This is a genomic window from Streptomyces sp. cf386 (assembly GCF_900103585.1).
Lineage (GTDB): Bacteria > Actinomycetota > Actinomycetes > Streptomycetales > Streptomycetaceae > Streptomyces.
The window spans coordinates 456,088-512,820 of record NZ_FNHV01000004.1; the positions used below are offsets into that span (position 1 = coordinate 456,088).

Annotated in this window: 48 protein-coding genes, 1 tRNA gene and 2 pseudogenes (2 of these 51 cut by a window edge); 29 read left to right on the forward strand and 22 right to left on the reverse strand. The window is 70.7% G+C overall.

Features of this window, described 5'->3' with window-relative positions:
• From BLU79_RS13195 to BLU79_RS13210, 4 genes are all read right to left on the reverse strand, one after another.
• Nucleotides 1–471 carry the 5' portion of an OFA family MFS transporter gene (locus BLU79_RS13195; protein WP_177000997.1) on the reverse strand. It extends 918 nt beyond the left edge of the window, so 471 of the gene's 1,389 nt are visible here — the first part of the coding sequence; its start codon is at nucleotides 469–471; its stop codon lies beyond the left edge, outside the window.
• Nucleotides 472–590: 119 nt separating this feature from the next.
• A complete protein-coding gene (locus tag BLU79_RS13200) occupies nucleotides 591–2,735 on the reverse strand; it encodes an acetate--CoA ligase family protein (protein WP_093906039.1) in 2,145 nt (714 codons plus the stop codon).
• Nucleotides 2,736–2,739: 4 nt separating this feature from the next.
• Complete coding sequence (gene frc, locus BLU79_RS13205) at nucleotides 2,740–3,981, reverse strand: formyl-CoA transferase (protein ID WP_093906040.1); 1,242 nt, start codon at nucleotides 3,979–3,981, stop codon at nucleotides 2,740–2,742.
• A gap of 10 nt (nucleotides 3,982–3,991) precedes the next feature.
• On the reverse strand, nucleotides 3,992–5,674 hold the full coding sequence (locus tag BLU79_RS13210) for a thiamine pyrophosphate-binding protein (protein WP_093905896.1): 1,683 nt from the start codon (nucleotides 5,672–5,674) through the stop codon (nucleotides 3,992–3,994).
• A gap of 145 nt (nucleotides 5,675–5,819) precedes the next feature.
• Here BLU79_RS13210 and sucC point away from each other — a divergent pair, with 145 nt between their 5' ends.
• From sucC to BLU79_RS13230, 4 genes are all read left to right on the forward strand, one after another.
• On the forward strand, nucleotides 5,820–6,950 hold the full coding sequence (gene sucC / locus BLU79_RS13215) for an ADP-forming succinate--CoA ligase subunit beta (protein WP_093905897.1): 1,131 nt from the start codon (nucleotides 5,820–5,822) through the stop codon (nucleotides 6,948–6,950).
• Between the two features lie 29 nt (nucleotides 6,951–6,979).
• Entirely contained in the window at nucleotides 6,980–7,864 is an 885-nt protein-coding gene (gene sucD, locus BLU79_RS13220) for a succinate--CoA ligase subunit alpha (RefSeq protein WP_093905898.1), read from the forward strand.
• A 110-nt stretch (nucleotides 7,865–7,974) separates the two neighbouring features.
• Nucleotides 7,975–9,516, forward strand: a complete 1,542-nt coding sequence (locus tag BLU79_RS13225) for an aldehyde dehydrogenase family protein (RefSeq protein ID WP_093905899.1) — start codon at nucleotides 7,975–7,977, stop codon at nucleotides 9,514–9,516.
• Nucleotides 9,517–9,750: 234 nt separating this feature from the next.
• A tRNA-Leu gene (locus BLU79_RS13230) sits at nucleotides 9,751–9,835 on the forward strand.
• 135 nt (nucleotides 9,836–9,970) lie between these two features.
• Here BLU79_RS13230 and BLU79_RS13235 read toward each other — a convergent pair.
• The gene (locus tag BLU79_RS13235) at nucleotides 9,971–10,495 is read right to left on the reverse strand and encodes a transposase (protein WP_177000998.1); all 525 of its coding nucleotides are present in this window, start codon (nucleotides 10,493–10,495) and stop codon (nucleotides 9,971–9,973) included.
• Nucleotides 10,496–10,506: 11 nt separating this feature from the next.
• On the reverse strand, nucleotides 10,507–11,280 hold the full coding sequence (locus tag BLU79_RS13240) for a maleylpyruvate isomerase family mycothiol-dependent enzyme (protein WP_093905900.1): 774 nt from the start codon (nucleotides 11,278–11,280) through the stop codon (nucleotides 10,507–10,509).
• Nucleotides 11,281–11,695: 415 nt separating this feature from the next.
• Between BLU79_RS13240 and BLU79_RS13245 the strand changes: the two genes are divergently transcribed.
• Complete coding sequence (locus BLU79_RS13245; protein WP_256333292.1) at nucleotides 11,696–12,238, forward strand: SMI1/KNR4 family protein; 543 nt, start codon at nucleotides 11,696–11,698, stop codon at nucleotides 12,236–12,238.
• Between the two features lie 62 nt (nucleotides 12,239–12,300).
• Here the strand turns inward: BLU79_RS13245 and BLU79_RS13250 are convergent.
• Nucleotides 12,301–13,119 (reverse strand): annotated as a pseudogene (locus BLU79_RS13250) (IS5 family transposase).
• 109 nt (nucleotides 13,120–13,228) lie between these two features.
• Entirely contained in the window at nucleotides 13,229–14,281 is a 1,053-nt protein-coding gene (locus tag BLU79_RS13255; RefSeq protein ID WP_093905902.1) for an NADP-dependent oxidoreductase, read from the reverse strand.
• Nucleotides 14,282–14,382: 101 nt separating this feature from the next.
• On the opposite strand from BLU79_RS13255, the gene BLU79_RS13260 reads away from it, so the two are divergent.
• On the forward strand, nucleotides 14,383–15,276 hold the full coding sequence (locus BLU79_RS13260) for a LysR family transcriptional regulator (RefSeq protein WP_093905903.1): 894 nt from the start codon (nucleotides 14,383–14,385) through the stop codon (nucleotides 15,274–15,276).
• A 214-nt stretch (nucleotides 15,277–15,490) separates the two neighbouring features.
• A complete protein-coding gene (locus tag BLU79_RS13265) occupies nucleotides 15,491–15,856 on the forward strand; it encodes an iron chaperone (protein WP_093905904.1) in 366 nt (121 codons plus the stop codon).
• Between the two features lie 32 nt (nucleotides 15,857–15,888).
• Here BLU79_RS13265 and BLU79_RS13270 read toward each other — a convergent pair whose 3' ends face one another.
• Complete coding sequence (locus BLU79_RS13270; RefSeq protein WP_093905905.1) at nucleotides 15,889–16,428, reverse strand: MarR family winged helix-turn-helix transcriptional regulator; 540 nt, start codon at nucleotides 16,426–16,428, stop codon at nucleotides 15,889–15,891.
• A gap of 211 nt (nucleotides 16,429–16,639) precedes the next feature.
• Here BLU79_RS13270 and BLU79_RS13275 point away from each other — a divergent pair, with 211 nt between their 5' ends.
• The 7 genes from BLU79_RS13275 to BLU79_RS13305 all read left to right on the forward strand — a co-directional run bounded on the left by BLU79_RS13275 (nucleotide 16,640) and on the right by BLU79_RS13305 (nucleotide 25,444).
• A complete protein-coding gene (locus tag BLU79_RS13275) occupies nucleotides 16,640–17,854 on the forward strand; it encodes a cytochrome P450 (RefSeq protein WP_093905906.1) in 1,215 nt (404 codons plus the stop codon).
• 49 nt (nucleotides 17,855–17,903) lie between these two features.
• On the forward strand, nucleotides 17,904–18,101 hold the full coding sequence (locus BLU79_RS13280; RefSeq protein WP_093905907.1) for a ferredoxin: 198 nt from the start codon (nucleotides 17,904–17,906) through the stop codon (nucleotides 18,099–18,101).
• A 389-nt stretch (nucleotides 18,102–18,490) separates the two neighbouring features.
• On the forward strand, nucleotides 18,491–20,593 hold the full coding sequence (fusA, locus tag BLU79_RS13285; protein ID WP_093905908.1) for an elongation factor G: 2,103 nt from the start codon (nucleotides 18,491–18,493) through the stop codon (nucleotides 20,591–20,593).
• 268 nt (nucleotides 20,594–20,861) lie between these two features.
• The gene (locus tag BLU79_RS13290) at nucleotides 20,862–22,178 is read left to right on the forward strand and encodes an ABC transporter substrate-binding protein (protein ID WP_093905909.1); all 1,317 of its coding nucleotides are present in this window, start codon (nucleotides 20,862–20,864) and stop codon (nucleotides 22,176–22,178) included.
• Nucleotides 22,179–22,183: 5 nt separating this feature from the next.
• Nucleotides 22,184–23,173: a carbohydrate ABC transporter permease gene (locus BLU79_RS13295; protein WP_093906042.1), complete on the forward strand. Its 990-nt coding sequence runs from the start codon at nucleotides 22,184–22,186 to the stop codon at nucleotides 23,171–23,173.
• A gap of 43 nt (nucleotides 23,174–23,216) precedes the next feature.
• Entirely contained in the window at nucleotides 23,217–24,056 is an 840-nt protein-coding gene (locus BLU79_RS13300; RefSeq protein ID WP_093905910.1) for a carbohydrate ABC transporter permease, read from the forward strand.
• A gap of 29 nt (nucleotides 24,057–24,085) precedes the next feature.
• Nucleotides 24,086–25,444 carry a GH1 family beta-glucosidase gene (locus tag BLU79_RS13305; RefSeq protein WP_093905911.1) on the forward strand — a complete coding sequence of 453 codons (1,359 nt, stop codon included), beginning with the start codon at nucleotides 24,086–24,088 and terminating at the stop codon, nucleotides 25,442–25,444.
• Nucleotides 25,445–25,534: 90 nt separating this feature from the next.
• Here the strand turns inward: BLU79_RS13305 and BLU79_RS13310 are convergent, their stop codons facing one another.
• Both BLU79_RS13310 and BLU79_RS13315 read right to left on the reverse strand, forming a co-directional pair.
• The gene (locus BLU79_RS13310) at nucleotides 25,535–26,779 is read right to left on the reverse strand and encodes an McrC family protein (protein WP_093905912.1); all 1,245 of its coding nucleotides are present in this window, start codon (nucleotides 26,777–26,779) and stop codon (nucleotides 25,535–25,537) included.
• Nucleotides 26,772–28,877 (reverse strand): AAA family ATPase, encoded by a 2,106-nt coding sequence (locus tag BLU79_RS13315; RefSeq protein WP_093905913.1) that lies wholly within the window; start codon nucleotides 28,875–28,877, stop codon nucleotides 26,772–26,774. Before BLU79_RS13315 ends, BLU79_RS13310 begins: the two co-directional genes overlap by 8 nt.
• A 142-nt stretch (nucleotides 28,878–29,019) precedes the next feature.
• On the opposite strand from BLU79_RS13315, the gene BLU79_RS48975 reads away from it, so the two are divergent.
• Nucleotides 29,020–29,142, forward strand: coding sequence for a DUF397 domain-containing protein (locus tag BLU79_RS48975; protein ID WP_371131861.1), 123 nt, complete (start codon nucleotides 29,020–29,022; stop codon nucleotides 29,140–29,142).
• Nucleotides 29,143–29,194: 52 nt separating this feature from the next.
• On the opposite strand, the gene BLU79_RS13325 is transcribed toward BLU79_RS48975, so the two are convergent.
• Complete coding sequence (locus BLU79_RS13325; protein WP_093905914.1) at nucleotides 29,195–30,346, reverse strand: EcsC family protein; 1,152 nt, start codon at nucleotides 30,344–30,346, stop codon at nucleotides 29,195–29,197.
• A gap of 710 nt (nucleotides 30,347–31,056) precedes the next feature.
• On the opposite strand from BLU79_RS13325, the gene BLU79_RS48980 reads away from it, so the two are divergent.
• A complete protein-coding gene (locus BLU79_RS48980) occupies nucleotides 31,057–31,290 on the forward strand; it encodes a hypothetical protein (protein ID WP_256333283.1) in 234 nt (77 codons plus the stop codon).
• A gap of 28 nt (nucleotides 31,291–31,318) precedes the next feature.
• Here BLU79_RS48980 and BLU79_RS13335 read toward each other — a convergent pair whose 3' ends face one another.
• Both BLU79_RS13335 and BLU79_RS13340 read right to left on the reverse strand, forming a co-directional pair.
• Complete coding sequence (locus tag BLU79_RS13335; RefSeq protein ID WP_093905915.1) at nucleotides 31,319–31,711, reverse strand: SCO5389 family protein; 393 nt, start codon at nucleotides 31,709–31,711, stop codon at nucleotides 31,319–31,321.
• Nucleotides 31,712–31,773: 62 nt separating this feature from the next.
• Nucleotides 31,774–32,721, reverse strand: coding sequence for an ATP-binding protein (locus BLU79_RS13340; protein ID WP_093906044.1), 948 nt, complete (start codon nucleotides 32,719–32,721; stop codon nucleotides 31,774–31,776).
• Between the two features lie 170 nt (nucleotides 32,722–32,891).
• On the opposite strand from BLU79_RS13340, the gene BLU79_RS13345 reads away from it, so the two are divergent.
• The 4 genes from BLU79_RS13345 to BLU79_RS13360 are packed head-to-tail and all read left to right on the forward strand — an operon-like array spanning nucleotide 32,892 to nucleotide 37,960.
• The gene (locus BLU79_RS13345) at nucleotides 32,892–33,428 is read left to right on the forward strand and encodes a GNAT family N-acetyltransferase (RefSeq protein WP_093905916.1); all 537 of its coding nucleotides are present in this window, start codon (nucleotides 32,892–32,894) and stop codon (nucleotides 33,426–33,428) included.
• Nucleotides 33,429–33,431: 3 nt separating this feature from the next.
• Nucleotides 33,432–34,931, forward strand: a complete 1,500-nt coding sequence (locus BLU79_RS13350) for an ABC transporter substrate-binding protein (protein WP_093905917.1) — start codon at nucleotides 33,432–33,434, stop codon at nucleotides 34,929–34,931.
• A 3-nt stretch (nucleotides 34,932–34,934) separates the two neighbouring features.
• Nucleotides 34,935–36,731, forward strand: coding sequence for an ABC transporter permease subunit (locus BLU79_RS13355; protein WP_093905918.1), 1,797 nt, complete (start codon nucleotides 34,935–34,937; stop codon nucleotides 36,729–36,731).
• Nucleotides 36,728–37,960, forward strand: coding sequence for an MDR family MFS transporter (locus BLU79_RS13360; protein ID WP_093905919.1), 1,233 nt, complete (start codon nucleotides 36,728–36,730; stop codon nucleotides 37,958–37,960). The genes BLU79_RS13355 and BLU79_RS13360 overlap by 4 nt, the downstream gene beginning before the upstream one ends.
• 550 nt (nucleotides 37,961–38,510) lie before the next feature.
• Here the strand turns inward: BLU79_RS13360 and BLU79_RS13365 are convergent.
• Nucleotides 38,511–39,275, reverse strand: coding sequence for a CDP-alcohol phosphatidyltransferase family protein (locus BLU79_RS13365; protein ID WP_093905920.1), 765 nt, complete (start codon nucleotides 39,273–39,275; stop codon nucleotides 38,511–38,513).
• Nucleotides 39,276–39,383: 108 nt separating this feature from the next.
• Here BLU79_RS13365 and BLU79_RS13370 point away from each other — a divergent pair, with 108 nt between their 5' ends.
• The 5 genes and pseudogenes from BLU79_RS13370 to BLU79_RS48985 form a co-directional block, all read left to right on the forward strand.
• Nucleotides 39,384–40,367, forward strand: coding sequence for a zinc-dependent alcohol dehydrogenase (locus BLU79_RS13370; protein WP_093905921.1), 984 nt, complete (start codon nucleotides 39,384–39,386; stop codon nucleotides 40,365–40,367).
• Between the two features lie 151 nt (nucleotides 40,368–40,518).
• Nucleotides 40,519–40,917: a 6-pyruvoyl trahydropterin synthase family protein gene (locus BLU79_RS13375; protein WP_093747920.1), complete on the forward strand. Its 399-nt coding sequence runs from the start codon at nucleotides 40,519–40,521 to the stop codon at nucleotides 40,915–40,917.
• An 8-nt stretch (nucleotides 40,918–40,925) separates the two neighbouring features.
• On the forward strand, nucleotides 40,926–42,104 hold the full coding sequence (locus BLU79_RS13380; protein ID WP_093906045.1) for a glycosyltransferase family 4 protein: 1,179 nt from the start codon (nucleotides 40,926–40,928) through the stop codon (nucleotides 42,102–42,104).
• The gene (locus BLU79_RS13385; protein WP_093905922.1) at nucleotides 42,101–43,201 is read left to right on the forward strand and encodes a class I SAM-dependent methyltransferase; all 1,101 of its coding nucleotides are present in this window, start codon (nucleotides 42,101–42,103) and stop codon (nucleotides 43,199–43,201) included. The genes BLU79_RS13380 and BLU79_RS13385 overlap by 4 nt, the downstream gene beginning before the upstream one ends.
• A gap of 50 nt (nucleotides 43,202–43,251) precedes the next feature.
• Nucleotides 43,252–44,253: pseudogene (locus tag BLU79_RS48985) on the forward strand (lysylphosphatidylglycerol synthase transmembrane domain-containing protein); the annotation flags it as partial.
• A gap of 146 nt (nucleotides 44,254–44,399) precedes the next feature.
• Here the strand turns inward: BLU79_RS48985 and BLU79_RS13395 are convergent.
• A complete protein-coding gene (locus BLU79_RS13395; protein ID WP_093905924.1) occupies nucleotides 44,400–45,188 on the reverse strand; it encodes a creatininase family protein in 789 nt (262 codons plus the stop codon).
• 41 nt (nucleotides 45,189–45,229) lie between these two features.
• On the opposite strand from BLU79_RS13395, the gene ribA reads away from it, so the two are divergent.
• Nucleotides 45,230–45,898: a GTP cyclohydrolase II gene (gene ribA, locus BLU79_RS13400; protein ID WP_093905925.1), complete on the forward strand. Its 669-nt coding sequence runs from the start codon at nucleotides 45,230–45,232 to the stop codon at nucleotides 45,896–45,898.
• A 159-nt stretch (nucleotides 45,899–46,057) separates the two neighbouring features.
• Here the strand turns inward: ribA and BLU79_RS13405 are convergent, their stop codons facing one another.
• The 3 genes from BLU79_RS13405 to BLU79_RS13415 form a co-directional block, all read right to left on the reverse strand.
• Nucleotides 46,058–47,290, reverse strand: a complete 1,233-nt coding sequence (locus tag BLU79_RS13405) for a serine hydrolase domain-containing protein (protein WP_093905926.1) — start codon at nucleotides 47,288–47,290, stop codon at nucleotides 46,058–46,060.
• Between the two features lie 66 nt (nucleotides 47,291–47,356).
• Nucleotides 47,357–48,730, reverse strand: a complete 1,374-nt coding sequence (locus BLU79_RS13410) for an MFS transporter (RefSeq protein WP_093905927.1) — start codon at nucleotides 48,728–48,730, stop codon at nucleotides 47,357–47,359.
• The gene (locus BLU79_RS13415; protein WP_093905928.1) at nucleotides 48,727–49,329 is read right to left on the reverse strand and encodes a TetR/AcrR family transcriptional regulator; all 603 of its coding nucleotides are present in this window, start codon (nucleotides 49,327–49,329) and stop codon (nucleotides 48,727–48,729) included. The genes BLU79_RS13410 and BLU79_RS13415 overlap by 4 nt, the downstream gene beginning before the upstream one ends.
• A gap of 101 nt (nucleotides 49,330–49,430) precedes the next feature.
• Here BLU79_RS13415 and BLU79_RS13420 point away from each other — a divergent pair, with 101 nt between their 5' ends.
• Both BLU79_RS13420 and BLU79_RS13425 read left to right on the forward strand, forming a co-directional pair.
• Nucleotides 49,431–49,892 carry a PPOX class F420-dependent oxidoreductase gene (locus tag BLU79_RS13420; protein ID WP_093905929.1) on the forward strand — a complete coding sequence of 154 codons (462 nt, stop codon included), beginning with the start codon at nucleotides 49,431–49,433 and terminating at the stop codon, nucleotides 49,890–49,892.
• A gap of 79 nt (nucleotides 49,893–49,971) precedes the next feature.
• A complete protein-coding gene (locus BLU79_RS13425) occupies nucleotides 49,972–52,071 on the forward strand; it encodes a tetratricopeptide repeat protein (RefSeq protein ID WP_093905930.1) in 2,100 nt (699 codons plus the stop codon).
• A 3-nt stretch (nucleotides 52,072–52,074) separates the two neighbouring features.
• Here BLU79_RS13425 and BLU79_RS13430 read toward each other — a convergent pair whose 3' ends face one another.
• Nucleotides 52,075–53,808: a hypothetical protein gene (locus BLU79_RS13430; protein WP_371131854.1), complete on the reverse strand. Its 1,734-nt coding sequence runs from the start codon at nucleotides 53,806–53,808 to the stop codon at nucleotides 52,075–52,077.
• Between the two features lie 306 nt (nucleotides 53,809–54,114).
• Between BLU79_RS13430 and BLU79_RS13435 the strand changes: the two genes are divergently transcribed.
• A complete protein-coding gene (locus BLU79_RS13435; RefSeq protein WP_093905931.1) occupies nucleotides 54,115–54,525 on the forward strand; it encodes a VOC family protein in 411 nt (136 codons plus the stop codon).
• A gap of 3 nt (nucleotides 54,526–54,528) precedes the next feature.
• On the opposite strand, the gene BLU79_RS13440 is transcribed toward BLU79_RS13435, so the two are convergent.
• Together BLU79_RS13440 and BLU79_RS13445 are read right to left on the reverse strand one after the other, a co-directional pair.
• Nucleotides 54,529–55,695, reverse strand: coding sequence for a glycosyltransferase family protein (locus BLU79_RS13440; protein WP_093905932.1), 1,167 nt, complete (start codon nucleotides 55,693–55,695; stop codon nucleotides 54,529–54,531).
• Nucleotides 55,696–55,750: 55 nt separating this feature from the next.
• Nucleotides 55,751–56,733 carry the 3' portion of a nucleotide sugar dehydrogenase gene (locus BLU79_RS13445; RefSeq protein WP_093905933.1) on the reverse strand. 343 nt of this gene lie beyond the right edge of the window, so the window shows 983 of its 1,326 coding nt (coding positions 344–1,326); the start codon falls outside the window, past its right edge; its stop codon occupies nucleotides 55,751–55,753.

Sequence of the window (56,733 nt, forward strand, 5' to 3'; positions counted from 1 at the left end):
CTTGCCCACCATGTTGACGCAGGTGGCGTACACCATGCCCGCGCCCATGCCGCTGAACATGCTGAAGCCGATGTAGGCGACGACGACATGTGGCGCGAAGGCCAGGGACAGATAACCCATCAACGTGCCCGTCGCGCCGAGCATCATCGCCCAGCGGGCCGGCAGTTTTCCGCTCTCACGCAGTTTGCCCGCGGGGAAGGCCACCGCGGCCTGGAAGAAGACCCACACGGTCATCATCCAGAAGATGTGCATGCTGTCCCAGCTGTGCGCCGTGTGCAGGGTGTCCTCGGCGGACGCGAACGCGTACTCGGCCGAGGAGATGCCCATCATGCCGATCCAGGGCAGGATCACCATCCACTTGCGTTTGCGGCCCATGATGTCGATGTCGGACTCGCCGACGCGATAGACGCGTCCGTTCTTGTCGGTCACCTCCCGATAGGCGGCGACCCGTGAAACGTCGGTGGTAGTCACGTTGGTTGCACCCCTTGCGTCGAAAGTTCTGGCCAGCGCCCCCTGTCCAATGCCTTTCGTGCGCGCACGGGTCCCGGGGCCGGCCGACGCGCACCGTCGGCCGGCCCCACCGCCTCACCTCATGAACCGCCCCCCAACAAGCCCGCCGCCCGCGCCCACCGGTACTTGGCGCCCAGCACGGCCACCGGCTTCTCGGTCGTGTACGGGTACGCCACGACCCCTCGCTCGTACAGGTACTGGCAGGCGTCCTCGACCTCGACGTCACCCGCGAGCGACGCGACGACGGGCTTCTCTACGCCGCGCTCCCGGAATTCGGCCACCACGCGCGCGGTGAGCTCCGCGAAGACCATCGGGGGAGTGACGATCGTGTGCCAGTAGCCCAGGACCAGCGCGTGGATGCGGGGATCCTCCAGGCCGAGCCGGATCGTCGCCTCGTACGTCGACGGCGGCTCGCCGCCCGTGATGTCCACCGGGTTGCCCGCCGCCCCGAAGGGCGGGATGAACTTCCGGAACGCCTCGTCCAGGTCCGGCGGGATCTCCATCAGGGACAGGCCGTTGTCGGTGACCGCGTCCGACAGCAGCACGCCGCTGCCGCCGGCCCCGGTGATGATCACGACGTTGTCGCCCTGGGGAGCGGGAAGCACCGGCAACGCGCGCGCGTACTCCAGCATTTCGTTCAGCCCGGGTGCCCGGATGACACCGGCCTGCTTCAGGATGTCGTCGTACACGGCGTCATCGCCGGCGAGGGCCCCGGTGTGCGAGCCGGCCGCCTTCGCGCCCGCCGCCGTACGGCCCGCCTTGAGGACGACGACCGGCTTCTTCGGTACGGTCGCCCGCGCGGCCTCGACGAAGGCGCGCCCGTCCTTGAGGTCCTCCAGGTGCATCGCGATGCACTCGGTGTGCGGATCCTCGCCGAACCAGGTCAGTAGGTCGTCCTCGTCCAGGTCCGACTTGTTGCCGAGCCCGACGATCGCGGACACGCCCGTCTTCGTGGTCCGTGCGAAGCCCAGGATGGCCATCCCGATGCCGCCGGACTGCGAGGTCAGCGCCACCCCGCCCTTGACGTCGTACGGCGTGCAGAACGTGGCGCACAGGTCCTGCCAGGTCGAGTAGTAGCCGTAGATGTTCGGCCCGAGCAGCCGGATGCCGTGCCGCTCGGCGATGGCCACGATCTCCTCCTGGAGTTCGTGCTCGCCGGTCTCCGCGAAACCGGAGGGGATCAGCACGGCGTTCGGGATCTTCTTGCGTCCCACCTCCTCCAGGGCCGAGGCCACGAACTTGGCGGGGATAGCGAAGACCGCCACATCCACCTCACCGGGAACGTCCGTGACACTCTTGTACGCCTTGCGGCCCAGAATGTCATCGGCCTTGGGGTTCACCGGATGAATGTCCCCGGCGAAGCCACCGTCGATGAGGTTGCGCATGACCGAATTGCCGATCTTGCCCTGCTCGTTGGAGGCCCCGATGACGGCGACCGATGACGGCTGCATCAGTCGACGCATGGAGGCGAGGATCTCGTCGCGCGAGTAGCGGCGGCGCGGCTTGACCGCTGCTTCGGAGAGGATCACGCGGATGTCGGCGGCGATCGCGCCCTCCGCGGTGGCGATCACCGGGTTGAGGTCCACCTCCGCGATCTCCGGGAAGTCCGAGACCAGCTGCGAAACGCGGCGGATCTGCTCGGCGATCGCCCACCGGTCCACGGCCGCCTGACCGCGCACCCCGTGCAGGATCTCCGCCGCCCGGATCGAGTCCAGCATGGACAGTGCCTCGTCGGCGGTCACGGGCGCCAGCCGGAAGGTGATGTCCTTGAGGACCTCGACGAGCACCCCGCCGAGCCCGAAGGCGACGACCTTCCCGAACGTCGGGTCGGTGACCGCGCCGACGATGACCTCCTGCCCCTGCGGGAGCAGTTCCTGCACCTGTACGCCCTCGATGCGGGCATCCGCCTTGTACGCGCGCGCGTTGTCGATGATCTGGTGGAACGCGGCCCGTACGTCCGTCGCCCCTTCGACGCCGACGATCACGCCGCCCGCGTCGGTCTTGTGGAGGATGTCCGGCGAGACGATCTTCATCACCACGGGTCCGCCGAAGCGCGCCGCGTACGCGACCGCCTCGTCGACGTCCGTCGCGAGTTCCTCGCCCGGTACGGCGATCCCGTACGCGTCGGCGACCACCTTGCCCTCGGGCGCGGTCAGCGCGGTGCGTCCCTCGGCCCGAACGGAGTCGAGGAGCGTCCGCACCCGCAGGACGCGGTCTTCGGCCATCACGTCAGATCACTCCGTTCGACTTGAGCAGGCGCAGCTCCTCGTCACCGAGGCCGAGCTCGCCGATGTAGACCTGTTCGTTGTGCTCGCCGAGCAGCGGCGAACTGCTCACCTCGACGGGGGAGTCGGAGAGCTTGAGCGGGCTGCCGACGGTCACGAACTCGCCCCGCTCGGGGTGCGGCACGGTGACGACCATCTCGTTGGCGACCAGCGAGGAGTCCTCGATGATCTCCTTGGTGGAGAGGATCGGCCCGCACGGGATGTTGTGGGCGTTGAGCTTCTCCAGCACTTCCCACTTGGGCAGGGTCGAGGACCACTCCTCGATCAGCTGGAACATCTTGTTGAGCTTGGGCAGCCGGGCCTCCGGCGTCGCCCACTCGGGGTCGCCGGCGAGTTCCGGCCGCCCGATGAGCTCGCTGATCGGCTGCCAGCCGACCGGCTGCACGATGACGTAGACGTAGTCGTTCGGGCCGCCCGGCGCGCACTTGACCGCCCAGCCTGGCTGACCGCCGCCGGACGCGTTTCCCGAGCGGGGAACTTCCGTGCCGAAGTCCTCGTTCGGATATTCAGCAAGCGGCCCGTGTGTCAGGCGTTGTTGATCCCTCAGCTTCACCCGGCACAGGTTGAGTACAGCGTGCTGCATGGCCACGTTGACCCGCTGCCCACGCCCGGTGTTCTCGCGCTGGAACAGCGCCGCGAGAATCCCCGCCACGGCGTGCACTCCGGTCCCCGAGTCCCCGATCTGGGCTCCGGTCGCCAGCGGCGGCCCGTCCTCGAAACCAGTGGTCGACATCGACCCGCCCATGGCCTGCGCGACGACCTCGTACGCCTTGAAGTTGGTGTACGGGCCGTCACCGAACCCCTTGATGGAGGCATAGACGATACGCGGATTGATCTCCTGGATGCGGTCCCAGGTGAAGCCCATGCGGTCGACCGCGCCCGGTCCGAAGTTCTCGACCATGACGTCGGAGCGCCGGATCAGCTCGGTGAGGATCTCCTTGCCGCGCTCGGTCTTGGTGTTGAGGGTGATGCTCCGCTTGTTGCAGTTGAGCATCGTGAAGTAGAGGGAGTCGACGTCCGGGAGGTCGCGCAGTTGCTTGCGCGTGATGTCTCCGGTCGGCGCCTCCAGCTTGACGACGTCCGCGCCGAGCCAGGCGAGCAGCTGGGTCGCGGAGGGTCCGGACTGGACGTGGGTCATGTCCAGGACGCGGATGCCTTCGAGAGCCTTGGTCGGCGTGCCAGTCATGGAGGCCACCTCACTTGTACATGGTCTGGTTCATGGTTCCGGGGGCGTACGCGTCCGGGTCGACCCAGACGTTGATCAGCGACGGCTTCCCGGACTCGCGGGCGCGCCGCAGCGCGGGGCCGATGTCGGCGGGGTCACGGACCTCCTCGCCGTAACCGCCCAGCATCTGCGCGAACTTGTCGTAGTGGACGTCGCCGAGAGTGTTGCCGATCCGCTCGCGCTCCTTGCCGTACTTGGCGGCCTGGCCGTAGCGGATCTGGTTCATGGAGGAGTTGTTGCCGACGATGCCGACGAAGGGGAGGTTGTAGCGGACGAGCGTCTCGAAGTCCCAGCCGGTCAGGGAGAACGCGCCGTCGCCGAAGAGTGCGACGACCTCCTTGTCGGGCCGCGCCTGTTTGGCCGCGAGCACGAACGGCACCCCGACGCCGAGCGTGCCCAGCGGGCCCGGGTCCATCCAGTGCCCGGGCGACTTGGGCTGCACGACCTGCCCGGAGAAGGTGACGATGTCGCCGCCATCGCCGATGTAGATCGAGTCCTCGGTGAGGAAGTCGTTGATCTCGCTGACCAGTCGGTACGGGTGGATCGGCGAGGCGTCCGACCTCAGGCTCGGCAGCCGCTTCTCCAGGGCGGTCTGCTCGGCAGCGCGCAGCTCGTCGAGCCACTCCTTGCGCTTCGACGCGCCCCCGTTGACGCGCCCGGAGGCCGCCTCGGTCACCGACTTCAGCACCAGCCCGGCGTCGCCCACGATCCCGAGGTCGATGTCGCGGTTCTTGCCGACGGTGCGGTAGTCGAGGTCGATCTGGACGACGGTCGCGTCCGGTGACAGCCGCTTTCCGTAGCCCATGCGGAAGTCGAAGGGCGTGCCGACGATGACGATGACATCGGCGTTGGAGAAGGCGTACCGGCGCGACAGCTGGAAGTGGTGCGGGTCGCCGGGCGGGAGCGTGCCGCGGCCTGCCCCGTTCATGTACGCGGGGATGTTGAGGGTGCGCACGAGCTCGATGGCCGCCTCGGTGCCGCGGGTCGTCCACACCTGGCTGCCGAGCAGGATGGCCGGCTTCTCGGCGTGGACCAGCAGGTCGGCGAGCTTCTCGATCGCTTCGGGGTCGCCGGCCGAGCGGGTGGAGGCACGGTAGGCGCCCTCCTTGGGCACCCGCGCCTTGCTCACCGGCACCTTGGCGTCGAGGACGTCGCGCGGGATCTCCAGGAAGGAGGGTCCGGGCGCGCCGTGGTAGCACTCGCGGAACGCCATTGACACCATGTCGGCCGCGCGCGCCGTGTCCGGCACGGCCGCCGCGAACTTGGTGATCGGCGTCATCATGTCGACGTGCGGCAGGTCCTGGAGGGACCCCATCTTGTGCTGGGTGAGGGCGCCCTGGCCGCCGATGAGCAGCATCGGGGACTCGGCACGGAAGGCGTTGGCGACACCGGTGACGGCGTCGGTGGTGCCGGGACCCGCGGTGACGACCGCGCAGCCGGGCTTGCCGGTGATGCGGGCGTAGCCGTCGGCGGCGTGGGCGGCGACCTGCTCGTGGCGGACGTCGACGACCTCGATGCCCTCGTCGACGCAGCCGTCGTAGATGTCGATGATGTGGCCGCCGCACAAGGTGTAGATGCGGTCGACCCCCTCGGCCTTCAGCGCCTTGGCAACGAGATGACCACCGGAAATGACGTCCTGGGTGTCGTCGGGCATGGCGAAGTCCTGTCCCTTCGTAGGGGGTTGGAACGGCTCTCGCGGTACATTGCATACAGTCGACGAATACTGTATGAACCTTGTTATCCCGCATCCGGTGGGTGGTGTCCAGGGGGCGTGCGGCACTTTTGAGTCAGGAGCCGGAATGGACCTGTACGAACACCAGGCAAGGGAACTCTTCAAGGAACACGGCATCTTGGTGCCGCGGGCAGAGGTGACGGACTCACCCAAGGAAGCCCGCGAGATCGCGCGCCGGCTGGGCGGCCGTGTCGTGGTAAAGGCGCAGGTGAAGACCGGCGGTCGCGGCAAGGCGGGAGGTGTGAAGCTGGCCGCCGACCCGGCCGCCGCCGAGATCACGGCACGCCAGATCCTCGGTATGGACATCAAAGGCCACACGGTCGGCAAGGTGATGCTGGCCCAACCCGTGGACATCGAGACCGAGTTCTATATGTCCTATGTGCTCGACCGGGCGGCGGGCGGATTCCTCGCCATCGCCTCGGCCGAGGGCGGCATGGAGATCGAGGAGGTCGCCGCCAGTCGGCCCGAGGCCGTGGCCCGTATCCCCATCGACCCGGCGGAGGGCGTCACCTCCGCGAAGGCGGGTGAGATCGCCGACGCGGCGGGACTGCCGCCGCAGACCGTCGACGTCCTCGTACGGCTCTGGGAGGTGCTGGTGCGAGAGGACGCCCTCCTTGTCGAGGTGAACCCACTCGTGCGCACCGCGCAGGGGCAAGTCCTCGCCCTCGACGGCAAGGTCACCCTCGACGACAACGCCCGGTTTCGCCAGGCACGTTGGGGCGCCGAAGAGGTAGAGCACGACGAGGCACTGGAGGCGACGGCTGCCGCCAAGGGCCTCAATTACGTCAAGCTCGACGGCGAGGTCGGCATCATCGGCAACGGCGCCGGCCTCGTCATGTCGACCCTCGACGCGGTCGCGGGCTGCGGCGCCCGCCCCGCCAACTTCCTCGACATCGGCGGTGGCGCGTCAGCCCAGATCATGGCCGACGGACTGTCGGTCATCCTCTCCGACCCGGCCGTGAAGTCCGTCTTCGTCAATGTCTTCGGCGGTATCACCGCGTGCGACGCGGTCGCCGACGGCATCGTGCAGGCCCTGGACACCGTCCAGTTGACCAAGCCGCTCGTCGTACGCCTCGACGGCAACAACGCCGCCCGCGGGCGGGCCATCCTCGACGACCGTGCCCACCCCCTGGTCCAGCAGGCCACCACCATGGACGGCGCCGCGCTCCGGGCCGCCCGACTCGCCACCACGGCCTGAGCCGTCCCAGCCTGAGGAGACATGACGACATGGCCATCTACCTCACCAAGGAGAGCAAGGTCCTCGTCCAGGGCATGACCGGCGGCGAGGGCATGAAGCACACCCGGCGCATGCTCGCCGCCGGCACGAACGTCGTCGGCGGCGTCAACCCGCGCAAGGCGGGCCGCACCGTCGACTTCGACGACCGTGCCGTCCCCGTCTTCGGCTCGGTCGCCGACGGCATGCGCGCGACCGGCGCCGATGTGGCCGTCGTCTTCGTGCCGCCCGCCTTCGCCAAGGCGGCCGTCGTCGAGGCCGCCGACGCCGGTATCGGGCTCGCTGTCGTGATCACGGAGGGCATCCCCGTCCATGATTCCGTCACCTTCACCACGTACGCGAAGGCGCGCGGCACCCGCATCATCGGCCCCAACTGCCCGGGCCTGATCACCCCCGGCCAGTCCAACGCGGGCATCATCCCGCCCGACATCACCAAGCCCGGCCGCATCGGCCTGGTCTCCAAGTCCGGCACGCTCACCTACCAATTGATGTACGAGCTGCGCGACATCGGCTTCTCGACCTGCGTCGGTATTGGCGGCGACCCGGTCGTCGGCACGACCCACATCGACTGCCTCGCGGCCTTCCAGGACGACCCCGACACCGAACTGATCGTCCTCATCGGGGAGATCGGCGGCGATGCCGAGGAACGCGCCGCCGCGTACATCCGCGACCACGTCACCAAGCCGGTCGTCGGCTACATCGCCGGGTTCACCGCACCCGAGGGCAAGACGATGGGGCACGCGGGAGCGATCGTGTCCGGCTCGTCCGGTACGGCGGCGGCGAAGAAGGAGGCGCTGGAGGCGGTGGGCGTACGGGTCGGTGGCACACCCACCGAGACCGCCCGCCTGGTGCTGGACCGCCTCCACTCAGAGGCGTGAGGTCACTCATAGTCCACGCGAGGTCACTTTCAGGCGTGACCGGACCTCGCTAGCGTCCGCCGTAGCCATCCACAACCGCCCCCGACTGTGCACCGAGAGCGGAGTCCCCCATGGCAACCACCCTCACCCTCAAATCCGGCACCTCCTGGGCCGAAGCCTGGGAGCGCTGCCTCGCAGTCGCTCCCGAGGCCTTCAGGGACGACCGTGTCCTCAACCGCTGGAACTCCACCTGGCAGGCGGACGGCCGTGTGCTGCCCGCCACCAGCCCCGTCGACGGCAGCCCGATCGCCGGCCCGCCGCGCCTGGACCGGGCCACCGCCCACCAGGCCGTACGCGCCTCACTCGACCAGCACCGCGCGTGGCGGCACATCCCCCTGGACGAACGCCGAGCCCGTGTCGCGGCCACCCTCGACGCCCTGACCCAGCACCGGGAGTTGCTCGCCCTCCTTCTCGTCTGGGAGATCGGCAAGCCCTGGCGGCTCGCCCAGGCGGACGTCGACCGGGCCATCGACGGCGTGCGCTGGTACGTCGACGGCATCGAGCCGATGGTCGACGGACGGGCCCCGCTCGACGGTCCCGTATCCAACATCGCGAGCTGGAACTACCCGATGAGCGTGCTCGTTCACGCAGTGTTGGTACAAGCACTGGCAGGCAACGCGGTCATCGCCAAGACCCCGACCGACGGCGGTGTCGCCTGTCTGGCCCTCGCCTCGGCGCTCGCCGCCCGTGAGGGGATTCCCGTCACCCTCGTCAGCGGCAGCGGAGGCGAGCTGTCCCAGGCGCTGGTGCGGGCACCCGAGATCGGCTGCGTCTCCTTCGTCGGCGGCCGCGACACCGGCGCCGCGGTGGCCACGGCCGTCGCCGATCTCGGCAAACGACACGTACTCGAACAGGAAGGACTCAACACCTGGGGCATATGGAACTACACGGACTGGGATGCGCTCACGGCAGTCATCCCGAAGCTCTTCGACTACGGCAAACAACGCTGCACGGCGTACCCGCGCTTCGTCGTCCAGCGTGAGCTGTTCGACGAGTTCCTCGGGGTGTACCTCCCGGCGGTGCGCACGCTGAAGGTCGGCCACCCCCTGGCGGTCGAGAAACGGGACGACCCCTACCCGCAGCTGGACTTCGGGCCGGTGATCAACGCGGCCAAGGCCAAGGAGCTCCAGGACCAGGTCGCCGAGGCGATCGACCGGGGCGCCGTCCCGCTGCACCGGGCCAGGCTGTCCGGCGCCCGCTTCCTGCCCGGCCAGGACACTTCGGCATACGTCCAACCGGTCACCTTGCTGAACCCGCCGCCGTCCTCCCCGCTTCACCACGCGGAGCCGTTCGGCCCGGTCGACACGATCGTCCTGGTCGATACGGAGGCGGAGCTGCTGGCCGCGATGAACGCGTCCAACGGCGCGCTGGTCGCCACGCTGTCCACGGACGACCGGGCGACGTACGACCGCCTGGCGCCGCAGATCCGCGCGTTCAAGGTCGGCCATGGCAAGGCACGCTCCCGCGGCGACCGCGACGAGCTGTTCGGCGGCTTCGGCGCGTCCTGGCGCGGGGCGTTCGTCGGCGGCGAGCTGCTGGTGCGCGCGGTCACTCAGGGACCGGCGGGGGAGCGGCTGCCCGGGAACTTCCCGGAGTACCACCTCATGCCGTGACCTAATGCCGTGACGAGAGCGGCCGTGGCGCCTGCCCCCGGGTGGGCGCCACTGGTCGATCTCACCCGTGTGTGACCGGCGGATCACGTGAGGTGAACCCCCTCGGGCCGCCCGGTCTCTGGCCTCGCGTCGGCCGTCCGACAGGCGGATATGCAGGTGAAAGGCACTCCGAAAGCTTGGTATTGTTGTGCCTGTCGCCACGGGGAACACCCCCGGTAAGGCGACAGGCGCCTAGTCCGGGTGGCGGAATGGCAGACGCGCTAGCTTGAGGTGCTAGTGCCCTTTATCGGGCGTGGGGGTTCAAGTCCCCCCTCGGACACACATTGCATCACAGTGGATCCCCAACTTGTGCGAGTCGAGCCCAGCCTCGGCTCGCACAAGCTGTTTCTGGGGCAAACGTGATGGGGGAGCAGGCCCCCGGCCTTCCGGTGGCTCCTAGGCTCTGTCCTGGGGATCATGAGCGGAGCCAGATGACGAGTGCTGCGGCGGTGACGGTGCCGAGGTAGACGTAGGCGCGTTTGTCGTATCTGGTCGCGACCGCGCGGGACTGTTTCAGCTTGTTGATCGCCCGCTCGATAGTGTTGCGCTTGGCGTACCGCTCCTTGTCGTAGCCGGGTGGCTGGCCACCGGCGCTCCCGCGCCGCAGACGGCCGGCCGCTTGGTCGGCCTTCTCCGGGATGACGTGCCGGATCCCGCGTCCACGCAGGTAGGCGCGGGTGCGACGGTTGCTGTAGCCCTTGTCGGCGCTGACGCTGTCGGGTGTCGTGCGAGGCCGGCCGGTGGCCAGGCGGGGCACCCGGATCCGTTCCATGACAGCCTCGAACTGGGTGCAGTCGGCCCGCTGACCGGGCGTCAGGGCGAGCGAGAGCCCTTCGCCCTTGAACAGCAGGCCCGCAGCCTGCCCGCAGCCGCGCGATGTCCGCAACCCCGGGCCCAGTGGCGCCCGCAGGGGCGCGCGCACCACCGACAGATGCGTCACAAGTGCGCGTTTTACGCGTTCGGGTCCCAGTCTGCGAGCTGCTCCATCGGCTCGGTGTCGCCGGTGGTCTCCAGGCCGTCGAGTGGGACGCGCTCGTAGAAGTAGAGGACCAGTTCGCTCGCTGCGCCTCGCATCGCCATGTCGCCCGGCTCCGCGTCGGCGGCGAGGTCGTCGCAGCGGACGCCGTCGGCGTTGAGGGTCAGGCGCCAGGAGCGGCCCTCGGTCGTGTGCAGGTCGATGGTTGCCGGCTTGAACGGCCAGGGGACGGTCGTCGCCGAGACGGTCGTCAGGAACTCGTCGACGCCCTCGACCGCGACGTCGGTCGGCAGGGGCTGTGCGGCGCCCTGGGTGAGCTGGGCGTCGTAGGTGTGGACGGCGATCTCCTGGATCTGGTGCCGGGCCACGGCTCTGCTGGTCTCCGGGGCCTGCGAGCGGCCCCACCAGGTCCAGCAGCCGCGGTCCGGGCCGGCCTCGCGCATCGCGTCGAGCATGAGCTCGGTCGACTCGGCGAGCCAGGCGTCCAGGGCTTCGCGGTCGCGGGGCGCGGTCGGGGCGCCCTTCGGGTCCGTCCTCGCCGGGGGCTCAGTGCCCGGGCCCGCCGCGACGATGGCGGCCTGGCGGCGGCGGCCGTCACCGAGGTGCTGCGCCAGTTCGCGCAGCGTCCAGTCCGGGCAGGTCGGGACCTGGACGTCAAGGTCGGGGGCGGACGCGATCGCAGCGCGGAACGCGGCCGAGCGGTCTTCGATCAGCCGCAGGACCTCGGGGAACTCCAAGATGTTTTGCACGGCGGTTGTGTATCACGGCGCTCCGGCCGCCGGGTAGCGAATTTGTCGGACGAACGCGTCGACGGCCGGGCGGAGCGCCGGCGCCGAAGCCGCCCTGAAAATCCGCGCACTGCTCGCCAACGGCGACTTCGACCGCTACTGGACCTACCATCTGGGCAAGAGCACCAGCGCAACCACCAGGCCCGCTACCAACTCGCTGCTTGACCTACGAAGTCACTCCCAGCAATCCGCACCCCTGGCCGATGTCAGCGGCCTGAGTAGTGTGTGCGGCCCGGCGGCGCCAGCGCCAGAGGAGTGAAACGAGAGCTAGGTTCTGTCTCTTTGGCTTCGCGCTGTGAGACGGATGCGCTTGCAGCTAGCCATTGGCTCGACGTGGCTGACCCCATGAGCCCGGTGGATGATTTCCCGCATGATGATGCAACCTCCCCGACGAGGCATCGACCCTGTCGTGCCCCCGGTCACGACGTCCTGGCGCCGCATCGACGCCTGGTTGTCCCGATACGCACCGAAGGCGCTGGCAGAACTCAGGCCCCCGGCTTCGTGGCAGTCCATTCAAGAAGCCGAGTCACGCTTGGGGTTCCCGCTTCCTGCGGATCTGCGTGAGTCGCTGCGGTGCCACGACGGAGATACGTCCCTGCTGGGTGTGCTCCCCTGCCGGAGGTTGTACTCGGTGTCGGAGATCATCGAGGTCCGCGAGATGCGGATGGAGATATGGGAATCAGACGACCCGGACCAGGCGGAAAGTCCCTGGTGGGGAACGAATTGGGTCCCCATCTCCGGAAGTGACGGAGACGACCACTTCATCGATGCCGGGGAAGGGATGTGGCAGAACCACCTCGGTGACGCTGTTCACGATGACCAGGCGTGCTTTCTGGGCTGGCCCAGCTTGGGCTCATGGCTCCACGAGGTGGCTGAAGCCATGGAGCATCAGGGCCAATCTCCTGGTTCGGCGCGGTGACCTCACCCAAGGTCGACAGCAGCGGAGACATCGACTGGTGGAACTGAGTCCTGCCTCATTGATCACCTTCGCGCCCAGATGAGGATGCCCGCGAGGTGGAGTGCGGCCTGATAGGCGATCGCGAGCTTGTCGGTTCGTGTGGCCAGGCCGCGCCACTGTTTGAGGCGGTTGATGCACCGCTCGACGGTGTTCCGCTGCTTGTAGGCCTCGCTGTCGAAGACGGGCGGACGGCCACCGAGTCGGCCTCGCCTCAGGTGGTGGCCGACTTGGTCGGACGGCTGCGGGATGACCGCACGGATCCCCCGGCGTCGCAGGTGGCTGCGGATGGCACGTGAGGAATACGCTCGGTCGCCCAGAACGGCCAGGGGCCGAGTCCGCGGCCTGCCCGGGCCCCTGCGGGGCACGCGGATGCGGGACATCACCGTCTCGAAGGCGGGCGCATCACCTGCCTGGGCTGCGGTCACGGTGAAGGCGAGAGGCCGTGCCTGGCCGTCAGCCGCCAGGTGGACCTTGGTGCTCAGCCCGCCCCGGGAGCGTCCGAGCGCGAGCTCGCCGTAGTGAACTGCCCCCTTTTGAATGCTCCGGCAGCGTGCTGGTGAGCCCGGACGACCGTGGAGCCCACCGACACCGTCCAATCGATGTCGTCGTCGGCGTCCGCCGCCGCCAGGACGCAGACAGGATCATCTCCCACGTGCCGTCCACGGCCCATCTGATCGGCCGCTTGAGCGGTCTTGAACGAGCCGAGCTCGTCGGGAAGGTCCCGCCAGGGCGAGTTGGTGCGGTACTTCCACGCGATGGCCTCAAGAGTGCGGCGGTGGTCGGCCCACCGCCGCCCGCGGACCGGATCCGCCGGCATCAGCGGCACGATCCGGGTCCCACATCGCATCGGTGATCACCAATCGGACAGACACATCCGATCAACTGACCAACCCATCAAAGAGGCACGCGCTAGGCCGGGGAGAAGATCCCGCACGCACGGAATCCAGCGGGTCAGTTCACGGACAGGGACGGGGATGGGGACGGGGACAGGGACGGGCTCTGCGTGCGGTCCCGCACGATGATCTTGCCGATGTTGCGGCCGCGCAGCATGCCCAGGAACGCGTCCACAAGGTGCTCGAAGCCGTCGACCACCGTCTCGTCCAGCGCGAGTCGGCCGCTCCGCAGATGCGGTACCGCGAACTCGTACAACTCCTCCTGCACGGCCTGATGGTTGCGCACCAGGAAGCCCTCCATGCGGATGCTCTTCTCCACGATGTCCGCGTGGTCGAAGCGCGGCGGCGGTGCGTCGGGAGTGTTGTACTGGCTGATCGTGCCGACGCGGACGATGCGCCCGAACTCGCGAAGCGCTCCGACCGCCGCGGCCAGCTGCTCGCCGCCGACGTTGTCGACGAACACGTCGATGCCGTCCGGTGCGACCTTGCCGAGGAGGTCGGCGGCGGGCCCGTCGTGGTAGTCGAAGACGGCGTCGTAGCCGACCTCCCGCGTGAGATGGTCGGCCTTCGCCGCCGAGCCCGCGCTGCCCACGAGCCTTCCGGCGCCGAGCAGCCGGGCGAACCGCCCGGTCGCCGTACCGACCCCGCCTGCCGCGGCCGACACGAACAGGTCCTCGCCCTCCCGGAGTTGGGCGATCCGGGTCAGGCCCACATAGGCGGTCAGGCCGGTACCGCCGAGGATGCCCAAATACGCGGTCAGGGGCACCCCGTCGAAGCGGGGCAGCCGCCGGATCTCCTCAGGCGTGACCACCGAGTGCGTACGCCAGCCCTGCCGGTGGAACACGATCTCGCCCTCGGCCAGCAGAGGCGAGTGCGAGGCGATGACCTGCCCGATGGTGCGGCCCTCCAAGGGTGCGTCCAGGGCGAAGCCGCCGGGCACGTCGTCCATCATCTCGCGGTGATAGGGGTCGACGGACCAGTAGAGGTTCTTCACCAGCGCGCTGCCCGCCGCGGGCTCGGGGAGAGAGGACTCGACGAAGGCGAAATGCTCGGCGGTGGGAAAGCCGTGCGGGCGGGTGATCTGGTGCACGGTGAGCGCGGTCTCGTTCATGAAACGGACCGTAGGGCGGGAATGCCCCTGGTGGGCAGCCGGTTGGGCTCATGTGACCCCCCGTTCCATGAGCATTTCTCATACACCGAGGTGAGCGCCCCGTGGCCCGTGCGACCGACTCCGATCTCGCCCCGCACGAGTTGCGCGTCCTGGTGGCGGTGGCCGATACCGGCGGCTTCTCGGCCGCGGCCGGGACACTAGGTCTGACGCAGTCCGCGGTCTCCCACTCGGTGCGCGGCAGCGAGCGCAAAGTCGGTGCCGTGCTGTTCGAACGAGGCCGCACCGGCGCCCGTCCCACTCCTGCCGGAGAGAAGGCCGTGACGCATGCGCGTCGCATCCTGCGCCTGCTGGACGTCCTGACCGCCGAGGCGCGCGGGGCGGCCAGATCCGACGCGGCGGAGGGACCGCTGCGGATCGCGGCCTTCCGCAGTGCGGCTCTCCACCTGCTGCCGCCCGTCCTCGAGCGACTGCGCGCCCGGCATCCCGGGATCCAGCCGCAGGTGCGGATCGTACGTGAGGTGGGGCGAGGCACCGCGGGCGAAGTGGCCGACGGGAAGGCCGACCTGGGCATCGCCACGCTGGGCGGCTCCGTGCCGCTACCGTCCGGTCTCGTCGCCGGCGGACTCTTCGAGGAGCCGTATGCCCTGGTCTACGCGGCGGGTCAGGCCGCCCCGCGTTCGCTGCCGCTGGTCGACTGGGCCGAGAACTGCGGCTCGTACACCCGCGACTGGTGGGCGGCACAGGACTGGATCCCGAAGGCGACCATCGAAGCCGAGGACGACGGAGCGGTGCTTGCCCTGGTGAGCGGAGGGCAGGGGATGGCGATCATGCCCGCGCTCTCCTTGGCCGGAGCGCCGAACTCGGTCGACATCGCCGATCTCGGCCCCGAGCGCCCGACGCGCCAGATCGGCTATGTCACCACCGTCGAACTGGCGGGATCCGCCGTTGTGCGCGCCTTGGTGAGGGAACTGCGGGCCGTGGTGCCCGTGGCGTGAGCGTTGTTGAGCGTGGGGTTTGATCAGGCCGGGGCGTCAGTGGTCGGCCGGTTCGTGGGCCGGGTGGCCCTGGAGGATTCCTCGTCACGGGCCGCCCTGGTGGCGTTGATGACGGGACGCGCGACGGCGCGGTCGTCGAGTGGCTGAACTATGCGCCGCTCCGCCCGGGGCTCGAAGGATTGATCGGCATGACGCCGCGGCTTAGCCTCACAGCATGGTGCACAGCACGGCGGACGACGTCGACGCCTATCTGGCCGAGGTGCCGGACGAGCGCAGGGCGGCCCTGGCGAGGCTGCGGGAGCTGTGCCGCGCGGAGCTGCGTGGCTTCAGCGAGGCCATGGCGTACGGCATGCCGACCTACCAGCGCGACGGCGCGGCCGAGATCGCGTTCGCGAGCCAGAGGCATTACGTCTCCTTCTATCTGATGCGCGGCGATGTCCGGGACGCGTTCCAGGAACGGCTGGCCGGACAGGACATGGGCAAGGGCTGCCTGCGTTTCCGCAGACCCGAGAAGATCGATTTCGACCTGGTGAGGGATCTGCTGCGCGCCACCGCGGCCGACCGGGAACAGGCCTGCTGAGTTCCCTCCCGGGCGTCGTCGGTTGTCAGTCGTCAGTCGCGGTCTGCCGTCACCGCACCGACTGCGGAACGGCCATCGTGGTCCGTGTCGTTCGCGTCCGCCGTGTCCTCCGCGTTCCTCGGCCAGGGACGCCCGGTGATGCGTTCGATGTCCGTGTTGAACTGCCGTAGGTCCGCGATGAACCGGTCCAGACGGTCGGGCGTCCAGTCGGCCACGACCGTGGACAGGCCGGTGACGATTCCCTCCCGCTGCTCCGACAGGAGCCTGACGCCCTCCTCGGTGATGCGGAACTTGCGTGCCACGCCGCCGGCCGGGTCGAGCGCGCGCTCCACCAGCCCGTTGCGCAGCAGGGCCGAGGTCTGTCGGGTGAACGTGGACGCGGCGAGTCCGAAGGCCTCGACGAAGTCCGGGATGGACATCGGGCCCTGGGTCTCGATCCTGTTGAGGAGCACGTAGGCGCTCTGGTCCAGCGGGTCCCCGCCGCGTGGGCCCCGGGGCGCCCTCATCTCCTTGTGGCGGGTCAGGATCAGCAGTTCCCGCTCGATACGCTCCGCCGCCTCTCGGGCGTCCACGCCGATCTCCTTCCCGGCCGCAAGGGCCAAGTTCCCCAAATCCCCGAGCCCGCAGGTCCCTGAGGCACCACCCTACGGTGAGATTGCGCCATACGCGGAAAGTGCATCATGCACTCTTGATGCATGATGCACAACGTGCGTAACGTGCGGTGCTGTGAACGCTTCCGCGTCGCTCACCCACCTCCCGCCCCCCCACGCAAGGTGATGCAAGATGCGCGAGAACGACCTTCTCCGGCTGCCACTGCCCAGCGACAACCCCTTGGAGCCGCCGGCCGAATGGGAGCAACTGCGCCGCCAGTGCCCCGTGACCACGGTTGAACTCCCCAGCGGTGACAAGGCGACCTATCTGACCCGCTACGGCCACGTCAAAGCCCTGCTGTCAGACGCCCGCTTCGTCCGCCCGACCGCCGAGGACGGCGCCGCCCGCATCGCCCCCGAGGGAGCGGGCGGCCCCGCCGCCGACGGCAGCACCACCCTGGCCCTGCCCGACCGTGGCGAACCGCACCTCAAGTGGCGGCGGCAGGTGGGCAAGTACTTCACCGCCCGGCGCATGACGGCACTGCGCCCGGGCATGGTGCGGACCGCAGAAAGCCTCGTCGACGACATGGTCCGCGGCGGACAGCCCGCCGACCTCAAGGCCGGCCTCGGCTTCCCGCTGCCCGTCTACGTCATCTGCGACATCCTGGGCGTCCCCGCCGGGGACCGGGACCGTTTCTCGCACTGGTCCGACGCCTTCCTCAACGTGAGCCGCTACTCCGGCGACCAGACCCGGGCGGCTTACACCGAGTACGCCGATTACATGTCCGCGCACATCGCGGCGACGCGCGCCGAGCCCGGCGACGACCTGATCAGCATGGTGATCAGGGACGGCGAGGAGGAGGGTCAAGGGCTCACCGACGACGAACTGCTCGGCACCGCCATGGGCCTGCTGGTCGCCGGGCACGAGACCACCGCCAACATGATCGGCAAGATGGTCGCGATGCTGCTCGCCGACCGGACCCGCTGGGAGCGACTGCTCGCCGACCCCACCCTGGTGCGCACCGCGGTCGACGAGGCGCTGCGCTTCGACGCCAACCTCGGCTTCGGACTACGGCGTTATCTCACCGAGGACGTCGAGATCGACGGCGAGGTGCTGCCCGGCGGCACGACCGTCGTGTGCAGCATGCCGTCCGCCAACCGGGACGAGCAGGTCTTCACCGACGCGGACGACATGGTGCTGTCCCGGTCCCCGAACCCCCATCTGACGTTCGGCGTCGGACCGCACTCGTGCCTCGGGCAGAGCCTGGCCCGCACCGAATTGCAGGTCACCCTCGACGTCCTCCTCCGCAAGCTGCCGACCCTTCAACTGGCCGTACCCATCGATGAGTTGCGACGTGTGGAGGGACTCCTCGTCGGCGGACTGCGCATGGTGCCCGTGCGGTGGTGACGGCTCCCGGGAGAGGAAGAAAGGCAAGGAAGGAAGAAGGGCAACGGACGTGAAAGTCAATGTGGACCAGGGCCGCTGCTGCGGCGCCGGCCAGTGTGTGCTGATCGCACCCGAGGTCTTCGACCAGCGTGACGACGACGGAATCGTCACCCTCCTGGAAGTGAGCCCCGCCGCGGACGTGCACGCAGCTGTCCGCGAGGCCGCCGCAGTGTGCCCCGCGGCGGCGATCACCATCGACGACAAGTAAGAAAAATTCGGCTGCTTCGACCAGGCCCGGTTCCCTAGACTCACCACGCAATCACGCGCCGCCCACCACTCGGCGGCGCGTCGTCGTGACGAGCAGAGGGGAGCCGGGCCGTGCGTGACCGCACCGCTGTCGTCGTCTCCCTCTGCCGGTACGAGGTGATCCTGGTGTCCTCGTCCGCCCGGTGCCCGCTGCGCGGCCGGTACCGGATGCCCGTGACGAACGCCTGAGAGCGCCCTCGCGCCCCGAGTACATCAACGCACCTTCCGTAGCTCCCCTCTGACGGGACGGCAGGCGGAAGGCCGTGCTCGCGTGCGCCTTGTGCACGCCGGTGTCGTCCGGGAATCGCGCTGACCCGTTCCGCTTCCGGATCATCCGAAAGGCCAAGGGCCGTGCGCACCAACCTCAACACCAATCACAGCAATCTCAGCACCAGCCTCAACACCCCCCTCGCCGTCGTCCGAAACCTCGGCATCCTCGCCCACGTCGACGCCGGCAAGACCACCGTCACCGAACGGATCCTGTACGCCACCGGGACCACGCACAAACGCGGCGAGGTCCACGACGGCACCACCATCACCGACTTCGACCCACAGGAGCGCGATCGCGGCATCACCATCTTCGCGGCGGCGGTCAGCTGCGCCTGGGACGGTCACCGGATCAACCTCATCGACACCCCCGGGCACGTCGACTTCGCCGACGAGGTGGAGCGTTCGTTGCGCGTCCTCGACGGAGCGATCGCGGTGTTCGACGCCGTCGCGGGCGTCGAGCCGCAGAGCGAGTCGGTGTGGCGGCAGGCCGACCGGCACGGCGTGCCGAGGATCGCGTTCGTCAACAAGATGGACCGTGTAGGGGCCGACCTCGACGCAGCGGTCGCCTCGATCCGGGAACGGCTGCATCCGGCGCCGCTGGTCGTGCAGTTGCCCATCGGTGCCGAGGACGGTTTTTGCGGCGTAGTGGATCTCGTACGCATGCGGGCGCTGCTGTGGGCCGACGGCGCCGAGACGGTCGTAGAAGAACCGGTGCCGCAGCACATCCGCGAGGAGGCGCAGCGGCGTCGGCGGCTGCTGGAGGAGGCCGTGGCCGAACTGCACGCCGGGGCGCTGGAGGAGTTCTGCGCGCGGTCGACGATCGCGCCGGAGACCCTCGTCACCGCCCTGCGCGACCTGACCCGCACGGGCGACGGCGTGGTCGTGCTGTGCGGCTCGGCCTACCGCAACCGGGGGATCGAGCCGCTGCTCGACGCGGTCGTGGCGTACCTGCCCTCGCCGCTCGACGTGCCGGCCGTACGTGGCCTGCGCGACGGCGCCGACGAGGAGCGGTCCGCCGATCCGCAGGCTCCGTTCGCGGCACTGGCGTTCAAGGTGAGCGCCACCCCGACCGGGCGGCTGACCTACCTGCGGGTGTACTCGGGAACGATCGAGAAGGGAGACACGGTGTACGACGCCGGCGCGCGGCGCACCGAGCGGATCGGGCGGATCCTGCGGGTCCAGGCCGACCGTCACGCCCAGGTGGACCGGGCGGTCGCCGGGGACATCGTGGCCGTGGTCGGCCTGAAGTCGGCCCGTCCGGGCTCCACCCTGTGCGCACCGGACGCCCCGCTCGTCCTCGAACCGCCCAGTGTGGCCGACCCGGTGGTGTCCGTGGCGGTCGAGGCGCGCAGGTCCACCGACACCGACCGGCTGGCCTCCGCGCTGGGGCGGCTGGCCGAGGAGGACCCGTCGCTGGTCGTGCGGACCGACGCCGAGACGGGGCAGACGGTGCTGTCCGGCATGGGTGAACTGCATCTGGAGGTGGCGGTGGAGAAGATCCGTAGGGACATCGGGCTGGAGGTCAACGTCGGTCGTCCCCGGGTGTCCTACCGGGAGACGGTCGGCCGCGGGGTGTCCGGCTTCGTCTTCCGGCACGTCAAACAGGACGGCGGGGCAGGGCAGTTCGCACACGTCGTCCTGGACGTGGAGCCGCTGGAAACGGAAGCCGGCTTCGAGTTCCGCTCGGCCGTCGTCGGCGGTCGCGTTCCGCAGGAGTACGTCCGTGCCGTCGAGGCCGGCTGCCGGGACGCCCTCGCCGAAGGCCCGCTCGGCGGCCACCCGGTGACCGGGCTGCGCGTCACCCTCACCGACGGGGCGACCCACGTGAAGGACTCCTCCGACACGGCCTTCCGCACCGCCGGTCGCCTCGGCCTCCGCGATGCCCTGCGCACCTGCGCGATGGTCCTGCTGGAGCCGGTGGTCGAGGTCACGGTCACCGTGCCCGAGGACGCGGTCGGCGGCGTGCTCGGCGACCTCGCGGCGCGACGGGGCCGAGTGACCGGCTCGACCACGCGCGCGGGCGCGGCGATCGTCACGGCCACCGTGCCGCTGGCGGAACTGTTCGGCTATGCGACGAGGTTGCGCAGCCGTACCCAGGGCCGCGGCAGCTTCACGTCCCGGCCGACCGGGTACGCACCGGCGCCGGCAGCGGCTGCGGCGCCGATGACGTCGGCGTTGCGGTAGGACGTCGGCGTTGCGGTAGGGCGACGGCGTAGCGGTGGAGAGGGCAGGGCCCATCGAGGAACAGGCCCGCCCTCCCCCCACAGCTAGCCCCTCCACAGGTGGCCCCCTCCACAGGCGGCCCTTTCCCGAAGCCGGGAGGGGGCCGCCCCTCGGAAGGTGTGTCAAAACTCGGAAGGTGTGTCAGAACCCTTGACGCATCCGCCCCCTGAGGCTTAACTCACGCTCTAAATTAAGTAGTGACGCACTTCCCGGAAGGGCCACCAGGAGCATGCGCAGCATCCGAGCCGCGGCCGTAGGCGCCGTCACCCTGTCCCTCGCCCTGGCCGCCTCGGCCTGCGGTGGCGGTACGCCGACGGGCGGCGGGCCCGACGACTCGCCGAAGACCCTCACCTACTGGGCGTCCAACCAGGGCGCCAGCATCGAGGTCGACAAGAAGGTCCTCCAGCCCGAACTCGACAAGTTCGAGAAGCAGACCGGCATCGAGGTGAAGCTGGAGGTCGTGCCCTGGTCGGACCTGCTCAACCGGATCCTCACCGCGACCACCTCGGGCCAGGGCCCCGACGTCCTCAACATCGGCAACACCTGGAGCGCCTCCCTCCAGGCCACGGGAGCCCTGCTGCCCTGGGACGCCGAGAACTTCGGCAAGATCGGCGGCAAGGACCGGTTCGTCGATTCGGCGCTCGGATCGACCGGTGCGCAGGGCCAGGACCCGGCCGCGGTGCCGCTGTACTCGATGGCGTACGCGCTCTACTACAACAAGGAGAAGTTCGCCGACGCGGGGATCGAAAAGCCACCGGCCACCTGGGACGAACTCATAGCCGCCGGTAAGGAGCTGTCGCAGGACGGCAAGTGGGGCCTGGGGACGGAGGGTTCGAACCCGTCGGAGAACATCCACCACGCCGTTGTCTTCGCCAAGCAGCACGGTGCCGACTTCTTCACCGCCGACGGCAAACCCGACTTCACCTCCGGCGGAGCGGTCGCGGGCGTCAAGCAGTTCGTCGACCTGATGGCCAAGGACAAGATCATCGCCCCCGGCAATGCCGAGTACGCCCAGAACCAGTCCGTCAGCGACTTCGCCAAGGGCAAGACGGCGATGCTGCTCTGGCAGTCCGCGTCCGCCAACCTCAAGTCCCAGGGCATGAGCGAGGACGCCTACGGGATCGCCCCCGTGCCCGTGCAGTCCGGCACCCCCGGCTCCGGCACCGGCGTCAACTCCATGGTCATGGGCATCAACCTGGCCGTCTTCAAGAACACCGACAACCTCGACGGTGCCACGAAGTTCGTGAAGTTCATGACGAGCGATGCGGAGCAGAAGACCCTCAACGAGGCCTACAGCTCAATCCCTCCGGTCAAGGGTGCGCAGTCGGACCAGGCCTTCAACACGGCGGCGAACACGGTCCTCAAGGACACCCTCTCGGGGAGCGCCGTCGCGGCACCCCAGGTCGCCGACGAGTCCCAGTTCGAGACGGCGGTCGGTACGGCCATCAAGGAACTGTTCGCCGACGCGGCCGCCGGACGCCCGGTGACGGAGGACTCGGTGCAGGCCGCCCTGGAGAAGGCCCAGCAGCAGATGCCGACGAAGTGAGCACGATGACGTCCACGGTCCCCGCAGAGACCGCAGCGCGTCAAAGCTCCCCCGGGACGGCGGACGGCCCCCGCCGCCGTCCCGGACGGATCCGCCGCATCGGACTGCCGTATCTGCTGCTCCTGCCCGCCCTGCTCCTCGAACTCCTGGTCCACCTGGTGCCGATGGTCATCGGCATCGTGATGAGCTTCAAGGAGCTCACGCAGTTCTACATCCGCGACTGGACCACCGCGCCCTGGAACGCCCTCGACAACTACAGGATGTCGGTGGACGTCAACGCCCCCGTGGGCGAGGCGCTCCTCCACTCGTTCCTGGTCACCCTCGCCTTCACGCTGCTCTCGGTCGGCCTGTGCTGGCTGATCGGCACGGCCGCGGCGATCTACCTGCAGGACACCTTCCGCGGCCGGGGCCTGCTCCGCGCCCTGTTCCTGGTGCCGTACGCACTGCCGGTGTACACGGCCGTCATCACCTGGGTGTTCATGTTCCAGCACGACAACGGCCTGGTGAACCACGTCCTGCACGATCAGCTCGGCCTCACCGACAAGCCCTCCTTCTGGCTGATCGGCGACAACAGCTTCGTCGCGCTGCTGACGGTGTCGGTGTGGAAGGGCTGGCCGTTCGCCTTCCTCATCGTCATGGCCGGGCTCCAGAACATCCCGAGGGAGCTGTACGAGGCGGCGGCCCTGGACGGCGCGGGCATGTGGCAGCAGCTCCGCCGCATCACGCTGCCGTCCTTGCGCCCCGTCAACCAGGTCCTGGTCCTGGTGCTGTTCCTGTGGACGTTCAACGACTTCAACACGCCGTACGTCCTGTTCGGCAAAACGGCTCCCGAGGCCGCGGACCTCATCTCGGTGCACATCTACCAGGCGTCGTTCGTCACCTGGAACTTCGGCACGGGATCGGCGATGTCCGTACTACTGCTGCTCTTCCTGCTCCTCGTGACGGGCGTATACCTCTGGCTCACCTCGCGCGGACGGAGGACCGCCGATGTCTAGCTCCCCGAAGTCCGGCTCCCCGACGCTCAGGTCCAGGTCCCCCATGGCTCCGCCGCGTTCCTTCCTCTGGTCCCGGCGGATCTTCCTCACCCTGCTCACCGGCTTCGTGCTGGTCCCCGTCTACGTCATGGTCTCCAGCTCGCTGAAGCCGCTCGCGGACGTCACGGGGAAGTTCCGCTGGTTGCCCAGCAGCCTCACCATCCGCCCGTACATCGACATCTGGTCGACGGTGCCGCTCGCCAGGTACTTCGTGAACTCGCTGATCGTGGCGGGCGCGGCGACGGTCTGCTCGGTGGTGATCGCGGTGTTCGCCGCCTACGCCGTCAGCAGGTACTCCTTCCGAGGCAAGCGCGTCTTCACGGTCACCGTCCTGTCCACGCAGATGTTCCCGGGCATCCTCTTCCTCCTCCCGCTGTTCCTCATCTACGTCAACATCGGCAACGCCACCGGCATCGCCCTGTTCGGCTCGCGCGGCGGCCTCATCCTGACGTACCTGACCTTCTCCCTCCCGTTCTCGATCTGGATGCTGATCGGGTACTTCGACTCGGTGCCGCGCGACCTGGACGAAGCCGCGCTGGTCGACGGCTGCGGCCCGCTCGGCGCGCTGTTCCGGGTGGTCGTGCCGGCCGCGATACCCGGCATCATCGCGGTCGCCGTCTACGCCTTCATGACCGCCTGGGGCGAGGTGCTGTTCGCGTCGGTGATGACCAACGACGCCACGCGCACCCTCGCCGTCGGCCTCCAGGGCTACTCCACGCTCAACGACGTGTACTGGAACCAGATCATGGCCGCCTCGCTGGTCGTCAGCGTGCCCGTGGTGGCCGGTTTCCTCCTCCTCCAGCGCTACCTGGTCGCCGGCCTGACGGCCGGGGCCGTCAAGTGACCGACTCTCCCGTCCGCGAAGGGACTTCAGTGACCATCGACCTCGCCGCCCTCCCGCACGACTTCCTGTGGGGCACGGCCACATCGGCGTACCAGATCGAGGGAGCCGTGGCGGAGGACGGCCGTTCCCCGTCGATCTGGGACACCTTCGCGCACACGCCCGGCAAGATCGACGGCGACGACCACGGTGACGTCGCCTGCGACCACTACCACCGCTGGCGCGAGGACATCGCGCTGATGCGCCGACTGGGCACGAACGCCTACCGGTTGTCGATCGCGTGGCCGCGCGTCGTCCCGGACGGCAACGGCCCGGTGAACCCCAAGGGCCTAGCCTTCTACGACGAGTTGGTCGACGGCCTGCTGGCGGCGGGCATCACCCCGTCCGTCACCCTCTACCACTGGGACCTGCCGCAGACGCTCCAGGACCGGGGCGGCTGGCCCGAGCGGGCGACCGCCGAGCACTTCGCGGCGTACGCCTCCGTCGTCGCCGAACGCCTCGGCGACCGCGTCACCCACTGGGCGACCCTCAACGAGCCGCTGTGCTCGGCGTGGATCGGCCACCTGGAAGGCAAGATGGCCCCCGGCCTGACGGACCTCACGGCGGCGGTCCGGGCCTCCTACCACCTCCTCCTGGGCCACGGTCTCGCCACGCAGGCCATCCGCGCGGCCGTCACGGACGCCGAGGTGGGCATCGTCACCAACCTCTCCACCGTCCACCCGGCGAGCGACCGCCCCGAGGACCTCGCCGCCGCCCGCCGTATGGACGGCCACACCAACCGCTGGTGGCTGGACCCGGTGCACGGCCGCGGCTTCCCGACGGACATGCGCGAGCTGTACGGAGTCGAACTCCCGGAACACGCAGGCGACTTGGAGTCGATCGCCGCCCCCCTCGACTGGCTGGGCCTGAACTACTACTTCCCGACAACCGTCGCCGACGACCCCACGGGCCCCGCCCCACACGCCCGCGCCATCCGCCGCCCCGACGTCCCGCGCACCGGCATGGACTGGGAGGTCGACGCGAACGGCATCGAGACCCTCCTCCTCCGCCTGACCGAGGAGTACGGCGCCCGCAAGCTGTACGTCACCGAGAACGGCTCCGCCTACCGGGACGTCGTACGCCCCGACGGCACGATTGACGATCCCGAGCGGCAGGACTACCTGGTCCGGCACCTGGCCGCCTGCGCGTCCGCTGCGCGGAAGGGTGCTCCGTTGGCCGGGTACTTCGCTTGGTCGTTGCTGGACAACTTCGAGTGGGCGTATGGCTACGAGAAGCGGTTCGGGCTGGTGCATGTCGACTACGGCACGCAGGTCCGCACGATCAAGGGCTCCGGGCATCGGTACGCGGACATCATTCGCGCGCACGGGGCACGGGACGAGCGCGCGGCCTGACAGTCGGAGTCGAGGCGGACAGCTCGCGCTGCGTCCGATCCGCACGGGCAAGCGGAAGGGGAGCGAGCACTGAGGTTCCGGAGGGCGGTGTCAGCGCAGTGTTGTGCCGATCCAATCTGCCGCCTGCTCGGGAGGCACCTGGGTGTCGACGCCGAGGACGTGGATCTCGCCGAGGCCGTCCCGTGGGCCATCGATGCGCAGAACGCGGTGGGCGTGCCCGCCGATCTGGGGATGGACGATCACCGAGGAAGGTGCCCCGGCAGGGGTGTAGCCGACGCTGTAGGTGAGGAGTTGGTGGACGTCGGCGGCGCTCACACCGTGACGGTCATAGCGCTTGTACTTGGCGTCCACCGGCAGCAGCCTGCGCTGCCCCGTGCCGGTTCCGGGCAGGCTGAGAAGGACATCGGGCCGGAAGTTCGAGGCGTTGCCGAGGTCTCCGCGGACGGTGATTCCGTTCTCACCGCTGCTGGGGACAGCGTGTCCGCCGTAAGGGGCGAGTGCCTGGGCAGCGAGACGTCGTACGACGGCTTCCCAGAGGTCCGGCATGGGCAGCAGGAGGCCCTCCGCCGTGATGCCGTTGTCGGTGAGGAGGTCGGTGATCCCTCCTCCCCGCAGCAGCAACCGGGCCCAGGTGTGGGCTGGGCGGTAGCGGGAGTTCAGGCGGGTGTACTGGATGCGGTCCAGGGCGCGGAGGGCCGCGTCCGGGGTGGTGTCGTGCGGAAAGACTCCGGCGATTCCGTGCAGGTCGCGGGCGAGGTCGGAGTGGGTGGTGAGGGGGATCGCCGCCCGCACAGCGGTGCCCAGGACACGGTTGTCCCAGATGTCGGTCTCCCGGTCGAAGGCGCGTATGTGCAGTTGGTCGAGCTGCCCGTAACGGCGGGTGGCCTGGGCCGCGAAGTCCAGGCGCCCCCGGAGCACCGGTTCGAGGCTCTGGCGCCGTACGTAGTCACGTCGCAGCCCGTCTCGCACCAGTTTCTCGCACTGTTCCAGCAGGGCCGCGGCCACCAGGTCGGCATAGCCGTCGGGGGCGGTGGCCCAGCGTCGTGACGTCGCCGGGACAGGCGCGGGGGCGTTCAGAGCGTAGGCGAGCCAGCTGATGAGCCGCTCGCCCGGGATGGCGAACTTGGGCTCGACTACGAGCCGGACGCGGTCCAGGACCAGGACCCCGACGGTCGCGTCGGCCTTGAGCCGCCACCCGGATCGGTCCGCGTCCAGGGTGAGGCGGCCGCGTGCCTGGAGAGCCCGCAGACGGTCGACGTCTCGTGGAGTGAGCTGTTCCCAGTCGAGTCGCCCGGAGGCGTATTCGCCGAGGCGGATCTCGGTGTGGTCACGCATCGGGGTCCGGATCGCCGCTGGTGAACTCGCTTGCCAGGGCGGTGGCGAGGTCCTGGGAGGACATGAGCGCCGGGCGTCCCGTCTTCTCGTCGACCAGGCTGCCGAGGATGCGGTGCAGCAGGTCGGCGCGGCCGAGGCAGTAGTCCTCCAGGAGCGGGATCACCTCGTGGTGGAAGGCGGCGGCGAGGTCGTCCTCGGTTGCGATGGGCTCGCCGTCACGCAGCAGGTAGGCGTGCCCTATCTGGTGATCGGCATCGAGATGGCCGGCGATGCGGGTGTTGAGGGACTCGAAGAACGCCGCCAGATCCAATGGGCCGATGGTGCCGGACACGGCGTCCGGGTCCGGGCCGACGGGCAGGAAGGCGAAGCGGCGGCGTACGGCGGCGTCGAGGTGGCTGATGCTGCGGTCCGCCGTGTTCATCGTCCCGATGACGCGGACGTTCGGCGGCACGGAGAAGCGTCGCCCACTGACGGACAGGGCGAGCGGCAGGCTGCGCTTGTCGAGTTCGAGGAGGGTGATCAGTTCGCCGAAGATGCGGGGCAGGTCGCCCCGATTGATCTCGTCGATGATCAGCAGGAATGTCTGTTCCGGGTGGGCGGACGCCCGGCTGCACAGCGTGTGGAACAGGCCGTCGGTGAGGGCGAGAGTGAGGCCGGGGCCGGTAGCGCTGAGGTCCGGTTTGAAGCCCTCCACGAAGTCCTCGTAGCCGTAAGAGGGATGGAAGGTCACCATGTGGACCCGGTCACCGTTCAGGACCTCGGTCTGCGCAGCCTCACGCTGCGCCGACTCGGCGTTGATCGCGTCCGCGCGGCCGGCCAGGGCGAGGGCGGTACTGAGCGCTAGGCGGGTCTTGCCGGTGCCGGGCGGGCCGTGCAGGATCACCTGGCCCTTGCGCTTCAGGGCGTCCAGTACGGCCTCCACCTCCTCTGGCGGCGCGGGCTGTTCGTCGATGGACGACGGGGCGGTCGACGCGGGTGCGGTGGAGTCCGGGCGGTGGGCCGTGAACTGGGCGAACAGGGAGGGGGAGACCTTGGCGAAGGTGGACCGCCAGCCGTGCTGCGGCTTCGACAGTTTCTGCGCGTGGGAGAGGTCCCAGGACACCGGAACCACATGCGAGTATTCCGGGCGCTCGGGGGCGAAGCGGTACCCTCCGGTGACCGTGCCGGTGGCGAGGACCTCGTCGACTCCGCGGTTCGCCACGATGCGGTCGCCGGCCTCCAGGTCCCGGAAGGCCAGCAGCCTGCGCGCGGTGGTGAGGCTGCCGCCGCTGCCACGGGGCCAGCGCAGGTCGTGGGCGTCCTTGAGCTCCCTGTCGCTCTGGTACTGGCCCAGGTCGCCGAGTTCGTCCCATCCCACGCAGATGAAACCGCCGTCACGGCACTCCTCCCACAGCCGGCCGCGCTCGCCCGGGGCGATCTTCCAGATGGCGCGCTGCTGAGAACGGGGATTGAAGCTCCCGTAGAGGAAGCGCATCACCTCGTACCCGCTCCATCCCTCGAACTCCTCCCGGGACCGGACGAGTTCGAGGAGCTTGCGGTTGCTGCGCCAGGCCGAGGAGTCCGACTCCGCCGTGCCGCCCAGCAGGGTGAGGAACTTGCGCAGGTGCTCGGTCGCGAAGATGGGCAGGAAGTGCTCGGGGAAATACGTCGCCAGTGATTTGGTCACCAACGTCGGTCCGTACCACAGGACTTCGAGGTCATCCACCGCGTCGAAGTCGCCCGAGGCCGCCGCCTGCAATGCCTGGGTGAACTGCTCCCGCAGACGCTCCCAGGCAACCTGCGGATCCAACCCGCGCAGAGGTGCCGCCAGGCGCCACTCGCCGGAGTTGTGGCGGTATATGATGTGCTTCGCCGCGCTGCCGCCTCTGATGCTGCCGAGGTGCAGGGTGCCGAACTCCATGAGCCGGCAGTACGTCATCGTCGACCCGGACGGGTCCAGCCCCAGGGCGTAGCGCTCCAGCGGCAGGGCAGCCCATTCCTCCAGGGGGAACAGATCCAGTACCTGCTTGCGCTCGTCCTCGATGGCGGCCTGGACCTCTGAGACGGTGCCCCGGTCGAACTCGGCTGCGGCCGCCCACACATCCACCGTTTCGGTCATGGGGATCATGATGGCGGACGGTCGACGTCTCCGTCCTTGGCTCCGGGAGGTCGGCCGGGCTTCGGTTGCGGACTCAGTACGGGTTCTGGATGAGCCGGTCGTTTCGGGGAGCGTGCCTTCGTCGAGGGGAGCCGCCTTGCGTGTGGAGGTCGCCGTCATCGAACAGGCCATCCATGTACGGGACTCCAAGGGCGTGATGCGCCCGCCTTTCACGGTCGGGCATGAGGAGTGGTCGCGGTTCGTGGCGTTCGCGGCGCGGGCCTGAGCCGTGTTCGTCCCGGCGGTCGCGTGATCGCGTACGCCGCCGGGGCAACGGGTCAGTGGAGGTCGGGTCCGCCCGCCTCGGCTATCTCGGCGAGCAGGCTGATCTCCTCGTCGGCTTCGTCCGCGGCATCCGGGCCGTCCGGGCTGGTGTCGGGAAACGATCCGGCTGTCTCTTCGTCAGCGAGATGCGGATACTTCTCCAGGAGGAACCGCCGCCGGTATGCCACCTCGGCGGCGTCGACGATCCCCTCCAGAGTGGTCCAGTTGAGGGTGCTTCCCACGACGATCCCGAACGCGGGTACGGCCTTGCCGAGCCCCTTCTTGGTGAGTCGGAAGCCGAACGCCTTCGCGAACTGCTGGGAGACCTTGGTGACGACCGCGTCGTTGAGGACCTCCCACGTCTTGCCGCGGAAGAGCGCTTGGGTGAGCCGCGAGATGTCGGCCATCGCGGCGTTCTTGGCGGTTGCCGAACTCGCCGTCCCGACGTTGACGACCGACATCACGAACAGCTTCTCGGCGGGCTCCTCGGGGTCGTAGCCGTAGAACAGCGAGACCTGGCCGACGGCACGGGACGCGAGTCCGAGGACGACCGCGGTGTCGGCGACGAACGCGCCCGCGATCGCACCCCCCGAAGGTGCTGCCGCGGCACCGGCGGAGGCGGCGATGGCGAGCTGTCCTCCGGAGATCACCAGCCCCGCACTGGCTCCCGAGAGCGCCGCGGCGGCCGGGTAATACAGGCTCGCCGCCCGTCCACGGACCGCGTCGATCTGCTGGAGGTCGAGGCGGCGCAGGTCGGACAGCGACGCGACATCGTGCCCGCGCTTCTTGTGGAGCGCCACCACGCGCTTGGAGGACAGGCCCGCTCGCGAGGCCCGCCCCACCGTCTGCCGTACGGACTGAAGGGCGGTGCCGCTCCAGTCCGGGAGGCGGTCGGCGGCCCCGCGCGCCCCGGCGCCGACCTTTTGAGCGCCCTTGGCGACGACTTCCTGTCCCCGCGAGAGCGCCGACTTCGCCCGTGGGTGGTTCTCCAGTTGCTTCGAGGCACGCTTGCCGAGTTCCGCGACACCGCCGGCCACTTGCTCGCTGGCGTTTCTCATCGCTCGTGACAGGGGGCGGCCCTTGAACTGCTGGACGGCACGCCATGCGTCTACTTCGTAGTCCGAGGGCAGCTGATCGGGCTGCTGCGGGTACTGCGGGTTGCTCATGGTCCGTGGCGCTCCTGTCTGCGGGGCGAGTTGTCAGGCGGAGTGGCGGGGGCCGTGGCCGAGGGGGCGGGGTGAGGGTGGAGGTGTATGTCTCGCCTTCGACGAGCGGGTTCTCCAGGGTGAGGCCGGCGGTGGCCATGCGGTCGTACTCGGCGACGATCAGTTCCTTGGTGCGGCACGTGCCGCGGTCACCATGCCCCGCCTATGTGACCAGCCGTACTCGTCCTCAGGACTGTGTCCGTCCCGCATGCCTGAGTATCGTCCAATGCCGCCTCCACGCACCCCCGTTGGGCAAGGTCACGCGATCGGGTGATGTTCCCGGCTGCGGGCACGAGAGGGAGTACGCGGTCGTTCTGGCTGGTGAGAAGGGATTTGCACGCCAACGCACAACACTGGGGCACACATGGGTCTGTCTTTTCAGCGTAGGCCGGACGGCACCGTAACCGGTCGCAACCTCGACACAGGCTTCACCGTGACGGATGCGGACGAGGAGGAGGTTCAAGCGCCGCCTGTACGAGGACGCGGGCTGGGATTACACCCCTCCGCCACCTCCCGTGCCGCCTGGATACCACCGATTCGCCCTGGTGGACGAAGCATTCGACGGCGGAGGATTCGATGCCGCGCGGTATGCGCGCCTGCGTGAGAGGCCGCCTGCCGGGTGTGAGCCCGTCGACTGGGGATGCTTTGCCCTGAAGTGCGAGCGGCCCGGGGTGACGCTGTGGGAAGCGGTGGCGGACACGGTCTCCGAGGTTCGGCGCGATCACGGCGTGCTGATGAGCGGCCTCGGTATCGAGAAGGTCCACGAGTGGTTCGATGCCACGAAGAACGGATACGGGGCGGAGATCGCGGCCCAGTTGGTGCTGATGGGCGTCTACCGTGCCGCACTGCTCGGCTACGGTCGCTCGGACTTGATCCGGCTACTCGACGCGACGGGCGTCCAGTAGCCGAATCAAAGAAGGCAGCGGGGTCAGCTCAGCAGTCCCGAAACTCCGCCGACTGATTCAACACCTGGGCCCGCACAGAAGTGAACCGCGCATACGTCTCCCCATCCCGCGCCTCCGCCCGGAACGCAGCCACCCGATGGCAGTTCTGGAAGGCGAGGGTCACGCCGAAGTGGCGCTCCAGGCTGCCACGGATCGCGTCGCTGGCAAGGGCGCGCAGGAGTTGGCCGCGTTCCTGCTCGGACGGGGGAGGGGTCTGGTTGTCGGTGAACTCGGCCGTGCCCTCGCGGAGTTCGGTGGCGAGTGAGGCGATGAGGTCGTAGGCGTACGGCAGGGAGGTACGGACGGTGTCCACGAAGTCCTCCTCGCGGATGTCACCGTGTTCGGCTTCGGCGAGGAGCTTCGGGGAGACGTCGAGAGACATGTGCGTGTGTTCCTGTCCTATTCCGGGGGGGAGGGGTGGTAATGGGGTGGGGGCGGTCGTCGTCAGGCCAGTCCCGCCGGCCCCGGCACGAACTCCGGGTCCACCTGCGCGGCCAGATCCTGCCCCGTCCTGTCGTCCCCCCACGCGCGCGCGTTGCGCAGGTGGAACTCGACCGCGTGGCCGTGGGTCGTGGGCCAGTCCTTGGGGCAGGCGTCGACCGCCTCGCGCAGGATGTTCAGGGCGTGGACGTTGTGGGACTCCAACTCGCCCTGCTCCCGGCCCTGTTCGGCCGCGCGGACCCAGGGGGAGTGGACCAGGTGGGTGAGGAGGTCGTCGCCGACCTCCCCCTTGAGGAAGAGCAGGTCGTCCTCGCCCGTCACCTTGTTGCCGATGACCGCGATGCGGATGCCGAACTCCCGCGCGTGGTCGCGGTACTGGCGGTACACCGAGACACCCTTGCGGGTGGGCTCCGCCACCAGGAACGTCATGTCGAAGCGGGTGAACAGGCCCGACGCGAAGGCGTCCGCGCCCGCCGTCATGTCGACGACCACGTACTCGCCGGGGCCGTCGACCAGGTGGCCGAGGTAGAGCTCGACCCCGCCGAGCTTGGAGTGGTAGCACGCCACCCCGAGGTCGCTCTCGTCGAACTCGCCCGTCACCATCAGCGGCACGTCCCCCACGCGCCGGACGTGCCGCGCGTGCAGCTCGTCGTCGCCGAGGGGACGGAGGAGGCGGGAGCCGCGGCCGGGCGGCGTGGTCTTGATCATGGCGTCGGCGGAGGGGATGCGCGGGTTGGTGCCGCGCAGGAACTCCTTGATGTCCCGCAGGGCGGAGCCGAGCGGTGGGGCGGCCAAGGCGTCGCCGTCGTGGCCCAGTGCTTCGGCGAGGTGCTGGTTGATGTCGCCGTCGATGGCCAGGACGGGTGCGCCGGAGTGCGCCAGGTGGCGGGAGAAGAGCGCGGACAAGGTCGTCTTGCCGCTGCCGCCCTTGCCGACGAACGCGATGCGCATCAGCGGCACCCCGACTTCGCCATCAGAGTATCCTTTTTGAAAATGGATGTCATGTGGCAAGGTTGGAGGCGATCTTCGATCACTGTCAAATCGCTTGAGCCGTAAGGGGATTGGATGGCGGGGAGGGGTGGGCGGAAAGCCCTTTCGTGCTTGATGCCTATGATGTGCAAGTGCATGACTACAGCATCAGGGCGGCCAGCCCGGACGACCTCGACGGTGCGCGAGCCCTGATGCTCGACACCGTCTACCACGACTTCGGCACCGGCTATGTGCCCCGCTGGCACGCGGACATCATCGACCCGGCCGCCGCCTACCTCGCGCCGCCCCGCCACACCCTCCTGGTCGCGATCGACCCGCGCGACAACGGTGTCGTTGCCACCGCCGCCCTGGACTCCCGCGGTCCGGCCCACCCGCCGAACCCGCGCGACCTCGCCGAGCGTTACCCCTCCGGCGAAACCGCACAGCTGCGCCGCGTCTATGTGCGCGCCGAGCACCGTCGGCGCGGCCTCGCGCGGCGGCTCGTCGCCGAGCTGCTCGGCTTCGCCGGGGCGGACGGCGGCTACCGAGCCGTCTATCTGCACACCGACCCGAAGGTGCCCGGCGCCGAGGGCTTCTGGCGCTCGCTCGGCAAGGTCGTGCACGACGAACGCGAGGACATCGGCGGCGGCAACGGCGTCGTCCACTTCGAGATACCCATGGAGCGATAGACCGTGCGACGCCGACTCCGCCCGCTCCTCGCCCTCGTACTGGCCCCCGTGCTGGCCGGCTGCTTCGCCTCCGGCGGCGGCTCCGACGCGGCGGGCGACGCCCAGGACGGCTCCCGCCTCCGCGTCGCCCTCGCCTTCCCGCCCGCCGAGAAACTCTCGCCGTACGGCGCCGACGCCACCATCCTCAGCCGCCTCGGCGTCACCGAGGGCCTGACCGCGCTGGACGCCAACGGCGCCGCCGCCCCCGCCCTAGCCGCCTCCTGGCGCCAGCAGGACGACCGCACCTGGCTGTTCACCCTGCGCGAGGCCACCTTCCAGGACGGCTCCAAGGTCACCCCGGCCGCGGTCGTCGCCGCCCTCACCCACGCCACACGGGCCAAGCCCGCCCCGGCCGCCCTCTCCGGCGTCACCCTCACCGCCAAGGCCGACGGCGACAACGGTGTACGGATCACCACCGGGGACCCCGACCCGATCCTGCCGCTGCGCCTGTCCAGCCCGTCCCTCGCCGTCCTCGCCGCCAAGGCGTACGGCAAGGCGGACGCCCAGGGCGTCGACCCGGTCGGCACCGCCACCGGGCCCTTCCAACTCACCAAGGTCATGGGCACCACCGCGGCCACCCTCGACCGCTACGACGACTACTGGGGTGGCCGTGCCCAGGCCACCGGCATCGACGTGAAGTTCGTCGCCGACGGCACCGCCCGCGCCAGCGCCCTGCGCACCGACCAGGTCGATCTCGCAGAGGCGATCCCCGTCGCGCAGGCCGCCACCCTCGACAAGGAAACCGTCGAGGCGACCGCCACCACCCGCACCACGAGCCTTCTCCTCAACACCGAGAAGGGCGCCTTCAAGGACGCCGCGCTCCGGGCCGCCGCCCGCCAGGCCGTCGACACCTCCGCGCTCGCCAAGGGCGTCTACGAGGGATACGCCGACCCCGGCGCCGGCATCTACGGGCCCGCCGTCACCTGGGCCTCCGGCAAGCGGACCGAGCCGGTCGGGCGCGCGAGGGCGGGCAAGCCGGACGGGACGCGGATCACCCTCGCCACGTACGACAACCGGCCCGAACTGCCGGAGGTCGCCCAGGTGCTGAAGCAGCAGTTGGAGAAGGCCGGGTTCGAGGTCACGCTGGAGGTGCGCGAGTACTCGCGGCTGGAGAGCGACGCGCTCGCCGGGAAGTTCGACGCCTTCGTCGGCGCCCGCAACAGCCTCGTCGACACCGGCGACCCCGTCGGCGTCCTCGCCAGTGACTTCACCTGCGACGGCAGCTACAACCTGGCGCTGCTGTGCGACAAGGACGTCGACCGCGCCGTGGTCGAGGCCGCGGACATCGCCGACACCGACAAGCGGCAGGACGCGGTCATGGCGGCCGAGGCGCGGATCCTCGGCACGGACGCCGTCGTACCGCTGATCCACCAGCGCATCATCACCGGCGTCGCGACCTCCGTCACCGGTGCGCTCCTCGACCCGTACGAGCGCACCCTCGTCGGCATCGGCACCCGGCGCTGATCCATGCGGAGCCAGGCAGTCACGCTCCTTTGGCGTGCGGGGATCGCGGCCGCCCTGGTGTGTGCCATCGGCGTTCTGCCCTGGCTGACGCACACCGACCCGGCGCTCACCGTGCTCAAGGCCCGTTCGGCGGACCGCGACCCCACGCCCGAGGTGCTGGCGGACATCCGCGCCCAGCTCGGCCTGGACGCGGGCCCGTCGCATCTGCTCGGTGAGTGGCTGGGCGGGCTGTGGCGCGGGGACACCGGCCGGTCATGGATCTCCGGCAGCGAGGTCACGCCCGCCGTGCTCCATGCCCTGGGTGTCTCCCTGCTGCTCATGGTGGTGGCCCTCGCGGTCGCCACCGTAACCGCCGCACTTATCTGCGCGCGCACCCTGTGGCTCGGTGCCCAACGGCGCCTCGGCGAACGACGGGCGGGAGGCAGCGGCTCCGCCGTTCTCGCCGCGCTGCCCGAGTTCCTCACCGCGTCCGTCCTCGCCACCGTCGTCGGCGTACAGCTCGGCTGGCTGCCCGCCCTCGGCTGGTACGGCCCCCAGTGGACGCTCCTGCCCGCCCTCGCCCTGGGCCTCCCCGCCGGGGCCGTCCTCGGCCGCCTCCTCGACGACCTCCTCCCCGGCGCCTTCGCCGAGCCCTGGGCACTGGCCGCCACCGCACGCGGACTGCCCGGCCGTACGGTCGCCCGCCAGGCCCTGCGCCGCTGTCTGCCCGGACTGCTGCCCAACACCGGCCTGTTCGTCGTCGGACTGACCGGCGGAGCGGTCACCGTCGAGCAGATCTTCGACATCCCCGGCCTCGGCCGCACCACCCTCCAGGCAGCCCTCGCCCAGGACCTGCCCGTCCTCCAGGCCGGCACACTCGCCCTCGTCCTGCTCGCCGCGGCCGCCGCCGGACTCGCCCACCTGCTCGCCCGCCTCCTGATCGGCCCGGCCCTGCGCGACGGCGCCCTGCCGTCCCTGCACCGCCCGACACCACCCGCCCGCAGGTTCCTGCCTTTCTTGTACGGCGGCCTGCTCGTCGGAGTCATCGCCCTCGGCCTGCCCCGCGACCCGCTGGCCCTCGACACCACCGAGCGACTCACCTCCCCGTCCTGGGCGCACCCGTTCGGCACCGACGCCCTAGGCCGGGACGTCCTCGCCCGCGTCGGCCACGGCGCCCTCGACACCCTGCTGCTCGCCGTCGCGATCACCGCGGCCACCGTGCTCACCGGACTGGCGCTGGGCCTGCTGCCCCGGCTGTCCGGCCCGCTCGTCGACACCGTCACCGCGCTGCCGCCGGTCCTCGTCGCCCTCCTTGTCACCGCGGTCGTCGGCAGCGGAACCGCCACGCCCGCGCTCGCCGTGGCCGCCGTAGCCTGGGCACCGCTGGCCGCCCACACCTCCGCCCTGCTCAGGCAGGAACGCGCCGCACTCCACCTGACCGCCACCCGCGCCCTGGGCGCCGGCCCCTGGTACCTCCTGCGCCACGAACTCCTCCCCGCCGTCGTCCCGCCCGTCACCCGCCACGCCCTGCTCCGCCTGCCCGGCATCGCCCTCGCGCTCGCCTCGCTGGCCTTCCTCGGCCTGGGCGCCCAGCCGCCCTCCCCGGAGTGGGGCCTGCTCCTCGCCGAGAACCAGCCCTACGCCGAGCGCGCCCCCTGGGCGGTCCTCGCCCCCGCCGCCGTACTCGCCCTGCTGGGCGCGCTGGCGGTGACGGCGGCCGGAGGGGTAGGGCGCGGGCGACGCCGTAGCCGTAAGGCGGACCCCATCGAGCCGCTGCCCGAACGGCCGTCGGACACAAGGGAGTTGGTGGCCACCCGATGACGCGTCTGACACTCACCTCCCGTTTCCGCAAGGCAGCTCAGGACCGACCCCGCCTCTCCCCCCTCCTCCGGCTTCTCATCCTCACCCAACTCGCCTTCAACATCGGCTTCTTCGCCGTCCTGCCCTTCCTGGCCGAGCACCTGGGACAGGCCGTCGGCATGGCGGGGTGGCTGGTCGGCTTCGTGCTGGGGCTGCGGACCTTCAGCCAGCAGGGTCTGTTCGTCGTCGGTGGCGCGCTGTCCGACCGTTACGGGATCCGCCCGGTCGTCCTCACAGGATGCGTGCTGCGGATCGCCGGATTCGCCTGGCTCGGGTACGCGCATCAGACATGGGCGGTCATCGGCGCGGTGCTGCTCATCGGATTCGCCGCCGCGCTGTTCTCGCCCGCCGTGGAGTCCGAGGTGGCCCGACAGGCCGTGGTGTGGGAGGAGTCGGGCGGCGGCTCGCGCACCCGCATCCTCGCGCTGCTGACCGTGGCCGGACAGGCGGGTGCGTTCGTCGGGCCGCTGCTGGGCGCGCTGCTGCTGTCGGTGGACTTCCGCACGGTCTGCCTCGCCGGCGCCGGAATCTTCGTCCTCGTCCTCGCCGGGCACGCCTGGCTGCTGCCGCAGCACATACCCGGGCGCGGGGGAGTGCGGTTCCGCGGCGGCATGGGGAAGCTGCTGCGCAACCGCCGCTTCCTCGCGCTGTGCTGTGCGTACGGTGCCTATCTGCTCGCCTACAACCAGCTCTACCTCGCCCTCCCCGACGAGGTCGAGCGCGCGACGGGCTCCCAGACGGCGTTGGCGTGGCTGTTCGCGCTGTCCTCGCTGCTGGTGGTGGTCGCTCAGCTGCCCGTCACCCGCTGGGTGGGGGAGCGGCTCACGCTGCGCCGGTCCATGGTGGCCGGACTGCTGCTGATCTCGGCGGGATTCGCGGTCGTGGCCGCGGCACGGCCCGCCGAGCGGACCGGAACGGCAGGTCTGTTGCCCGCGGCCGGTTTCGTCGTCCTGCTCACCCTCGGCCAGATGCTCGTCGCACCGGTCGCCCGCGCCTGGGTCCCCGACCTCGCCGAGGAGGGCCGACTCGGCCTCTACACCGGCGCGTTGTCCTCGGTCTCCGGCCTCATCGTCCTCCTCGGCAGCTCAGCCATGGGCACCCTCCTGGACACCGGCCTCCCCGCCGCCGTGCCGTGGCTGGTGCTGGCGGCCGTACCACTCGCGGCGATCGCCTTGCTGCCGCGCAGATAAGACGGCGCACCCCTCAACGGCGCCGCATCCGCGCCCCGTTCCTGAGACCAGCCGCCTGCTCCCCCGACTTGTGGCTTGCCCGGCATCAAGGGGCGAGGCTGGGTGAGGCCGCTCACCCGCGCTGGCGGGGTGCCGCTGCGCCCACCCGTGCCGCCCCAGCGGCACGACTGCCCGCAGCTACGCAGGCTGCAGCGACCAGCGACCAGCGACCTGGCGGAGATGGCGCGTACCCTTTCGGCGCGGCAGTCGCGTACGGCGCTGAGGTGATCCGGCGTTGGGAGTGACAGGTACCCCTGTGGCGCGGCAGTCGCGTACGGCGGGAAGGCGATCCGGCGTGGGGTTGGCGCGTACCCCTTCGGCGCGGCAGTCGCGTACGGCGCGAAGGCGATACAGCGGGGACGGCGTGTACCCGCGCGTGCCGCAGTCGCCCCCGACGCGGCCCCGACCCACCACACATCCGCAGGCGCTACGCGTACCCCCACCAAACCCGCACAGGCGCCGCAGGCATCCCCACCGCAACCACCCCCTCCCGCTTGACGGCTCACCACCTTCAGGACGCCACCAGCTCCCGCACCTCAGGAACCGAGACGACCTTCTCCGTCCTCGACGTCCGGTACAGCCACAGGATGTCCCGGCCGAACGACCAGACCAGCGCCGCCAGAGCCACCCCGGTGACCGCGAACGTCGCCGCGAACGGGAGGTAGCCGGACGCGGCCAGCAGCAGGAACACGCCCTGCATCGCGGCGACCGTCTTGCGGGCCGTGCTCGGCGGGAGCGGCGCGTTCAGCCAGGGCCAGACGCGGGCGGCGGCGACGAAGGCGTAGCGCATGGTGCCGATGAGAAGGACCCAGGGGCCCAGCGACATCGAGAGGTACACGCTCAGCACGAGGATCAGGAACGCGTCGACCTCCATGTCGAAGCGTGCGCCCAGGGCGGTGGACGTGCCGGTGCGGCGGGCCACCTTGCCGTCCACGCCGTCGAGGATCAGGGCGACCGCCGTCAGGCCCACGAACAGCGTGACGGGCAGTGAGCTCTGGAAGAAGGAGTCCGCCACCAGCGCCGTGACACCGCCCACCAGCGTCGCGCGCCCCAGGGTGACCCGGTTGGCCGGACCGAAGGAGCGCAGCCGGGACCGGTGCAGGGCCAGCGAGAGCAGCGCCCAGGTGGCGATGGCGAAGACGAGGCCGGTCAGCAAGCCCGCCGGCCCCATGCCGATCGCCGATCCGAGCAGGGCCAGCAACAGGATCTGCACGCCCGCTCCCACAGCGGTCTCCTGCTGGACCAGCCTCGCGTCGTAAGTGTTGTTCAGGGCCACCGCACATTCCTCCGGCCAGATGACAGAGTCGATCAAGGCCGCGTACTGTGCGCGACCTGTGCACTCCTCGGTACGTGCACAGCTTCACGATCGTTCAGGAGGATTCTGATGAACCGCACCGCACGTGCGTTCTGGCTCAGCTCTCCGGGTGAAGGAGAACTCCGGGAGGTCACCCTTCCGGAAGCGGGCGAGGACGACGTGCTGGTGCGGTCGCTGTACTCCGGGGTCAGCCGGGGCACGGAGACACTCGTGTTCCGCGGCGGCGTCCCGCAGAGCCAGCACGCGGCCATGCGGGCGCCGTTCCAGGAGGGCGAGTTCCCCGCACCGGTGAAGTACGGCTACCTCAGCGTCGGGATGGTGGAGGAGGGGCCGGCTGAACTCGTCGGCCGTACGGTCTTCTGCCTGTACCCGCATCAGACGCGCTACGTCGTCCCCGCGAGCGCCGTGACCGTCGTACCGGACAACGTGCCCGCCGCACGCGCGATCCTCGCCGGCACCGTAGAGACCGCCGTCAACGCCCTGTGGGACGCGGCTCCCCTGGTCGGCGACCGGATCGCCGTGGTCGGCGGCGGCATGGTCGGCTGCTCGGTGGCCGCCCTGCTGGCCCGCTTCCCGGGCGTACGGATCCAGTTGGTCGACGCCGATCCGAGCCGGGCCGAGGTCGCCGAGGCCCTCGGCATCGGATTCGCCTCGCCCGAGGAGGCGCTCGGCGAGTGCGACCTGGTCGTCCACGCCAGCGCCACCGAGCAGGGCCTCACCCGGTCCCTGGAACTGCTCACCGCCGAGGGCACGGTCCTCGAACTCAGCTGGTACGGCGACCGGCAGATCAGTCTGCCGCTCGGCGAGGCCTTCCACTCCCGGCGGCTCGTCCTGCGCAGCAGCCAGGTCGGCACCGTCTCTCCGGCCCGCCGCGCCAGCCGCACCTACGCCGACCGGCTCGCCCTGGCCCTCGAACTGCTGGCCGACCCCGCCCTTGACGCGCTCGTCACGGGGGAGAGCGCTTTCGCCGAGCTGCCCGAGGTGATGCCGAAGCTCGCCTCCGGGGAGATCCCGGCGCTCTGTCACCGCGTCAGCTACGCGGACACGCCCTGACGGACTCGTTCATTCCCGGACGACAAGAGCGCCTGACCTGAGAAAAGAGTGAGAGACGGCTGAACGCGGGGAAGCGAAGAGCCGTACTACACAACATCCCCGGCATCGATCAGCGGGGATGAGGAGCGCACCGCACCTGGAGGGTCGTCCGTTGTTCAGCATCACCGTCCGCGATCACATCATGATCGCCCACAGCTTTCGCGGCGACGTCTTCGGACCCGCGCAGCGCCTGCATGGAGCGACGTTCCTGGTGGACGCCACGTTCCGGCGTGAGCAGCTGGACGACGACAACATCGTCGTCGACATCGGGCTGGCCACGCGGGAACTGGGTGCCGTCGTCGGCGAGCTGAACTACAGAAACCTCGACAACGAGCCCGACTTCGCCGGGATCAACACCTCCACCGAGTTCCTGGCCAAGGTCATCGCCGACCGGCTGGCCGAGCGGATCGAGAAGGGCGCGCTGGGCGAGGGCGCCAAGGGTCTCGCGGGCCTCACCGTCACGCTGCACGAGTCGCATGTCGCGTGGGCGAGTTACGAGCGTGCGCTGTGACCGACACCATGATGGAAAAGACGGGGCCGGCCACGCTCGGCTATGTGCCCGTGCAGCACTCCGTCCTGAAGAACGCCGAGATCATCCCCATGTCCCTCAGCTCCGTGCACTTCGTCATGCCGGGCGGCGTCGACGACCAGGCCGCGCCGAGCGGGGGCAACGCCTATGACCGGCGCGTGAGTCTGGACCTGCCCGGCTTCGGCTGGCAGGTGCACAAGCACGCGGTCGACGGCAGCTGGCCCCGGCCCGGGGCGGCGGCCCGTGCGGAACTCGCCCGCACGCTGCGGGAGTTCCCGGACGGCACGGTCGTCCTGCTGGACGGACTGGTCGCCTGCGGCGTCCCGGAGATCATCGTCCCCGAGGCGGAACGGCTGCGTCTCGCCGTCCTCGTCCACCTTCCGCTCGGCGACGAGACGGGGCTGGAGCCCGCCGTCGCCGCGGAGCTGGACGCCCGGGAACGCACGGTGCTGCGCGCCGTCCCCGCGGTCATCGCCACCAGCGACTGGGCGGTCCGCCGCCTGGTCTCCCACCACGGGCTCGCCCCCGACCGGGTCCATGCCGCCGCCCCCGGCGCCGACATCGCGCCCCTCGCGTCCGGCACCGACGGGGTGTCGCGGCTGCTGTGCGTGGCCGCCGTGACGCCGCGCAAGGGACAGCACCGGCTGGTGGAGGCACTGGCCACGGTGACCGACCTGCCGTGGAGCTGCCTGTGCGTGGGCGGGCTGAACCAGGACCCCGGTTACGTGGCCGCACTGCGGTCCCTGATCGCGAAGCACGGCCTCGAGGACCGGCTGATCCTGGCGGGCCCGCAGGCCGGCGCCGAACTGGACGCCAGCTACAACGCCGCCGACCTCATGGTGCTCACCTCCTACGCGGAGACGTACGGCATGGCGGTGACGGAAGCCCTCGCGCGCGGTATCCCCGTGCTGGCGTCGGACGTCGGCGGCGTCCCGGAGGCGGTCGGCGTGGCCCCCGACGGCGGCGTTCCCGGCATCCTCGTCCCGCCGGAGAACCCCGCCGCGATCGCCGCCGAACTGCGCGGCTGGTTCGGCGAGGCCGACGTACGACGCCGACTGAAGGCGGCGGCCCGGGGACGCCGGGCCGCCCTGAACGGCTGGGCCGGCACGGCCCGCAGCCTGGCCGCGGTACTGGGCCGACTGCCGAGCGAACCCCGGAGGGCGGCATGAGGAAGACAGCGACGACACAGAGCGAGGTGACGATTCCGGCCCAGCCGGGACCGAGGGACGCCACCGACGCCGCCGACTCGACGCGACGGGGGCCGGAGGGCGGGGCGGTTGCCCCGCCGCAGAGCGGGATCGTTTCAGCAGGGGGCGACATGAGCGGTGTGTCCGTACCGGCCGAGTCCGACGCCGACGCCGTGATCCTCGGCGCGGGTCCCGGCTTCCGTCCCGGTGAGCGGGCCACCGTACGCCTCCGGGACGCCGGGCCCGACGACCCGCCCCGCTACGCCCCCGAGTGGCTGGAGCTGCGTGAGGGCGCCGACGCCGCCGCGCGGGCGCACGAGTTGCTCGACCCCTTGCGGATCCGGCTCGCCAACCTGCCCGGAAAGGCCGGCCTGGTCATCCACGACGTGGGCTGCGGCACCGGCTCCATGGGCCGCTGGCTCGCGCCCCACCTGGACAGCGCCCAGCACTGGGTCCTGCACGACCGCGACCCGTACCTCCTGCACTTCGCCGCCGTGGCCTCCCCGCGCTCCTCCGCCGACGGCAGCCGTGTCACGGTCGAGACGCGCCGTGGCGACATCGGCCGCCTCACCCCGGACGCCCTCCTCGGCGCCTCGCTGGTGACGGCCTCCGCGCTGCTCGACGTCCTCACCCGCGAGGAGATCGACACGCTCGCCGCCGCCTGTGCCGGCGCGGGCTGCCCGGCGCTGCTGACGCTCTCCGTCGCGGGCCGCGTCGAGTTCACCCCGTCCGACCCGCTGGACGCGGAGATCGCCGAGGCGTTCAACGCCCATCAGCGGCGCTCGGGTCTGCTGGGCCCGGACGCGATCACCGCGGCGGCCGAGGCCTTCTCCGAGCACGGCGCGACCGTCCAGGTGCACCCGAGCCCCTGGCGGCTGGGCCCCGGCGAGTCGGCGCTCACCGCCCAGTGGCTGCGCGGCTGGGTCGGCGCGGCGGTCGAGGAACGACCCGAACTGCGCGAGCGCGCCGACCGTTACCTGAGCGAGCGCCTCGCCGCCTGCCGGGCCGGTGAGCTGCAGGTCGTCGTTCACCACAGCGACCTGCTGGCACTGTGCCGCCCGACGGGCGGAGCGTCATGAGCGTGGAGACGGTGGCCAGGGTCATCGAGGGGTCGGCTGTGGGCGAGGCCATGGTCCTGGCCCCCGCCGCCCCCGTCGCCCCGCCGGCACCCAAGCCCGAAGCCGTCTCCCCCTCCCGCATCGGTGTCATCGTCACCGAGCCCCGCCCGGCTGCGGCCACCCCCGGCGCACCGCGCCCCCGCACGCCCCTGCGTACTTCCCTCCGCGCCGTCCTGTCCCGCCTCAACACGCCCACCGTCCGCACCCACCTGGGCACGGTGGTCGGCATCGCGATCCTCGTGGTGCTGTTCTGGCGGCTCGGAACCGGTGTCTTCCTCGACGGCCTGCGGCGGATCGACGGGGCGGCGCTGGCGGGGGCGCTCGGAATCGGGCTCGTGACCACCGTGTTCAGCGCGTGGCGTTGGCAGTTGGTGGCGCGCGGACTGCGCATCAGGTTGCCTCTCGGGTCGGCCGTCGCCGACTACTACCGTGCCCTGTTCCTCAACGCGGCCCTTCCCGGCGGAGTCCTCGGGGACGTCCACCGGGCGGTGCGACACGGGCAGAGCACCGGTGACCTGGGACGCGGTGTCCGCTCGGTGGTGCTGGAGCGGACGGCCGGTCAGGTCGCGCTCGCGGCCGTCGGCGTCGTCGTCCTGCTGACCATGCCGTCCCCGGTGCTGAACGAGGCCCGCGACCTCACGCCCGTCCTGCTGTTCGCCGCGGCGGGCGCGTTCGCCGTCGTGGCCGCCGTGCGCATGAACCGTGCGCCGTCCCGCCGTGACCGGTCGAACCTGACGGCGCTGCGCAGCACGCTCGCCGAGGCGCGGGAAGCCCTGCTGTCCCGTCGCAACGGGCCCGGTGTCGCCGTCTCCTCGGCCATCGTTCTCGCCGGCCACCTCGCGACGTTCGTGCTCGCCGCCCGGGTCGCCGGCACCACCGCCTCCGTGGCCGTCCTGCTGCCGCTCGCCGTGCTCGCCCTGCTCGCGATGGGCCTGCCCCTGAACGTAGGCGGCTTCGGCCCCCGGGAGGGCGTCACCGCCTGGGCGTTCGGCGCGGCCGGACTGGGCGCCGGCAGCGGACTGGCCGTCTCCGTCGTGTACGGCGTGCTCAGCTTCGTGGCCGCCCTGCCCGGCGTCCTCGTCCTCGTCGCCCGCTGGTACACCGGCCTGCGCGCCGGCTCCGGGACCGCCGTCACCGAGGCGGCCCCGGAACCCGACCGCTACGCCCTTGCGTCTCCTGTGTCCCGTACGGAATCGTCCGCGGAGGTCAGCAGTGACACATACGCGCCGAAGGAATCCGCGAGGCTCGCCAGCAGGCGCTTCCCCTTTTCCGCAGAACCCAGTGAAGGACGGCCTATGACCCCCGAATCGGTATAGCCGGACATACCGAGGGTCAAGAGATGACGGCGGTCGTCCGCCACGAAATCGGAAGTCTCATAACCGGGTCGGATCAATTCGGGATGAGTGTGCAGAAGGATGGAGGTCTCAATTTCCCCCGCGTGCATGTCGGTGAGCAGCGAGGTCTCCACTCCCGCCCGCTCCCGCGCCGCCTCCCAGTCCTCCGGGGCCGGGAAAAGTGCCATTCGCTCGCCCCGCGCGGAGGACTCCTGAACGACATTGCCCAGTACGTAGTTTCCGCCGTGTCCGTTGACGAGCACCAGGGCGTCGACGCCCGATCGGCGGAGTGAAGCCGCTATGTCCCGTATCACCGCATGAAGGGTCACGGAGGAGATGCTGACGGTCCCCGGCCAGGCCGCGTGCTCGTGCGAACAAGAGATCGTCACGGGTGGAAGGAGGTGCACCGGGTGTGTGGCGGCGATCTCGCGCGCGATGGCGCAGGCCACGAGCGTGTCGGTCGCCAGCGGCAGGAACGCGCCGTGCTGCTCGAAGCTCCCGACGGGCAGGACCGCGACCTGTCGTGAGACGCCCGCTCCCCGCGTCCGTACGTCTTCGGTGGTGTCCGCCGGCACCAGCGAGTGCGCCGCCGGCTGCGTCTGCGAATCACTCATCTTTTTCCGGCCTTTCGTCTCTGCTTAGGATCTGAAGAATCATGACAGAAAAAATTGGTGTCCTCGGCAAGAAGTCCGCACCGCGGACGCAGCGTTCCGGCGTGGAACGCGTGGTGAATGCCCCCTTGCCCACCGTGTACGGGGAATTCCGCGCGATCGGCTACCTCGACCACGACCGCGGTGACGAGCAAGTCGCCCTCGTCTACGGCGAGATCGGCACGGAGGACGTGCTCACCCGGCTGCACTCCGAGTGCCTGACGGGTGACGCGTTCGGCTCCCAGCACTGCGAGTGCGGCGACCAGCTGGCCTCGGCCCTGCGCGCGGTCGTCGCCGAAGGCAGCGGCATCGTCGTCTATCTGCGGGGCCACGAGGGCCGTGGCATCGGTCTGCTCGCCAAGCTGCGCGCGATGGCCCTCCAGGCGGAGGGACTGGACACCGTCGAGGCCAACCTCGCGCTCGGCCTGCCGGTGGACGCCCGCGACTACGGTGTCGCCGCCGAGATCCTGCACGACCTGGGCGTCGACTCCGTCCGGCTGATGTCGAACAACCCGCGCAAGCGGGAGGCGTTGGTGCGGCACGGGATCCAGGTGGCCGAGCAGGTTCCGCTGCTGATCCCGCCGTGCGAGAACAACATCACCTATCTGCGGACCAAGCGGGAGCGGCTCGATCATCACCTGCCGCATCTGGATGCGGTGGCCCATCTGTCCTGACTGTTGTGTCATCGGTTGTCTGCGGCGCCGTCGTGGCTGGTCGCGCCCCGCGGCGGAGCCGCATGTCGACACAGTCCCGCGCCCCTTGGGGGCGCGGCCGAACCGTTGGCATCCGGGAGGTGCGCCGGTGAACACGCACGCGAGGGCGTGTGACCGATCTCAGTCGCCGGTTACCGCCTCGTGCATGAGGCGCTTCAGGTCCTGGAACATGGTGTGTGAGGTCCTCGGCCGTACCTGCGTCATGAACTGCACCGTCAGGTCGCGGCCCGGGTCGACGAAGAACGTCGTGGTCGCCACCCCGCTCCAGCCGTAAGTGCCGAGGCCGGCCGGTGCCTTGGTGCGGGTCGGGTCGATCACCACGGAGACACCGAGGCCGAAGCCGAGGCCGTCGTTGCCGGACTCGTCATGCGCGGGACGGCTGCCGAAGGCGCGCAGGTCGGCGCCGCCCGGGAGCTGGTTGGACGTCATCAGGTCCACGGTCGCGGGGGCCAGCAGACGGGTGCCGTCGAGTTCGCCGCGGCGGCGCAGCAGCTCCATGAAGCGGTGGACGTCGTGTGCGGAGGCCGCCATGCCGCCGCTGCCGGACAGGAAGCGGGGCCGGCCGCGCAGCGGGAGGCCGGGGATCGGCTCGATACCGCCGCCCTCGGTCTCGCCGTACAACTCCGCGAGCCTGCCCGCCTGTTCGTCGCTGACGCAGAACCCGGCGTCGGTCATCCCGAGCGGCCTGAAGATCCGCTCCGCGAAGAACGCGTCGAGCGGCTGCCCGGACACGACCTCGATGACCCGGCCCAGGACATTGGTGGCGACCGAGTAGTTCCACTGCGTTCCCGGCTCGAACTGCAGCGGCAGGCTCGCGTACACGTCGACCGTCTCGGCCAGGTCGGAGCCCGGCACCACCGCGGCCTCCAGGTTGGCGTCGCGGTAGAGGGCGTCGACGGGATGCGTGTGGTAGAAGGCGAAGGTCAGTCCGGCGGTGTGGGTCATCAGGTGCCGGACGGTTATCGGCCCGTCGGCGGGGCGGGTCACGGCGCCGGCGCCGGATCCGCTGACGTACACCCGGGGCTCGGCGAAGGCGGGCAGATGGCGGCCGACCGGGTCGTCGAGCGACAGCTTGCCCTCCTCCACCAGCAGCAGCGCGGCGACCGAGGTGACCGGCTTGGTCATGGAGTAGATCCGCCACAGTGTGTCGGCCCCGACGGACAGCCCGGCCGCGATGTCCCGGTGGCCGTGCGCGGTGAGGTGGGCGACGCGTCCACCGCGGGCGACGGACACCAGGTAGCCGGGCAGCCGCCCCTCGTCGACGTAGTGGGCGAAGTACTGGTCGAGGCGGTCCAGTGCCTTCGCGTCCAGTCCGACCTCACTCGGGTCGACCTCTTGTGTCAGCAGTGCCATCGCTCTCCTCCGAATACGTACGACGAGGGTGCGCTCCGGCATACCCCGCGGGAACGGCCTCTGACCTCATCGTCGCTCAGGAACACGTGTACGGTCCTTTGATTGGCCATGATCGTCGATTGTGTGCGTCCGGCCTCCCTCGCCGGTCCGTCCCGGCAGGGCCCGGCCCGGCACCGCACCGGCCAGGGTGAGCGCGGCGAGGACACCGAGCGGCAGCTCAGGGTGACCGCCCGCTCCCATGAGCGCGGTCGCGGCGGCCACGCCCAGCACCGGCCCGACGTTCATCGCGGTCTGCTGCAACCCGCCCGCCACCCCGGCGGACTCGACGGCGGCCTCCCGTACGACGACATGGGTCGCCGCCACCATCACCGTGCCGAACCCGGCTCCGACCAGGGCGAACCCCGCGCAGACGGCGGGCACGGCCGAAGCGCGGGAGAGGACGAGGATCCCGAGCGCGAGGACCGCCATCGCCGCCGTGGTCGTACGCCGGGCGCCGAACCGGCGCACCAGCACCGCGCACGAGGGCGCCGCGAGCACCATCAGGGCGGCCAGCGGAAGGCTGACGAGGGCGCTGTGGAACGGGTCCAGGCCGAGCGGGCCTTGCAGGAGGAACGTGCCGACGAAGAGGCTCCCGGACAGCGCCGCCGAAGCGGCCACCAGCATGCCGAGCGCCGAGCCGACCGCCGGCGAGCCGATGACGTCGGCCGGTAGAAGGGGGCTCACGCTCCGGCGCTCGTGCCGGACGAAGGCGACACCGGTGACCATGGCGGTCGTGGCGATCGCGGCGGTCCAGACCCACCCCGGCCGTGCGACGAGGACGTGGACCAGGCAGGCCAGGGACACCGCGAGAAGGAGGGCTCCGGGTATGTCCAGCCGGGCAGGGGAGGCCGAGCGCGAGGGCCGTACGGTCAGGGCGAGCCCGCCGAAGACGACGGCCGGGACGACATTCAGCAGGAACACGGCCCGCCAGCCGGGCCCGCCCACCAGCACCCCGCCCACGACCGGCCCGGCAGCCGCCGCCACTCCGATCGCGGCCGTCCGCACGGCGATCGGCGTCCGCAGCCGGTCGGCCGGAAACGCGGCCCGCAGCATTCCCAGCGTGGCCGGTTGCAGCAGTGCCCCGAACACGCCCTGCACGACCCGTAGTCCGATGACCCAGCCGACCCCGGGCGCCAGGGCGATCCCCGCCGACGCGGCTCCGAACCCGAGCATGCCGATACCGAAGACCCGATGGTGGCCGTACCGGTCGCCGAGCCGCCCGGCGAACACCAACAGGCTCGCCACCGCGATGAGATAGCCGGTGCTGGTCCACTGGACCTGAGCGAAGGAGGCGCCGAGGTCGCGCCGCAGGGCGGGCTGGGCGACGGTCAGGACGGTGCCGTCGAGCGCGACGATCACGGCTCCGACGACGCTGCCCGCGAGGGTGAGCCGCGCGTTCACTCGCCCTCCCGCCCGAGGTGTGCGTCCAGGGCCGACTCCAGAAGCGGTACGAAGTCGTCGCCGCCCGTGGCGAGTTGGAGACTGCCCCAGGCCCACAGCTGGGCGATGCCGTGCAGGTTGGCCCACAGCGCGCCCGCGACGAGCCGGGCGTCGGCGTCGGGGCGCACCTGGCCCACCAGGTCCACCAGGCTGCCGAAGAGGGGAAGGCTGGTGTCACGCAGACCCAAGTGCCCGCTCTCCAGCAGATCGTGACGGAACATCAGCTCGTACATGCCGTGGTTGCCGAGAGCGAACTCCAGGTAGCCGCGGCCGAGCGCGGTCAGCTGCGCCCGAGGGCCGGACGCCCTGCTGTCGCCGATGGCCACCGTTGCCCGACGGGCGAGTTCCTCGAAGCCGCGGCGCGCGATGGCCGAGAGCAGTTCCAGGTGGGTGGGGAAGTAGCGACGCGGGGCGCCGTGCGAGACGCCTGCCCGGCGGGCGATCTCCCGCAGGGTGAGCGCCTGGGCGCCCTCCCGGGCGACGAGATCCACACCGACGTCGACGAGTCGGGCCCGCAGCCCTGTATCGGGTTCGTGATCGGGTTCCTGCGCAGAAGGCATAGACGCTGTCTACCATGATCGAGTAGACAGTGTCTACGAAAGTGTTCGGGAAGGAGGGCCGGGAGGGAATGTGCGCGCTGCTCGCCAGGGTTGATCCAGGCATGACTCAGGACGCCACCGGGAACGCCACCCAGAATGCGCTGCTCGCCCTGCTTGCCGAGGGCCACGGCGGGGTGCTGGTCACCCTCAAACGCGACGGCCGGCCGCAGCTGTCGAACGTCAGCCACGCCTACTACCCCGACGAGCGGACCATCCGCGTGTCGATCACCGACGACCGCGCCAAGACCCGCAATCTGCGCCGGGACCCGAGGGTGTCGTACCACGTCACGACCCCGGACCGGCGGGCCTACGTCGTGGCCGAGGGCACGGCCGACCTCACGCCGGTCGCGCAGGACCCGTACGACGCGACGGTCGACGAACTCGTCCGTCTCTATCGGGACGTCCTGGGCGAACATCCCGACTGGGAGGACTTCCGGGCGGCGATGGTCCGGGACCGGCGGCTGGTGCTGCGGTTGCGGGTGGAGCGGGCGTACGGGATTCCGCGAGTCGACAACCGGGGCTGACTCTCCGTCACCTCCCTGATCGGCCGCTAGGGTTGATCCACTGGGAGCGACGCGGAGACAGGGACGGGGAGTGCGCGGCATGGTGGATCCGATCTCGCTGGGCGCGATCGCGGCGGTCCTCGGAGCGGTCGGATCGGGCATGGCGAACGAAGCCGGCAAGTGGGCCTGGGAGACGGCGGGCGGGCTCGTCCGCCGTATCGCCGGACGCGAGGTCACCGCGCCCACCACACCGGGCGAACTGGACGACGTGGCCCGTCTGGTGCACGAGCGTGTCCGAGCGGATCCCCACCTTGCCCGGTCCTGGGACCGGTTCGCACGAGGCGTACGGCTCCCCGGGGCGCCCGACTCCCTCGACCGTCCGTGTCTGCCCACCGCACCACGCTTCTTCACGGACCGTCAGCAGGCCCTGAAACTCCTCGACGAGGAAGCCGTCCGGCCCTTCGAAGGACGCCCGAGACTCGCCCTCCTCCACGGCCCCCAGGGCATCGGCACCAGCACCCTCGCCCTCCACTGGGGCTGGCGACAGACCGCCCGCTTCCCCGACGGACAGCTGTACGCCGACCTGGGCGCCCTCACCCCCGACGCCGCCCTCGGCACCCTCCTGCGCCGACTCGGGCTGCCCGACGAGGAGATACCGCCGGCCGCCATGGACCGTGCCGACCTCTTCCGGCGCTGTCTGGCCGACCGGCGGCTGCTCCTCGTCCTCGACCACGTCCGGTCCGCCACGCAGGTGCGCCCGCTGCTGACCTCGGCGCCCGACGCGTTCACGATCCTCGTCGCCCGCCGACCCCTCACCGGAATCGACGCGTTGAGGATCCCCGTCGGCCCGCTGGCCCGCCGCGACGCCACACGGCTGCTCACCGAACTGGTCGGCAAACCGGCGATCGGCGCGGCCCGCAGCACGCTCCCCGCCGTCCTCGACCGCTGCGCCGGTTCGCCCTACGCCCTGCGCGCCGCCGCACCCCGTCTGACCTCCCCGCCCCAGCGCCAGGAGGCCCCCGCCGTGCCCGACACCGACCCGGTCCACGCCGCCGCCGACGACGCCTACCGCGCGCTCACGCCGGACGCGGCCCGCCTCTACCGTCTCGCCGGTCTGCGCGACTGGCCCGCCCTCGACGCCAGAGCCGCCGCACACGCCGCGGACCTCGACGAGACAGTGGCCGCCGGGCTCCTGGAGGACCTCGCCGACGCGCTGCTCGTCGAACGCACCGACAGCGGGTGCTACCGCTACCGCCCCTCCGTCCGCGCCCACGCCGAGCGCACGGCGGCCACCGTCGACGGCATACCGGCCTGCTCGGCGGCCGTCGCCCGGGTCGTCGAGGGCTACCGCGACCTGGCCGTCGGCGCGGCCCGCGCGGCCCTTCCGGAGAGCTGGCGCGTGCCGTCCGCCGACTCACCGGTCACCTTCCCCGACCGGGGTGCGGCCGTCGCCGCCCTCGCCGCGGAGGCGCCCGGCCTGGTCGAGGCGGTGCACGCGGCCGAGGAGTTCCGCGACCGGGACACCGCGCTGCTGATCTGCCGCTCCCTGTGGCCGCTCCAGCTGAAGGCCGGCCACCACGAGGTGCTGCTGCCCGCGCTCCGGGCCGGAGCGCGCATCGCCGACGAACAGGTCCCCGGCACCCGCGCGGCCGGCTCGCTGCACGCCCAACTGGCCCACACACTCACCGAGTTGCGCCGCTGGGACGAGGCCGAACCCGAGGCGCTCGCCGCCGCCCGCGACGAACGCACCGCCGGACATGTGCGCGGCCACGCCTCCGCCGTCGAGTTCCAGGGCCTGCTGCGGCTGCGGCAATGGCGGTTCGCCGAGGCGTACACCTGCTTCGAGGAGGCGTACGGCATCCTCGACGCGATCGGCCCCGACGGCGAGGGCGCCGCCGACCTCCCGCGCGCCCGCGCCCTGCTGGAACGCCACCGGGGCCGTGCCCTGCGCGGCCTGGGACGCCGGGCCGAGGCGACCGAGCGCCTGGAGCGCGCCCTGGGCTTCTTCCGGGACACCGGCGAGGCCTACAACACCGCCCGCACCCTCACCGACCTCGCCGAGACCCTCCTCGACGGGGGTGAGTCCGACGCCGCGCTGCCACTGATCGACGAGGCGCTCGCGGCGCTGCGGCGGGAGAACGCCGCGTATCACGTGGCGCGGCTGCGCGTGCTGCGGGAGCGGTGCGTCACGCCGGAATGACCGTCACATCCGATGGGCGCTCACCGGGTGGACCGTCGCACCGGTGCGGACCGCCGGCCCCTGGCCGACCCACTCCTCCAGCGACTTGCCCGCACCCAGCCACGCATGCACGGCCGAGGCGTACACCACCGGATCGGCGTCCGCGCCCGCCTCGCCCTCCAGCCGTAGCAGCGCCCCGGCGCGGGTGCGGACCACGCAGGTCCCGGGCCCGGTGACGTACGCGGCGAGCGCGCAGTGCGGATGCCGGTCGAGGACCTCCGCCGTCCAGTGCGCGGGGGACCCGAAACGTGGATCGTCGCCGGACCCGTACCGGAACACCACGTCGGCCAGGGCGAGTTGGTCGACCTCACGGGTGTCCTCGTGGACGGCCGTGTGCGCCTCGCCGGTGTCGTCCGGCGCCGGGTGCGGGCCCGCGTACCGGGTGACCGCGACCTCGCCGGAACCCAGGACCCGGGTGAGCACCCACAGCGGCACCGAGTGCGCGGCCGGCCCGTACGGAGGCAACGGGAGCGGTTCGAGACGGGCGGGGCCGTCGGGCTCGGGGATGCCGATCAGGTCGTAGAAGAGGCGCCGCAGGCGGGTTGCCGACTCGCCGGGGACGGAGCTGATGAACTCGGCCGCTTCGGGTGGTGGTTGATGGTGGGCGAGGAGGGCGTCGAGCTGGGGACGCAAGGGGAGCGCCGGGTCGAGCCGGGGTGCCGTGCGTACGAAGGCGTGGACCGGGGCGTCGGGGGCGAGGCCGGCCAGGGGTGCGGCGCCCAGGAGGACCGGGGTGCCGAGGGCGGCGGCGTAGTAGGTGACGGAGCCGTGGTCGCCGATCACGGCGTCGGCGGCGATCAGCGCCTGCCGCCAGCCTTCCACGGGGTCGATCAGGGCAAGGCCCGCACGCCGGGCGCGGTCCAGCCAGGCGCGGATCTGCCCGCGGCCGTGCCCGTGCCAGATGTTGGGGTGCAGCACGGCCGCGAGACGGTACTCGTCGGCCGGGAACTCCGAGGTCAGACGGGGGAGCAGGGAGGGGAGTACGTCATCTCCGCCGCCGTCGCCGAACAGCGACTCGGGGTTCCAGGTGGAGTTGAGGACGATCAGGCGCTGATCGCGGCCCACACCGAGGGCGCGGCGGAAGCGCTCGCGGTACGGGCGGGCCGCCAGTATGCGGTCCCAGCAGGGGTCCCCGGCGAGCACGGCGGAGGGTGCGGCCTCGGGGCAGGCGGTGCGCAGCCGCTCGTACTGCTCGGGATGGGAGAGGACGAGACTGTCGACGATCGGCTTGCCGGTCTCGTCGAGCAGCCACTCCGGCGACAGCCCGAAGACCGGATCCGACCCCGTTTGCCGCTCGCCGACCGTCGGGTGTCGGGTGTCGGGTGTCCCGAGCTTTTTAGTGTATCCGACCCCATGCGACAAGACGGCCAATACACCGGAAAACGCCTGGAGTTGACCGCCGAAGCTCGCCGACAGTGCCAATGCGACCGGTGTCCCGATCGCCTGCTCCCACGGCACCACGGGCACCCCCGTGTCCGCCAGCAACTCCGCGATCCCCGCCCGGAACGCCGACGACCCGGGGCTTGTGGCGAGCAGCTGCACCCGGAAGTCGTCGTGGAACAGCGGGAGCACATCCAGCAGCCGGGTCGCCGAGGTCACGTTGTGGACGACGAGGAGCACTTTCCGCGTTCGCCCCCGCGTGGCCCATCGCGCCGAGTCGTCCCCGACCGGCACCCGTATCCACCCGGCCCCCGCCACCCTCGCCCGCCTCTCGCACCCGCTCACGTGATCGGGCAACGATAGTCAACGGCCACTTCGCGCGTACCGGCCGCCCCTGAAACCGGCCGGTACGCGCGAAGCTCCCCCTCAGGGCTGTACTGGGCTTTTCCGTTCGTTCCGGCCGATGTTCTTGCGCGAAACGTCCCCTGTCAACGGGGCGTGGGCGAGGTCGGCAGGGCTTAGGGCGCAGGGACCAAGGCCGTTGACCGATGGTCTCCGCGGGCGCCGGCTGCCTACGCTGCCGAGTGGATCAACGTCGCTCAGCAGAACACCTGGAGGGTCGCCATGCCGGTCAACGGCCGCAGTCACATCCGTATCGCCCGCCCGTCCCGGGACCTCGGCGCGGCGGAGCGGTTCTGGGTCGAAGGGCTGGGACTCGGTGTCGTCTGGCGAGCGGTGGGTGGTCCGGAACCCGGCGAGCACGACCTGCTGATGCTGGGGTGGCCGGACGCCGACTGGCATCTGGAGCTCGTCCACGAACCCGCCCACCCGGTCGAGCCCCGGCCGACCGAGGAGGACCTCCTCGTCATCTACGTCGACGGTCCCGTGCCGGACGACCTCGTGGCCAGGCTTGAGGAGCATGGTGGCAAGCGGGTGCTGTCGCCCAACCCGTACTGGAACGAGTGGGGCGTCACGATCGAGGACCCGGACGGGTACCGGCTGGTGCTGTGCAGGAGGGGCTGGTCCAACGCCTAGGGGTCAGGCCGTGCGGGCCGGGTCGCCCGGGACGCTGGCCGCGGGGTCGCCGTCCTGTGCAGCGGACGCCTCCTTCACCCAGGACTCCAGGCACATCACGAACTCGGTCGCCCGGTCCGCCCAGTTGAGGTCGGAGAGCGCCGCCTCCCAGCCCCGCACGGCGGCTCGCCGGCGCATCAGCCGGTCGGCGCGCAGATGCCGTACGGCCTGTGCTGCGGTGACCGGATCCTCGTACGGGACGACGAGCCCGCAGCCGTAGCGCTCGATCAGGTCGGCCGCGAGCGGGGTGGGGGTGGTGACCACGGGGACGCCGTGGGCCATGTACTCCACCACCTTGGTAGGGCGTGAATGGCGGTAGTTGGGCTGGTCCCGCAGGAGGGAGAGACCGGCCAGGCTGCCGGAGAGCAGGCCGAGGGCGCGGTCGTTGGGCAGGTACCCGTGCCAGCGCAGCACGCCGTCGCGGTCGGCCTCGGTGAGCGCGCCCCGCACGTCGGGGTCCGCCCCACCGATCACCTCGACCTGGAAGTCGGGCGCCAGCAGCCGTGCCGCCTCGATGAGTTCCGGCGCACCCCGCGCCTGCGACAGGTGTCCGAGATACACGACCCGGTCGTCGCCCGGCGGCTCGGGCGGCTCGGGCGACACCGTCGTCAGGTTGGCCACCACGGGATGCGGGCGGCGGAAACGCCGCTGGTAGGCGTCCTCCGCGAGCAGCAGCCGCAGCTGCCGTTCCGCCAGCCGTTCCGCCGCGCGCACGGCCAGCCGCAGCGGCGGCCGGAGCGGTCGGGGCAGCCAGCGCTTCATCGTCAGCGCCGCCGCCGTGTCCTCGTGCACGTCCCACACGGTGACGGGGGTGCGTCCCGCGCGCCGCCATTGGCGCAGCGTGCCGGGCAGGGCGAGCAGCAGCTCCGGGTCGTGCAGCAGGACGACGTCCGCCTGGGGTCCCCGCTCGGCGAGCAGGGCGCGGGCCGCGCGCAGTGCCGCCCGGCGGTCCCGGCCGACGGCCCGGGGCAGGTCCACACCCTCGACGTACGGCCGTGGCGCCACCTCGCGGGCCGCGAACGGTGCCGCGTACACGATGCGGTGACCGCGTTCCCGCAGCGTGGCGATCTCCCGGTGCAGGATCCGGGCGTCCTCGGGATGGTGGACGACGGTGACGACGAGTATCCGCATCAGTGCACGTACCTTTCGACTGCCCCGAGATCCATGGCCCTGACGACCGGGCCGGTCACAGCACTTCGACGTCCGGCCGGAAGATCCGCCCCCGGGTGTCGAACAGCAGCCGGGCCGTGTCGCCGAGCGCCGGCAGGTCGTAGGCCGAGTGGTCCTGGAGCAGGATCGTCAGGTCGTGCTCGCGCACCGCCGCCATGACGTCGCCGACGCGCGGGACACCCGCCCCGTCCACGGACCACAGGCGCACATGCGGGTCGTGGAAGGAGACCTCCGCCTCCCGCTCCCGCAGCAGCCGGGCCACCGGCACCGCCGGCGACTCCCGCTGGTCCGCCACGTCCGGCTTGTAGGTGACCCCGAGCAGCAGCACCCGGGAGCCATGCAGCGGTCGGCCGGCGTGGTTGAGGAGGTCCTGGGCGCGGCGCACCACGTACTCGGGCATCCGCCGGTTGATCTCCTGGGCGAGTTCGACGAACCGGAACTCGTAGCCGAGCGACGAACGCACCTTGTACGACAGGTAGTTGGGGTCGATGGGGATGCAGTGTCCGCCGACCCCGGGGCTCGGCCGGAACGCCTGGAAGCCGAAGGGCTTCGTGCCGGCGCAGCGGATCGCGTCCCACAGGTCGACGTGCAACTCATGGCTGATCACGGCCAGTTCGTTGACCAGGGCGATGTTCACATGCCGGTAGGTGTTCTCCAGCAGCTTGGCCATCTCGGCCTCGCGGGTCCCCTTCGCCTGGACGACGGTGTCCACGAGCTTGCCGTAGAAGGCGACCGCGCGCGCGGCACAGGACGCGGTGCAGCCACCGACCACCTTGGGTGTGGTGCGCAGCCCGTGTGAGGTGTTGCCGGGGTCGATGCGCTCGGGTGAGAAGGCCAGCGCGATGTCCACGCCGACGCGCAGCCCCGACTCCTCCAGGAGCGGCCGTACGACCTCCTCGGTGGTGCCCGGGTAGGTGGTCGACTCCAGCACGACCAGCTGGCCGGGCCGCAGCCGCCCCGCCACCGTGCGCACCGCGGCCTTGACCGCGCTGAGATCCG

What these genes read in the sequence shown, in the direction of transcription:
- BLU79_RS13200 (WP_093906039.1), bottom strand. Translation starts at nt 2,735, where the DNA reads ATGGCCGAAGACCGCGTCCTGCGGGTGCGGACGCTCCTCGACTCCGTT.
- frc (WP_093906040.1), bottom strand. Translation starts at nt 3,981, where the DNA reads ATGACTGGCACGCCGACCAAGGCTCTCGAAGGCATCCGCGTCCTGGAC.
- BLU79_RS13210 (WP_093905896.1), bottom strand. Translation starts at nt 5,674, where the DNA reads ATGCCCGACGACACCCAGGACGTCATTTCCGGTGGTCATCTCGTTGCC.
- sucC (WP_093905897.1), top strand. Translation starts at nt 5,820, where the DNA reads ATGGACCTGTACGAACACCAGGCAAGGGAACTCTTCAAGGAACACGGC.
- sucD (WP_093905898.1), top strand. Translation starts at nt 6,980, where the DNA reads ATGGCCATCTACCTCACCAAGGAGAGCAAGGTCCTCGTCCAGGGCATG.
- BLU79_RS13225 (WP_093905899.1), top strand. Translation starts at nt 7,975, where the DNA reads ATGGCAACCACCCTCACCCTCAAATCCGGCACCTCCTGGGCCGAAGCC.
- BLU79_RS13245 (WP_256333292.1), top strand. Translation starts at nt 11,696, where the DNA reads ATGCAACCTCCCCGACGAGGCATCGACCCTGTCGTGCCCCCGGTCACG.
- BLU79_RS13255 (WP_093905902.1), bottom strand. Translation starts at nt 14,281, where the DNA reads ATGAACGAGACCGCGCTCACCGTGCACCAGATCACCCGCCCGCACGGC.
- BLU79_RS13265 (WP_093905904.1), top strand. Translation starts at nt 15,491, where the DNA reads ATGGTGCACAGCACGGCGGACGACGTCGACGCCTATCTGGCCGAGGTG.
- BLU79_RS13275 (WP_093905906.1), top strand. Translation starts at nt 16,640, where the DNA reads ATGCGCGAGAACGACCTTCTCCGGCTGCCACTGCCCAGCGACAACCCC.
- BLU79_RS13290 (WP_093905909.1), top strand. Translation starts at nt 20,862, where the DNA reads ATGCGCAGCATCCGAGCCGCGGCCGTAGGCGCCGTCACCCTGTCCCTC.
- BLU79_RS13295 (WP_093906042.1), top strand. Translation starts at nt 22,184, where the DNA reads ATGACGTCCACGGTCCCCGCAGAGACCGCAGCGCGTCAAAGCTCCCCC.
- BLU79_RS13300 (WP_093905910.1), top strand. Translation starts at nt 23,217, where the DNA reads ATGGCTCCGCCGCGTTCCTTCCTCTGGTCCCGGCGGATCTTCCTCACC.
- BLU79_RS13310 (WP_093905912.1), bottom strand. Translation starts at nt 26,779, where the DNA reads ATGCGTGACCACACCGAGATCCGCCTCGGCGAATACGCCTCCGGGCGA.
- BLU79_RS13315 (WP_093905913.1), bottom strand. Translation starts at nt 28,877, where the DNA reads ATGACCGAAACGGTGGATGTGTGGGCGGCCGCAGCCGAGTTCGACCGG.
- BLU79_RS13325 (WP_093905914.1), bottom strand. Translation starts at nt 30,346, where the DNA reads ATGAGCAACCCGCAGTACCCGCAGCAGCCCGATCAGCTGCCCTCGGAC.
- BLU79_RS13335 (WP_093905915.1), bottom strand. Translation starts at nt 31,711, where the DNA reads ATGTCTCTCGACGTCTCCCCGAAGCTCCTCGCCGAAGCCGAACACGGT.
- BLU79_RS13340 (WP_093906044.1), bottom strand. Translation starts at nt 32,721, where the DNA reads ATGCGCATCGCGTTCGTCGGCAAGGGCGGCAGCGGCAAGACGACCTTG.
- BLU79_RS13355 (WP_093905918.1), top strand. Translation starts at nt 34,935, where the DNA reads ATGCGGAGCCAGGCAGTCACGCTCCTTTGGCGTGCGGGGATCGCGGCC.
- BLU79_RS13360 (WP_093905919.1), top strand. Translation starts at nt 36,728, where the DNA reads ATGACGCGTCTGACACTCACCTCCCGTTTCCGCAAGGCAGCTCAGGAC.
- BLU79_RS13370 (WP_093905921.1), top strand. Translation starts at nt 39,384, where the DNA reads ATGAACCGCACCGCACGTGCGTTCTGGCTCAGCTCTCCGGGTGAAGGA.
- BLU79_RS13380 (WP_093906045.1), top strand. Translation starts at nt 40,926, where the DNA reads ATGATGGAAAAGACGGGGCCGGCCACGCTCGGCTATGTGCCCGTGCAG.
- BLU79_RS13385 (WP_093905922.1), top strand. Translation starts at nt 42,101, where the DNA reads ATGAGGAAGACAGCGACGACACAGAGCGAGGTGACGATTCCGGCCCAG.
- BLU79_RS13395 (WP_093905924.1), bottom strand. Translation starts at nt 45,188, where the DNA reads ATGAGTGATTCGCAGACGCAGCCGGCGGCGCACTCGCTGGTGCCGGCG.
- ribA (WP_093905925.1), top strand. Translation starts at nt 45,230, where the DNA reads ATGACAGAAAAAATTGGTGTCCTCGGCAAGAAGTCCGCACCGCGGACG.
- BLU79_RS13405 (WP_093905926.1), bottom strand. Translation starts at nt 47,290, where the DNA reads ATGGCACTGCTGACACAAGAGGTCGACCCGAGTGAGGTCGGACTGGAC.
- BLU79_RS13415 (WP_093905928.1), bottom strand. Translation starts at nt 49,329, where the DNA reads ATGCCTTCTGCGCAGGAACCCGATCACGAACCCGATACAGGGCTGCGG.
- BLU79_RS13420 (WP_093905929.1), top strand. Translation starts at nt 49,431, where the DNA reads ATGACTCAGGACGCCACCGGGAACGCCACCCAGAATGCGCTGCTCGCC.
- BLU79_RS13425 (WP_093905930.1), top strand. Translation starts at nt 49,972, where the DNA reads ATGGTGGATCCGATCTCGCTGGGCGCGATCGCGGCGGTCCTCGGAGCG.
- BLU79_RS13435 (WP_093905931.1), top strand. Translation starts at nt 54,115, where the DNA reads ATGCCGGTCAACGGCCGCAGTCACATCCGTATCGCCCGCCCGTCCCGG.
- BLU79_RS13440 (WP_093905932.1), bottom strand. Translation starts at nt 55,695, where the DNA reads ATGCGGATACTCGTCGTCACCGTCGTCCACCATCCCGAGGACGCCCGG.